General features: G+C 42.4%; 47 protein-coding genes and 1 pseudogene (1 of these 48 cut by a window edge). 13 read left to right on the top strand and 35 right to left on the bottom strand.

What is annotated here, in order from left to right:
• Position 1, bottom strand: a 1-nt sliver of a protein-coding gene (gene deoB, locus ACP8HI_RS23730; protein ID WP_438348573.1) for a phosphopentomutase. The gene continues 1,187 nt to the left of window position 1, outside the view; a 1-nt sliver of its 1,188-nt coding sequence is all that appears in the window; only part of the start codon is in view: it crosses the left edge, with 1 base visible at position 1; its stop codon lies off the left edge, out of view.
• Between the two features lie 141 nt (positions 2-142).
• On the opposite strand from deoB, the gene ACP8HI_RS23725 reads away from it, so the two are divergent.
• A complete protein-coding gene (locus tag ACP8HI_RS23725) occupies positions 143-859 on the top strand; it encodes a Crp/Fnr family transcriptional regulator (RefSeq protein WP_438348572.1) in 717 nt (238 codons plus the stop codon).
• A gap of 183 nt (positions 860-1,042) precedes the next feature.
• Positions 1,043-1,750: a purine-nucleoside phosphorylase gene (deoD, locus tag ACP8HI_RS23720; RefSeq protein ID WP_438348571.1), complete on the top strand. Its 708-nt coding sequence runs from the start codon at positions 1,043-1,045 to the stop codon at positions 1,748-1,750.
• Between the two features lie 95 nt (positions 1,751-1,845).
• Here the strand turns inward: deoD and ACP8HI_RS23715 are convergent, their stop codons facing one another.
• Positions 1,846-2,547: a histidine phosphatase family protein gene (locus tag ACP8HI_RS23715; protein ID WP_438348570.1), complete on the bottom strand. Its 702-nt coding sequence runs from the start codon at positions 2,545-2,547 to the stop codon at positions 1,846-1,848.
• Between the two features lie 47 nt (positions 2,548-2,594).
• Positions 2,595-3,479 (bottom strand): LysR substrate-binding domain-containing protein, encoded by an 885-nt coding sequence (locus ACP8HI_RS23710; RefSeq protein ID WP_438351965.1) that lies wholly within the window; start codon positions 3,477-3,479, stop codon positions 2,595-2,597.
• A 181-nt stretch (positions 3,480-3,660) separates the two neighbouring features.
• Here ACP8HI_RS23710 and ACP8HI_RS23705 point away from each other — a divergent pair, with 181 nt between their 5' ends.
• Both ACP8HI_RS23705 and ACP8HI_RS23700 read left to right on the top strand, forming a co-directional pair.
• On the top strand, positions 3,661-4,659 hold the full coding sequence (locus tag ACP8HI_RS23705) for a DMT family transporter (RefSeq protein ID WP_438348569.1): 999 nt from the start codon (positions 3,661-3,663) through the stop codon (positions 4,657-4,659).
• A 142-nt stretch (positions 4,660-4,801) separates the two neighbouring features.
• Positions 4,802-5,605 carry an aminoglycoside N(3)-acetyltransferase gene (locus tag ACP8HI_RS23700; RefSeq protein WP_438348568.1) on the top strand — a complete coding sequence of 268 codons (804 nt, stop codon included), beginning with the start codon at positions 4,802-4,804 and terminating at the stop codon, positions 5,603-5,605.
• A 226-nt stretch (positions 5,606-5,831) separates the two neighbouring features.
• Here the strand turns inward: ACP8HI_RS23700 and ACP8HI_RS23695 are convergent, their stop codons facing one another.
• Entirely contained in the window at positions 5,832-7,499 is a 1,668-nt protein-coding gene (locus tag ACP8HI_RS23695; RefSeq protein ID WP_438348567.1) for an ice-binding family protein, read from the bottom strand.
• A 256-nt stretch (positions 7,500-7,755) separates the two neighbouring features.
• On the opposite strand from ACP8HI_RS23695, the gene ACP8HI_RS23690 reads away from it, so the two are divergent.
• Positions 7,756-8,082 (top strand): MazG nucleotide pyrophosphohydrolase domain-containing protein, encoded by a 327-nt coding sequence (locus tag ACP8HI_RS23690; protein ID WP_438348566.1) that lies wholly within the window; start codon positions 7,756-7,758, stop codon positions 8,080-8,082.
• 142 nt (positions 8,083-8,224) lie between these two features.
• Here ACP8HI_RS23690 and ACP8HI_RS23685 read toward each other — a convergent pair whose 3' ends face one another.
• The 3 genes from ACP8HI_RS23685 to ACP8HI_RS23675 form a co-directional block, all read right to left on the bottom strand.
• Positions 8,225-8,707 carry a GyrI-like domain-containing protein gene (locus ACP8HI_RS23685; RefSeq protein WP_438348565.1) on the bottom strand — a complete coding sequence of 161 codons (483 nt, stop codon included), beginning with the start codon at positions 8,705-8,707 and terminating at the stop codon, positions 8,225-8,227.
• A 64-nt stretch (positions 8,708-8,771) separates the two neighbouring features.
• A complete protein-coding gene (locus tag ACP8HI_RS23680) occupies positions 8,772-9,710 on the bottom strand; it encodes a helix-turn-helix transcriptional regulator (protein ID WP_438348564.1) in 939 nt (312 codons plus the stop codon).
• Between the two features lie 10 nt (positions 9,711-9,720).
• Positions 9,721-10,101, bottom strand: coding sequence for a winged helix-turn-helix transcriptional regulator (locus ACP8HI_RS23675; RefSeq protein WP_438348563.1), 381 nt, complete (start codon positions 10,099-10,101; stop codon positions 9,721-9,723).
• A gap of 155 nt (positions 10,102-10,256) precedes the next feature.
• On the opposite strand from ACP8HI_RS23675, the gene ACP8HI_RS23670 reads away from it, so the two are divergent.
• Positions 10,257-11,474 (top strand): MFS transporter, encoded by a 1,218-nt coding sequence (locus tag ACP8HI_RS23670; protein WP_438348562.1) that lies wholly within the window; start codon positions 10,257-10,259, stop codon positions 11,472-11,474.
• A gap of 95 nt (positions 11,475-11,569) precedes the next feature.
• Positions 11,570-12,412, top strand: coding sequence for an aldo/keto reductase (locus ACP8HI_RS23665; RefSeq protein ID WP_438351964.1), 843 nt, complete (start codon positions 11,570-11,572; stop codon positions 12,410-12,412).
• A gap of 91 nt (positions 12,413-12,503) precedes the next feature.
• Here the strand turns inward: ACP8HI_RS23665 and ACP8HI_RS23660 are convergent, their stop codons facing one another.
• On the bottom strand, positions 12,504-13,523 hold the full coding sequence (locus tag ACP8HI_RS23660) for an SDR family oxidoreductase (RefSeq protein ID WP_438348561.1): 1,020 nt from the start codon (positions 13,521-13,523) through the stop codon (positions 12,504-12,506).
• Between the two features lie 551 nt (positions 13,524-14,074).
• On the opposite strand from ACP8HI_RS23660, the gene ACP8HI_RS23655 reads away from it, so the two are divergent.
• Positions 14,075-14,614, top strand: a complete 540-nt coding sequence (locus ACP8HI_RS23655; protein WP_438348560.1) for an NADPH-dependent FMN reductase — start codon at positions 14,075-14,077, stop codon at positions 14,612-14,614.
• Positions 14,615-14,696: 82 nt separating this feature from the next.
• Here ACP8HI_RS23655 and ACP8HI_RS23650 read toward each other — a convergent pair whose 3' ends face one another.
• The 9 genes from ACP8HI_RS23650 to ACP8HI_RS23610 form a co-directional block, all read right to left on the bottom strand.
• Positions 14,697-15,815 carry a glycoside hydrolase family 88 protein gene (locus tag ACP8HI_RS23650; protein WP_438351963.1) on the bottom strand — a complete coding sequence of 373 codons (1,119 nt, stop codon included), beginning with the start codon at positions 15,813-15,815 and terminating at the stop codon, positions 14,697-14,699.
• On the bottom strand, positions 15,808-18,363 hold the full coding sequence (locus tag ACP8HI_RS23645; protein WP_438348559.1) for a glycoside hydrolase family 2 TIM barrel-domain containing protein: 2,556 nt from the start codon (positions 18,361-18,363) through the stop codon (positions 15,808-15,810). Before ACP8HI_RS23645 ends, ACP8HI_RS23650 begins: the two co-directional genes overlap by 8 nt.
• A gap of 67 nt (positions 18,364-18,430) precedes the next feature.
• Positions 18,431-20,038, bottom strand: a complete 1,608-nt coding sequence (locus tag ACP8HI_RS23640) for an extracellular solute-binding protein (RefSeq protein ID WP_438348558.1) — start codon at positions 20,036-20,038, stop codon at positions 18,431-18,433.
• A 116-nt stretch (positions 20,039-20,154) separates the two neighbouring features.
• Positions 20,155-21,024 carry a carbohydrate ABC transporter permease gene (locus tag ACP8HI_RS23635; RefSeq protein ID WP_438348557.1) on the bottom strand — a complete coding sequence of 290 codons (870 nt, stop codon included), beginning with the start codon at positions 21,022-21,024 and terminating at the stop codon, positions 20,155-20,157.
• Between the two features lie 13 nt (positions 21,025-21,037).
• Entirely contained in the window at positions 21,038-21,997 is a 960-nt protein-coding gene (locus ACP8HI_RS23630) for an ABC transporter permease (RefSeq protein ID WP_438348556.1), read from the bottom strand.
• An 89-nt stretch (positions 21,998-22,086) separates the two neighbouring features.
• Positions 22,087-23,880: a sensor histidine kinase gene (locus ACP8HI_RS23625; RefSeq protein WP_438348555.1), complete on the bottom strand. Its 1,794-nt coding sequence runs from the start codon at positions 23,878-23,880 to the stop codon at positions 22,087-22,089.
• The gene (locus ACP8HI_RS23620; RefSeq protein WP_438348554.1) at positions 23,881-24,897 is read right to left on the bottom strand and encodes a response regulator; all 1,017 of its coding nucleotides are present in this window, start codon (positions 24,895-24,897) and stop codon (positions 23,881-23,883) included.
• A 111-nt stretch (positions 24,898-25,008) separates the two neighbouring features.
• A complete protein-coding gene (locus ACP8HI_RS23615; RefSeq protein ID WP_438348553.1) occupies positions 25,009-25,509 on the bottom strand; it encodes a hypothetical protein in 501 nt (166 codons plus the stop codon).
• 16 nt (positions 25,510-25,525) lie between these two features.
• Positions 25,526-26,869 (bottom strand): GGDEF domain-containing protein, encoded by a 1,344-nt coding sequence (locus ACP8HI_RS23610; RefSeq protein WP_438348552.1) that lies wholly within the window; start codon positions 26,867-26,869, stop codon positions 25,526-25,528.
• A gap of 348 nt (positions 26,870-27,217) precedes the next feature.
• Here ACP8HI_RS23610 and ACP8HI_RS23605 point away from each other — a divergent pair, with 348 nt between their 5' ends.
• Positions 27,218-27,913 (top strand): 4'-phosphopantetheinyl transferase family protein, encoded by a 696-nt coding sequence (locus ACP8HI_RS23605; protein ID WP_438348551.1) that lies wholly within the window; start codon positions 27,218-27,220, stop codon positions 27,911-27,913.
• A 140-nt stretch (positions 27,914-28,053) separates the two neighbouring features.
• Here ACP8HI_RS23605 and ACP8HI_RS23600 read toward each other — a convergent pair whose 3' ends face one another.
• Positions 28,054-28,926 carry an AraC family transcriptional regulator gene (locus tag ACP8HI_RS23600; RefSeq protein ID WP_438348550.1) on the bottom strand — a complete coding sequence of 291 codons (873 nt, stop codon included), beginning with the start codon at positions 28,924-28,926 and terminating at the stop codon, positions 28,054-28,056.
• A 138-nt stretch (positions 28,927-29,064) separates the two neighbouring features.
• Between ACP8HI_RS23600 and ACP8HI_RS23595 the strand changes: the two genes are divergently transcribed.
• Positions 29,065-29,961 (top strand): sugar phosphate isomerase/epimerase family protein, encoded by an 897-nt coding sequence (locus ACP8HI_RS23595; protein ID WP_438348549.1) that lies wholly within the window; start codon positions 29,065-29,067, stop codon positions 29,959-29,961.
• A 110-nt stretch (positions 29,962-30,071) separates the two neighbouring features.
• Here ACP8HI_RS23595 and ACP8HI_RS23590 read toward each other — a convergent pair whose 3' ends face one another.
• Entirely contained in the window at positions 30,072-31,697 is a 1,626-nt protein-coding gene (locus ACP8HI_RS23590; RefSeq protein ID WP_438348548.1) for an alkaline phosphatase, read from the bottom strand.
• Between the two features lie 448 nt (positions 31,698-32,145).
• Between ACP8HI_RS23590 and ACP8HI_RS23585 the strand changes: the two genes are divergently transcribed.
• Positions 32,146-33,204 carry a Gfo/Idh/MocA family protein gene (locus tag ACP8HI_RS23585; protein ID WP_438348547.1) on the top strand — a complete coding sequence of 353 codons (1,059 nt, stop codon included), beginning with the start codon at positions 32,146-32,148 and terminating at the stop codon, positions 33,202-33,204.
• Between the two features lie 133 nt (positions 33,205-33,337).
• Here ACP8HI_RS23585 and ACP8HI_RS23580 read toward each other — a convergent pair whose 3' ends face one another.
• The 9 genes from ACP8HI_RS23580 to ACP8HI_RS23540 form a co-directional block, all read right to left on the bottom strand.
• Entirely contained in the window at positions 33,338-34,384 is a 1,047-nt protein-coding gene (locus tag ACP8HI_RS23580; RefSeq protein WP_438348546.1) for an alpha/beta hydrolase, read from the bottom strand.
• A gap of 34 nt (positions 34,385-34,418) precedes the next feature.
• Positions 34,419-35,492, bottom strand: coding sequence for a protein-glutamate methylesterase/protein-glutamine glutaminase (locus ACP8HI_RS23575; protein WP_438348545.1), 1,074 nt, complete (start codon positions 35,490-35,492; stop codon positions 34,419-34,421).
• A 14-nt stretch (positions 35,493-35,506) separates the two neighbouring features.
• Positions 35,507-37,495, bottom strand: a complete 1,989-nt coding sequence (locus ACP8HI_RS23570; protein ID WP_438348544.1) for a chemotaxis protein CheA — start codon at positions 37,493-37,495, stop codon at positions 35,507-35,509.
• A 7-nt stretch (positions 37,496-37,502) separates the two neighbouring features.
• A complete protein-coding gene (locus ACP8HI_RS23565; RefSeq protein ID WP_438348543.1) occupies positions 37,503-37,928 on the bottom strand; it encodes a chemotaxis protein CheW in 426 nt (141 codons plus the stop codon).
• A gap of 32 nt (positions 37,929-37,960) precedes the next feature.
• Complete coding sequence (locus ACP8HI_RS23560) at positions 37,961-39,811, bottom strand: methyl-accepting chemotaxis protein (protein WP_438348542.1); 1,851 nt, start codon at positions 39,809-39,811, stop codon at positions 37,961-37,963.
• A 22-nt stretch (positions 39,812-39,833) separates the two neighbouring features.
• Complete coding sequence (locus tag ACP8HI_RS23555; RefSeq protein WP_438348541.1) at positions 39,834-41,432, bottom strand: methyl-accepting chemotaxis protein; 1,599 nt, start codon at positions 41,430-41,432, stop codon at positions 39,834-39,836.
• Positions 41,433-41,465: 33 nt separating this feature from the next.
• Positions 41,466-41,828 (bottom strand): response regulator, encoded by a 363-nt coding sequence (locus tag ACP8HI_RS23550; RefSeq protein ID WP_438351962.1) that lies wholly within the window; start codon positions 41,826-41,828, stop codon positions 41,466-41,468.
• Between the two features lie 296 nt (positions 41,829-42,124).
• Positions 42,125-42,784 carry a response regulator gene (locus ACP8HI_RS23545; protein ID WP_438348540.1) on the bottom strand — a complete coding sequence of 220 codons (660 nt, stop codon included), beginning with the start codon at positions 42,782-42,784 and terminating at the stop codon, positions 42,125-42,127.
• A 49-nt stretch (positions 42,785-42,833) separates the two neighbouring features.
• Complete coding sequence (locus ACP8HI_RS23540; RefSeq protein WP_438348539.1) at positions 42,834-46,079, bottom strand: PAS domain S-box protein; 3,246 nt, start codon at positions 46,077-46,079, stop codon at positions 42,834-42,836.
• A 261-nt stretch (positions 46,080-46,340) separates the two neighbouring features.
• Between ACP8HI_RS23540 and ACP8HI_RS23535 the strand changes: the two genes are divergently transcribed.
• Positions 46,341-47,540 carry an MFS transporter gene (locus ACP8HI_RS23535; RefSeq protein WP_438348538.1) on the top strand — a complete coding sequence of 400 codons (1,200 nt, stop codon included), beginning with the start codon at positions 46,341-46,343 and terminating at the stop codon, positions 47,538-47,540.
• Between the two features lie 207 nt (positions 47,541-47,747).
• Here ACP8HI_RS23535 and ACP8HI_RS23530 read toward each other — a convergent pair whose 3' ends face one another.
• The 5 genes from ACP8HI_RS23530 to ACP8HI_RS23510 all read right to left on the bottom strand — a co-directional run bounded on the left by ACP8HI_RS23530 (position 47,748) and on the right by ACP8HI_RS23510 (position 53,846).
• The gene (locus tag ACP8HI_RS23530) at positions 47,748-50,432 is read right to left on the bottom strand and encodes an S-layer homology domain-containing protein (RefSeq protein WP_438348537.1); all 2,685 of its coding nucleotides are present in this window, start codon (positions 50,430-50,432) and stop codon (positions 47,748-47,750) included.
• Between the two features lie 109 nt (positions 50,433-50,541).
• Complete coding sequence (locus tag ACP8HI_RS23525) at positions 50,542-51,018, bottom strand: VanZ family protein (protein ID WP_438348536.1); 477 nt, start codon at positions 51,016-51,018, stop codon at positions 50,542-50,544.
• Between the two features lie 56 nt (positions 51,019-51,074).
• Positions 51,075-51,938, bottom strand: coding sequence for a VanY-A/VanY-F/VanY-M family D-Ala-D-Ala carboxypeptidase (gene vanY / locus ACP8HI_RS23520; protein ID WP_438348535.1), 864 nt, complete (start codon positions 51,936-51,938; stop codon positions 51,075-51,077).
• 119 nt (positions 51,939-52,057) lie between these two features.
• Positions 52,058-53,155 carry an ATP-binding protein gene (locus tag ACP8HI_RS23515; protein ID WP_438348534.1) on the bottom strand — a complete coding sequence of 366 codons (1,098 nt, stop codon included), beginning with the start codon at positions 53,153-53,155 and terminating at the stop codon, positions 52,058-52,060.
• Positions 53,148-53,846, bottom strand: a complete 699-nt coding sequence (locus tag ACP8HI_RS23510) for a response regulator transcription factor (RefSeq protein ID WP_438348533.1) — start codon at positions 53,844-53,846, stop codon at positions 53,148-53,150. Before ACP8HI_RS23510 ends, ACP8HI_RS23515 begins: the two co-directional genes overlap by 8 nt.
• A 261-nt stretch (positions 53,847-54,107) precedes the next feature.
• Here ACP8HI_RS23510 and ACP8HI_RS23505 point away from each other — a divergent pair, with 261 nt between their 5' ends.
• The gene (locus ACP8HI_RS23505; protein ID WP_438348532.1) at positions 54,108-55,871 is read left to right on the top strand and encodes a sulfatase-like hydrolase/transferase; all 1,764 of its coding nucleotides are present in this window, start codon (positions 54,108-54,110) and stop codon (positions 55,869-55,871) included.
• A gap of 131 nt (positions 55,872-56,002) precedes the next feature.
• Here the strand turns inward: ACP8HI_RS23505 and ACP8HI_RS23500 are convergent.
• Together ACP8HI_RS23500 and ACP8HI_RS23495 are read right to left on the bottom strand one after the other, a co-directional pair.
• Positions 56,003-56,116: pseudogene (locus ACP8HI_RS23500) on the bottom strand (methyl-accepting chemotaxis protein); the annotation flags it as partial.
• A gap of 12 nt (positions 56,117-56,128) precedes the next feature.
• Positions 56,129-57,439 carry a GHKL domain-containing protein gene (locus ACP8HI_RS23495; protein ID WP_438348531.1) on the bottom strand — a complete coding sequence of 437 codons (1,311 nt, stop codon included), beginning with the start codon at positions 57,437-57,439 and terminating at the stop codon, positions 56,129-56,131.
• Positions 57,440-57,671 lie beyond the last annotated feature (232 nt).

Here is a 57,671-nt window from a genome sequence, read left to right as displayed (position 1 = left end):
TATTACTTCCTCGATTCTCAAAAGTAGACTGTTATGCGCTATGCTATTATTCCCCTAATTCATGCTACAATAGTCTTCTCAGCCTATTCATAATCTCAGCACTTGAGTTGATCCATATTGAAACGTATAAGGAGATGCACTCATGATTAACAACCTCTCAGACATTCCAATCTTCTCAGACATTCCTGCGGATGAATTACAAAGTTTAACTCCGTTACTCAAGGAACGCCATTTCAAAAAGAATCATATTCTTATGTTTGAGAATGACGAAAGTGAAGAAGTCTATCTCCTTCGTTCAGGCATGGTCAAAATATATCGCATGTATGAAGGGAAGGAAATCGTCCTCAGTATTACGATGGCCGGCGATATCATAGGTGAAGTAGAAGCCTTGTCTAGCGACAATCATCGAATTTCATCCATTGAAGCTCTAGAGAATGTCTCTGTTTGGTTGATGACAAAGCAAGACTTCCTACAAATTGTCGATAAATATCCTTCCGTCCTGCGAAACGCTTACAAAATTCTCGTTGAACGCACCCGTATGCTTAATCGCATGATTCGCTATTTGACCTTTTATGACGTGCGTGGCAAAGTAGCGAATCTCATCATGGATTTCTACTATAACTTTGGAACATCCAATGACAACGTTTTCAAAATTGACTTAAAGATTAATCAAACCTTGATCGCCAACATGCTCGGAGTCACTAGAGAATCGATATCCAAAACACTGGGTGAGTTTCAATCTGAAGGACTGATCGACATTCGTGATAAATATTTATACCTCCTTGATATGGATCTATTAGAATCGATCTGTCATGAAACGGAAGAGTTCCCAACGCTTCGCAAGTGGTATAACAGTTAGTTGTTGTGCACCCAATATAACAAATGATAGCGCTTCACTTCCGTAACAAAGCATACGTTTGTAACGTGAACTAGTTCACTAAAGTGGAGTAATCCCTCTAACATAATGAACTTTCGTATCATGCTATGATTTTTGGGCAAACTGCTTTCGATAGCAGTATACGAAATATTGGAGGGAATTCACATGAGTTTTCATATTGAAGCAAAGGTTGGCGAAATTGCTGAATCCGTCTTACTACCTGGCGATCCACTGCGTGCAAAGTATATTGCCGAGACCTTCTTAGAAGGTGCCGTCTGTTACAACAATGTTCGTGGCATGTTAGGCTTCACAGGAACATATAAAGGAAATCGCGTATCGATTCAAGGTACAGGAATGGGTATGCCCTCTGCATCGATTTATATCCATGAATTAATCAACGATTATGGCGCCAAGAATCTTGTTCGTATTGGAACATGTGGTGCTATTCAACATGACGTAAAAATCCGCGATGTCATTATCGCACAAGCAGCGGCTACGAATTCCGCTATCATTCGCAACAATTTCCCTGGATATGATTTCCCACAAATCGGGAACTTTGATTTAATCAAGAATGCCTATGAAATCGGAACAAATAAGGGTCTTCGTCTTCGGGTAGGAAATGTACTTTCTTCAGATACTTTCTATACGGACGATAAGGATGAATTCACGAAGCTTGGCAAACATGGCGTGTTGGCAGTGGAGATGGAAACTGCAGCACTCTATTATTTAACTGCTAAGTTTGGAGTTAAAGGCTTGGGTCTCCTCACGGTTAGTGATCACATTCTTACAGGTGAACAGACCACTGCTCAAGAGAGACAAACCACTTTCAACGGCATGATCGAAGTCGCGTTAGAAACGGTAATCAAGCAATAGTCATTCTGCCCTCAACATGGTTTTAGTTGGATGAACGGCAAAGAAGCCTTTACCATTAAATTAATGGTAAAGGCTTCTTTAAATGCAGCGTCACTCTATATGTGATTTCCGAGTAATCCACGGGGTTGATAGTTCATGCCATTGGCATAAAGATGAGATGTATCTCCCATCGCAGTACATCTAGGAACTGCTAAATGCTGACTTCGTTCCTCGAATAGGATCGTCGTCACCGAACTCGGAGCCAACCACAATACGGACCAAGCCAAAGATAATGGAATCTGCAACAGATGAGATAGCCATGCGAGACCAAACCCATTGTGGCATACCATGGCGATCTTCTTCGTGGAAGGCTGTTTCATACGGTAGAGACCTTTCTCTCGTGTATAGTGGTGGCGAAGTAAGAATTCGTCAGAAGCTACTTGTAGATCACTGTATCCCGTTCGATATTCCTCTTGCATCAACCAATGATCTGTCTTATCGTCCCACGTCCTCTTACCACTAAATACCTCGGGTATATGCTCTCCAGGATAATCCCAAATAGAACCCATTTGGTCCTCTATCATAACCTCTGACCAATCTAGTTCGCTAGTCCATGCTTCCGTCTGAATCGCAAGTCCAGTCTCTTGTGCGATATAACTTGCGGTTGTCTGTGCCCTACCCAATGGTGAAGCGTACAGTTCATCAAGTCCGATTGAAGCCATACGTTTCCCCAATGCTGCCGCTTCCTGATGTCCGAATTCCGTCAAATTATCTATGGCATAGTCCGGATCTGCGTGACGAATAAGAAATATTTGCATTTATAAGTTCACTCCTAAGTTCATTGGTAGTTGGATGAGTCTTGTACTCATTCCCGATCCTCTATATTGAGACCTGGCAGGTTCGCCCGAGCAACAATCACATCGATAAAAGATCCCAAAGTACTAGTCAAATACGCATCTTTGCGTCGAATGAAGACCGTAGTGATATTCTGATACGGCTCAGGGATATGATGGCAATAGATCGTACCTTTAGCTGCTAGATCAATAACGGAGGATTCGGGTATAACCGTTATCCCTATTCCTGCTGCAACGCTACCTATAATCGTTCCAAATGTTCCAAATTCCATAACCTGCTTCGGAATGATTCCTTCGATCTTCATCCAACTTTCCAATCGCCCACGATAACCGCAGCCTTTTTTATACAGTAATAAGGGCTTCATCGTGATGTCTTCCATAGATAAGGAACTACTCCTAGAGACAATCACCAATTTCTCGCTTATAACCTCCACCTGCTCAATGAGTGGATGCCTAATCGGTCCTGTTACAAATGCTCCATCCAGCTTCATATCAATTACTTCCTGCACTAGATGCTCCGTCACCCCAGCTTGCAACGATAATTCCACATTCGGATACTTACTGTAATAGGCTGATAGAATCTCAGGAAGGGCATTCACTGTCTCCACAATTCCAATATCGAGAACGCCGGAAGGTGCTGTAGATTGGCTAAATACATCCTTCATTTCATCAACCTTCGATAAAATTTCCCGTGAATATTCAAGAAGTCGCTTTCCTTCAGTGTTCAAGACCATTCCGCGTTTGTGCCGATAGAACAACGGTGTCTGAAGCTCTTTTTCCAGCAGTTTGATTCTTGCAGTTACATTAGATTGCACGTAACTCAACTGTATCGCTGCCTTGCTCACACTGCCGAGGGTTGCCACAGTCTGGAATATTCTTAGATCATTGAACTCCAATTCACTCCGCCCTCCATTCATCGATGATTATCATTCTATCATCATTATAAATGATGATAGAATGCATTTACAATCATTTTACGAATGAACACGACTCTCTTATTATTATTTATAGATACTAACAATTTTAAATATTAAGTTCCTATATATTAAATCTGAAAAGGCAGTGAAATAAACCATCATGTTCAAAAACAAACTCATCCTAGGGTCCATACTATGCTTGATCGCAAGCATGTCATGGGGAGCTATGTTCCCCGTTGCACACGTTGCGTTACAGCATATCAATCCGTTCTATTTTTCACTTATCCGATACTCTATCGTTAGCCTTATCCTCGTCGTCATTCTATGGGCTAAAGAGGGGAAATCAGCATTTCGCTTGGAAAGAAGGGGTAAGGCGTTATTGTTCTATGGAACGATGGCCTTTACAGTCTACAACTTATTGGTCTTCATAGGGCAGCATCTCATGGGAGAGGCAGGTACTGTCGCAGCTTCGATCATGGAAGTACTTATGCCGATAATATCCATTCTGGTCTTGTGGATCACCACTCGCAATAAACCAAAAAAATATATGCTTACAAGTATCGTGATCGCGCTGATCGGCGCATTACTTGTCATTACGAATGGGAAACTCTCCTTCTTCACGATGGCTGGGCAAAATCTGTTTCCGCTCCTTCTGATCTTTATAGGAGTTGTAGGGTGGGTACTGTATTCAATGGGAGGAGAGACATTCAAAGACTGGTCGCCTCTTCGTTATTCAACGTTAACCTGCTTGCTAGGAACAGCCGTATCCTTGATCGTCGTAGGTTCTGGTACGGCCTTCCAACTCATATCGGTACCCACATGGCATGATGTGCTTACGGTCAAATATGAGCTGTCATTCATGATTCTGTTGCCAGGTCTTGTCGCCCTGCTCAGCTGGAATGCCGGAATCAAGATGATATCTCCGCTCAACGGTATTCTATTTATCAATTTCGTACCGATCACCACCTTCATTGTGATGGCTTTTCAAGGGTATCAGATTAGTATGTATGAGCTGTGTGGCACTTTACTGGTCATCTTTGCCCTTCTACGAAGCAATGCGTATGAGCGGAAAGCCGCCACAATCGATAACACAATCACCAAAAAACGTATGTCTCTTCAACCGAAGATCGATACATTGAAAGAGGAGGGCGCACATTAGTGCTATCCTTCCTTATGACTGACTGATATAATATAGAAAATTATTAAACCTTAGGGCAATGCATCACTGGCTATGTCAGAGACAACCCCGCTACTTGTAGCGGGGTTGTCTCTTTATATTGTAACGAAAGAGGGAGATAACTGTGATTGAACCAAAGGAAGCACGGGCCATCTTAACTAAATCTGACCTTATAAACCATTTCAAAAGCTGCGGAGTAGCAGAGGGACACACCATATTAGTACACACCTCGTTGAAAAGTCTGGGATTCGTTATAGGCGGAGCCGAAACGTTCATTCGATCCCTTCTTGAAGTCGTCGGAGAAGAAGGGACTTTGATGATGCCCTCTCAGACATGGAAAAATCTCGATCCCTCAACAGGTGTCCATTGGGAAGAACCTGTGGAATGGTGGCCGATGATTCGGGAACACTGGCCTGCCTATAATAAAGAAATTACCCCATCCATGAGTATGGGCGTCGCGGCTGAAATGTTCCGTAAGTGGCCCGGGGCTCAACGGTCGGATCATCCCGCTCGATCCATATCCGCAGTAGGTAAACACGCTGAGTATGTAACCAAAAACCATGAATTAAGCCATATTTTCGGCAAAGACTCTCCAGTGGATAAATTGTATCAATTAGATGGTTATGTCCTCTTAGTAGGCGTAGGATATGATAAGAACACATCATTGCATTTAGCGGAGACTAGGGCCGAATTTCCTTCCAAGAAGTTCGTCGATGAGAGTAGTGCGATCATGATAGATGGGATACGGCATTGGGTAACTTACACGACCCAAGCCGTAAACGACGAAGATTTCATTGCATTAGGAAACGAATATGATAAAGAACAGCGTGTAGAGCTTCATAAGATCGGAAATGCTGATGTACGATTCTTGAAGCAAAGACCACTAGTCGACTGGGCCGTTGAATGGATGGAGAAGAATAGAGTGTGAGCAACTGCCGTTCCTTTACGTTAGAACAAGCTACAACCCGTAAGTGACACTTCGAAAGTATTGTCATCTTACGGGTCGTTTGCGTCTTAATCAGATTACTGGTAATAATATAGGATTCTCTGAGACCAATGGATAAAAAGAAGATGACTTCTGTGGATTCAGAAGTCATCTTCTAGCCTCTAATATCAGAAGCGATTTGTATCAATTCACTTATCTGTCTTACCTTTTATGGTGCAGTCACCGTATTTTGATCCATTGTGACTGCAGTCTGTGCCAACAGGCGACCATTTATGGATGCGTTAGTTCCAAGAGAGATATTCGTCATACTAAGTACATTCCCCTCAAAATGTGCACCCGTCCCAATCGAGACTGTTTCCGCTGCTTGCCAGAAGATGTTCTTTGCTTGTGCTCCACCCGTTAGGATAATCCTAGTTCCATTGGCTTGGATAATACCTTTATCTACTTGGAATATAAAGATATCATTTGCTCCGCCATGGAGAGTTACATCCGAATTAATTAGAACATTCGTGCCCCACTTGTAAACACCAGCTGAAAGTGTTTGACCACTAACATCTCCTGCATGTAGTTCGGTGTAATTGACAGCGCGTCCGGTTGCATCATTATATGCGTTTGCCATGTCACTTATGGCCAGTGTGAGATACATGGATGAAGGACTATAATCTGAAGCGTATACCGCCCCAGTAACTTGAGTGGACGTTGAAAATGCATTCGTCGCATCCATATGAAGATCAAATCCAGTAATACTTGTCGCTGCAATTGGGCTTACACCCATATTCCCTGTAATAACAGATCCCGGAACAGTTGAGATTCCCGTTTTTGCTAAAATCGCAAAATCTTCAGCTTTGCCAAGGTCAACTGGCGTGATTCCCACAGCTACTGTTAATGTTCCTTCTGATGCTAATGAAGCACCTGCTGCGTTCACTAAGAACAATTTGTAATTACCTTCTGTTGTAGGTACTGCAATTTTAGTCGCAGTTCCATTACCTACAAGACTTGTCATATTAGCACCTGCAATAAAAGTAGTTGTACCTACTGGTGCTAACCAGGCTGTTACTCCTGCTAATGGAGCGTCTATCGTAAAATTCGAACCAGGCGCTACTGTTACTCTGCCCAGCGCTGGTTGGGATGGTACTGATATAGGTGTCGTTGGTGTTGTCGGTGTTGTCGGTGTTGTCGGTGTTGTCGGTGTTGTCGGTGTTGTCGGTGTTGTCGGTGTCGTTGGTACTGGCGTTGGTACTGGCGTTGGTACTAAATTGTCTCGCTCAGCTTTGACCCTTAACGCCTTATCAAGGATGGCAATAGCTTCAGCACGGGTAGTCGACCGCAAAGGGCCAAACGTTCCGTCTGGGTAGCCCACCATAATATCGTTATCTATGACTGCACCAATGGCTCCCTTACTCCATGCTGGAGTAACTTTCGCATCTAAATAGGATTCAACTGTACCTGAATGATTCAAACCTAATAGATTTGAAACAATTACAGCCACTTCTTGGCGACTCAATTCCTTCTTCGGCTTAAATGTCCCATCAGGGTATCCAGAGACATATCCAGCTTTCTTAGCAATTGAAATATCTAAATACGACCAGTCCGTCTTTTTCACATCTGTAAATGGAATACTTTCAGGTACCATTAAATGAAATGATCTATTCACCAATGCGGTAAACTCCTGACGATTTACCTTATCTCCCGGTCGAAATGTTCCATCTTCATATCCACCTACTAAGTTCCGGTCATTCCAACTTGCAATGGCGCCTTCTGCCCAGTGACCTTTAATGTCATTGAAACTACCTGCAGAAGCTATTCCAAGTGATGAAAAGGTTAAACCTAATACCGTTATCCACACAAATGCTGTCTTTCTAGTTCTTTTATTCAATACTAACATCTCCCCGTTAAATCTAGTATAAATAATAATCAAGCATTTTCAATAATATACTCGTTTACTATTTTTACCCATTAAACCCTACGTTGAATCTTATGTCTATATAGAAGAAGAGCCGACTATGGAACCCTTCTGATTCCCTGATTTTAAGCCCCAAAAAGGAGGGAACGCACATTAGTGCGATCCCTCCTTTTTTCTATGTGATACACTATTGCTTGAACTTATGTTAGGAATAGGGAGGTCCATAAAGATGAATATTGCTGAATTTCAACAATGGGTAAAGGATTACTATGAAAGTAAGGGATGGTCAGAGCTAGATATTTTTATTCGTATTGGCTTTTTAGCAGAGGAAACTGGCGAACTTGCACGAGCTATACGAGCACTGGAAATCGGTAGGAATCGACCTGATGAATTGAACGGGTCATTTGAGGAAAATAAACAAGAGTTAGTAGAAGAATTAGGAGACGTATTAGGTAACCTCATTGTAATTGCGAATAAATACGATATCCCTTTAGAAGAAGTGTTCCTTTCACATAAAAAGAAACTATCAGACCGTTATTCTGATGTTAATATTTAGATTCGATTCACCGTAACATCTAGATTGAACACTGTCGCAATACCCTTCTAAATATACTTCTCGTCAGCTACGGAATGAATACTTAAATATAAATCTTATGAAAAAAGAGCCTACTGCTAATTGCAATCGGCTCTTCTTCCGTCTATTTGACAGCTATGTAAATCTGCACTTCCGTATTTGTAGGATCAAAGCTTCGAGAGTCGTAAAGTTCAAAGTCCCCTGTGTACGATCTTGCCTCGGGTCTTTCCTTAAAATACTCCCAAATTTCCCCCCACGCTTGCGCAACCACTTCTTGCACCAAGCCCTTCTTAGTCGTAAATACGATATATTTGCTCTCTGGCACAACCACATGAGGGTAGTTGCTATCGGATTGACCCGCATCATCGCCCGCTTCGTGCCCAATAAGAACCGTATAGGCTCCTGTGGCATCACTCTCATAATCAGTATATACCGCATAGATGAGATGGGGATTATTGACACCCGTCTGCAACAACGTATTACTCCCAAAGTAGGTTTCCCACAGTTGTGGTAACCTTCCGTTCGGGCTTGCTTCTTCAGCATTTGTCGTACGTACACTTACACCAACTAGTATCACTTTCGGTTTTTGAACAGGTTCGCTAATCATTGTTCATCCTCTTTTCTCTGTATTTCATTTGATTATACATTTGAAAAGTGGACACCTATCTGTCTTAGTTAGAATATCGCCCAATAATATTGTGTGCCCGGCTCACGATTTCCACCGCCACACTAGCTGGCTGCTCTACTTTGACATGATCGCCATAGCTCAGAAGCATACCATACAACCATTCATCATCCGCGAATTGCCCTTTCACTTGGATCGAGCCATCATCTAACACGGTAATCTGATCGGGGTGAAAGGCATCTAGGAGCCGATGATGAACTTTCGGATCAAAGTTAAGAATAACTTCACGTTTGGACTCCTTCGACCACTCCGAATTCCATACATAACTCTCTAACGACGGCGTCTCACGACGCACAAAGTGTTCCGTCAACATCCGTAATTCCTGTATACGGGATAATCGGAACACTCGAAAGTCACCCCGCAGCTCACAGTATGCCTGCATATACCATAAGTACCCTTTTAGAATTAAGGCAGAGGGTTCAACGACTCTCTCACTCGCTATTCCATTCATATTTAAGTATTGGATACTCACCTTGCTTGTTTCCTCAATGGCCTGTCTTAACGTATTTACTTTATCCCGCGCTATAGAACTCTGTCCCCAAGGGTTAAAATCAAAGATCATTCCCGTTCCTTGTTGCTCAACATCTATTCGGTCTACTTTACTAAGTAGCGCTTTAACCTTTTCAAGAAGGGTAGCGAACAACCTATCATCCATCACCGAGGTGATGCCTTTCACAGCAGCGACCATCGCGGTGATTTCATTTAACGTAAGAAATTGGCGAGCAATCGTGTATTGCTCCATCATTTCGAACCCGCCCGATACTCCTTGATGTGCCACAATGGGGATGCCCGATTGGCTCAATGTATCCATATCTCGATAAATCGTCTTAGTGGATACCTCAAAGCGTTCAGCTAACTCTTTTGCGCTGACACGCTTACGATTAAGTAGTAGAATCGTCATCGCTAGCAAGCGATCAATCTTCATCTGATCTCCCCTAGCTGTGTTCTATTTCCTTGTTATTTATTGCATTATCTTCTAATACAGCAAATTTATCACCGTATTCTTTAATAATATGCCTCTCACCCCAAGCGCAAAGTGAATCTAATATCGATGTTAGACTCGATCCATATTCACTAAGCTCGTATTCCACTTTCGGAGGAACTTGATTATAGCTGATCCTATTCACTATGCCGTCTTGTTCTAATTCCCTCAACTGCTGAGTTAACATTTTTTGAGTAATTGCGGGCATAATACGTTTTAATTCACTTGTTCGTTTCTTGCCATGTGTCAAATGACACAGGATGACGCATTTCCATTTGCCCCCGATAACCTCTAGGGTCGCTTCCACCGAAATGTTATATTTCTTTTTGACCATATTTTAGTCCTCCAAACATATCTATAGGAACTTTTTAGTACGTATATCACTTTAAAGTTCCTATGTTACTTATAAGTACGTACTATCCATTTTCGTCTAATTCAATCATAATAGCATTTACCGGCCGGCAACACCATACTAAAGGAGTCATACAAATGTCATTGGATAAAAGGAGAAGTACATTAGCACTTCTAGCGTTAGCCATAAGTGCCTTTGCGATTGGGACAACAGAGTTCATCAGTGTAGGATTACTTCCCCTTATCTCTGAAGACTTAAATATATCTATCACAACATCTGCATTAACCGTTACTTTATATGCTTTAGGGGTTACCTTCGGGGCCCCCATATTAACATCGTTGACCACTAATATTCCGCGCAAATCATTATTGTTTTGGATTATGATTGTTTTTATTGTGGGTAATGGCATTGCGGCAACCGCAAATGGGATTGGCGTTCTATTAGTAGCTCGCATCATCTCATCATTTACACACGGCATATTCATGTCCATTGGTACTACCATCGCAGCCGACCTTGTACCCGAAAACCGTAGGGCCAGCGCTATAGCCATTATGTTCTCTGGGCTCACGGTGGCTACCGTTACAGGAGTGCCCTTGGGTACCTTGATTGGACAACAATGGGGTTGGCGGGCTGCCTTTATCGGGATCGTTGTCATCGGCATTCTAGCCTTTATAGCCAACATGATCCTAATTCCTTCCGACTTGCGCAGAGGAACCACAACGCCACTTCGCGATCAGCTTAAACTGGTTACTAATGGACGTTTGCTACTTGCTTTCTCCATTACTGCTATTGGATACGGTGGCACCTTTGTCGTCTTTACCTTCCTATCCCCGTTACTTCACGACATTACTGGATTTAAAGAGACGACGGTAGCTGTCATTCTTCTTGTATACGGTATTGCCATTGCCATCGGTAATGTCATCGGGGGTAAGTTAGCCAACCGTAACCCTGTCTCTGCCTTGTTCTATATGTTTATTTTTCAAGCTATTGTACTCCTTATCTTAACATTCACTGCCCCGTTTAAAGTCGCTGGGTTGGTGACCATCTTCTTTATGGGATTGTTAGCTTTTATGAACGTACCCGGATTACAAGTGTATGTGGTTACGTTGGCTGAACGTTATGCTCCCAAAGCGGTAGACGTTGCTTCTGCTGTCAATATTGCCGCGTTTAATGCCGGCATTGCACTTGGGGCCTATTTAGGTGGTGTCGTTACTGATTCGATTGGACTTATTCATACAGCGTGGGTGGGCTCATTGATGGTTCTAGGAGCCGTCTTCTTAACCGGATGGGCACGCTCCTTAGAAAGAAAAGATGAAGAAAACCTTAAGGAGGTTGTTCAAAAAGTCATTTTTTGATCACGAACTTAAAGACAATATGAACCTATGCCCTATATTTCAATAAAAATATTTCAATACAAACATTTCACTAAAATTCAGGAGGTTATTCTATGATCGCAAAAAACTTACAGGATACAACAACATTACACAATGGTACGAAAATGCCTTGGCTTGGGCTCGGAGTATTTAAAGTGGAAGAAGGCTCTGAGTTGGTGCATGCTGTAAAGTCAGCCATTAAACATGGTTATCGCAGCATCGATACCGCGACTATTTATGACAACGAAAAAGGTGTCGGGCAGGGGATTCATGAAGCAATTCTTGAGAACAACATCTCTAGAGAAGACCTCTTTGTTACTTCGAAAGTCTGGAATGCCGATCTTGGATACGAATCCACACTAGCGGCCTACGAAACAAGTTTAAACAAACTAGGTCTGGAGTACCTCGATCTGTATCTTATTCATTGGCCTGTAGAAGGTAAATATCAAGATGCGTGGAGGGCTTTGGAAACCCTATATAATGAAGGACGAGTAAAGGCCATTGGGGTAAGCAATTTCCAAATCCATCATATAGAAGAACTAATGAAGATAGCGACAATTAAACCTATGGTGAACCAAGTGGAACTCCATCCACAATTAACTCAAAAAGACTTAATGGAATTCTGTAAGGAACAGGGCATTCAAATGGAAGCATGGTCTCCGTTAATGCAAGGGCAACTGCTAGATCATCCTATCTTACAAGAGATCGCTAATAAACATAACAAGTCGATCGCCCAAGTGATTCTGCGTTGGGACCTGCACAATGGAATTGTAACGATTCCAAAGTCCACTAAAGAACATCGGATCATCGAAAATGCGGATGTATTTGATTTTGAGCTCTCCACAGACGATCTATCTCGGATCGATGGTTTGAACCAGAATCATCGCGTCGGTCCAGATCCTGACAACTTCAACTTTTAATACGATTTCAAAAATGACGCCATTTCTTTCAATTACGAAAGGAATGGCGTCTCTATTTTTCAATGGTATACATTTACTATTTAATTAAACCCTATTCTAGCATTGTCATGACAGCAGCATCCATTACACCGACAATCTTGTCACACCAAATATCGAATTCTTCATCCTCTGTTTGATGTTCAGGATGCGCTAGAATGTACTCCACCGTTTGCTTAATACCTTGATCAAGTCGAGTCGTTGCCACAAATTCAGGAACAAGTCGTTTCAGTTTTGAATTATCAAATACAACCGAATTAGCCTTATCGCCTAACAATCCGCCCCTGTAATCCTCTGTGCTGCTACATGCAGCCAATAATGATGATGAAACATGAAGCGCATTCAATTTCACGCCTAAAGCATCGGCAATGATCTCATATATTTGATTCCAAGTCACCGTCTCATCTGAAGTGATCTGAACAGACTCACCAATAGCATGAATATTGCCCATTAAACCAATAAATCCTTTAGCAAAATCACTATTATGCGTCATCGTCCATAAGGAAGTACCGTCTCCATGAATGATCACGGGTTTATTCGCAAGCATACGCCTAGCAACCTGCCAGCTTCCCTTACTCCCATGTACACCCAATGGAACGGAACGTTCATCATATGTGTGACTTGGTCTTATAATTGTTATTGGAAAGCCATTCTCACGATACTGCTTCATCAAGTACTCTTCACAAGCAATCTTGTTTCTGGAATACTCCCAGTATGGATTGGATAGAGGCGTTCCCTCTGTAATTCTATAATCGGATAAAGGTGTTTGGTAGGCAGATGCAGAGCTAATAAATATAAACTGTTTCGTTTTACCTTTAAATAATCGATAATCCCTTTCCAATTGAGCCGGTTCGAACGCTATAAAGTCAGCAACGACATCAAATTGCATGTTCTCTATTAGCTTAGCTACATGGTCTTCATCATTAATATCAGCTTTAATGATATTTACACCAACTGGTAAGGCTTCATTTCTGGTGCCCCTATTTAAAAGATAAAGCTCACATCCTTGTTCTACCAATTGCTTGGTAATTGCAGAACTAATTGTCCCTGTTCCCCCAATAAATAGTACTTTCATGATTTGCCTCCCTATAACTTATTTATTTGTTATCATTAGAAAACGAAAATAATGCTTCATACATACCTTACGATAGCATGCGTTCATTACTAAAACAATCTTGGTAGACTTACGTTCGTGATGCGATTGATTTAATATCCTTAAAGGAAACTTGACTAAAATCTACACTTGGATCTATGCCCGAACCGAAGGAGCGAACATCATAGATCACATCTCCCCGTCCAACCCATCATATAACTCTTAGGTGTCTTATTCATTATCATTCCCCTTTTTCATATGGATAGAATATGTAAATGTATTTTAACATGATATAAATAACGCAACAAGAACACGCCATAGAACATCAGCAATAACAATTCCATCCTTAGTGATAAAAATATAGTTGACAAATAAAACATAGTGCACTAGAATTATCTCATGTTTGAAATATACTAACTAGAGATACTATCGGTATAGGTTTCTTGGAAATAGACACAATATTGAAAGTGGTGCAGTACATGAAGTGGTTAAACAAATTATTTGGTACACCAACCAACAAGGAGGAAATAACAATGACAAAGTTAAACATTGGTATTATTCTAGGAAGCACACGTCAAGGACGCGTCAGCCCACAAGTTGGGGAATGGGTAAAAGGGATTGCTGACAAACGTGGAGATGCCAATTATGAAATCGTCGATATTGCAGACTTTAAATTACCACTTTTAGGCGAAGCTGATCCTGGGGCAGGAGCAGGAGCTTGGTCATCAAAACTCGCTAGCCTAGATGGATTCGTATTTATCGTTCAAGAATACAACCACAGCCTTACAGGAGCATTGAAGAATGCACTTGATTATGCGCGTGACGAGTGGATCAATAAGTCAGCAGGTATCGTAAGCTATGGTTCTGCAGGTGGAGTCCGTGCAGCTGAACATTTACGTGGAATTTTGGGAGAATTACAAATAGCGGATGTTCGCGTAAACCCTCTATTGTCACTATTTACTGATTTCGAGAACGGAACTGTATTCAAACCAGCTGATTTACATCTTGATAATGTTAACGCCATGCTTGATCAAGTACTTGCTTGGAGCGGTGCATTAAAGACTTTAAGATAATTTTAAAAGATTAGCTTTTGAACATCCTCTTATAGGTTAAATAAACCAATCTCCGGTCTGCCGAGATTGGTTTATTTTTTTGTTAAAAGATTCGACTTTTCCAACCATTTAACTTTGCAATGGCCTCTACGAAAAAGTAATCACCATATATCAAGGATACATCTACATTCTCACCTGCAGGCTTATGCCCTGTTGCTTGAACCAGAATCGCATCGTGAGACGGCAAATCCCAAGTGGCATAGTTGTGATGGAGTGACGTCAGGATACGCTCTGCCGCTCTTAAGTACACACTACCTTCGTTACCAGGAAGTATGGATGCAAGCTCCAAGAGACCTGATGCTGCACAAGCGCCAGCTGAGGTGTCTCTCGGTTCATTCTCCAAGTCCTCCGATGCTCTGAAATCCCAGTGCGGTACGTCATCAGAAGGCAAATTGGCGATGAAGAAATTAGCGACTCGCTGAGAAGCTCGCATATACTTTTCATCTCCCGTATACGTGTACGCATTCGCCATCCCGTATAGTGCCCATGCGGCTCCCCGGCTCCAGGCTGAATCAGGTCCGGCTCCCTGCCCACCTATGGCACCCAAATACTCACCTGTTTCAGGATCGAAGTTTACAATATGACGAACCGAACCATCCTCTCGGATGAAGTGCTCTACTACCGTATCTGCATGCGCTTTTGCAATATGTGCGAACCGCGGATCATTCGAGGTCTCTGCAGCCCAGAATAATAGCGAGAGATTCATGGTCGAATCGATGATCGACCAACCCAACTTTTCTTGGTTCCAAGCTCGCAAGAAACGTCCAGCTAAATTATATCGACCTGCTAGGAAATTTGCAGCAAACAAGCCACGGCGAAGCGCGTCAGGATCACCCGTAAGCTTATGTTTGATCACTGCGGTAGGAAGAAATTGAAATCCTACGTCATGATGGAAGTTGTTGTCCTGCATCATTTTACGTTCAAACTTCTCATCCCAACCCCATGCAGCTTCTTTATACTGTTCTTTGCCTGTCAGATCGTACAAAATCCACAATATTCCCGGCCAAAACCCTGATGTCCACCAGTCATGACGCATATCGTCATACACGCCGTCGGCTTTAGCTACATGAGGCGATTTATCTCCCATCTGAAGGAGCATACGCTCCCCCTTGTCTAACAACATCGCAAGTGGTTCTGCAAAATTATTTCGTTCTTTACCCATTATTTGCATTGTTACTGCCTCCTTCATTATCTAACAATTCTCTAGTTGTGATAATGGATATGAAAGCTGTCGACATACCGTCACAAGCTACACTAACGATCGCATGTGATTCTCTTCCATTGTCATCCAACCTAAGTAGCGAGGAAGCCGGTCCACCTGCTGTGAAAAACTCACCTACCGTGATATGAGGAGGAAGCGCTCCACGAGGATCGACATAAATGCCCGCTCTACCACTCGCCAGTTGAACCAGCCTAGATCCACGAATCGTGCCAAGGTTGTCGAGAAGCTTCCCGTCTCCCGCTACACCAAAGCGTACGAAGTTCGCCGCATCGGGGCAGAAGACACCATTCTTGTCATACGCCTCCACTAACACTTCGTATAAACCCTCATCCCGTTTCTCAGCAATTAATTGAAGCGAAATAGGCTCCCCCCAAGTCTCTGTCTGGTATTCAAACGTCAGTTCGTCTTCCACAATAACACCGTCTCGCTCTGCGGTTACCCGCAAATGGTTCAGACCCGGCTCGAACGAAGTCTCCCAACGCAATCCGGCAGCAGGGAAATTATTCGAATTACGTTGATGCCTGCCCAAGCTGACGCCATTCAAGAACAGCTCCGCAAATTCGCAGTTCGAGTACACCTTAACCATTCTCTGCTCGTCCACTCCCCCCCATCGAACGGGCATCGTATGACCATACAGGCGAACCATTGGAACTTTCGACCAATATGATTGAAAGACGTAGAACGCATCCTTTTTCGTCAAATCACGTTCTACGACTCCTTTCATGTTCAGATAAGGGATCGGTGAATCTGGGCGCACCGGAGTCGCGAAATCCTTGAATGCCCATTGCGCGGCACCCGTTAGCCAATCCATTCTCCCCTGCGCACTTAAGTACCAATCGATCATGTCGCAAAAGTAAGTCTCTGACCAATCACCATCACGAGATACTCTAGGTTCACCCCCGACCAGGAGATAATCCCCATCCCGTTCGTCTGTCGCGACTTCCCCTCCATTGATCATTTCAAAGCCCGTATATGGTTTCTCAACATGGCGTGTCGCCAAATTATCTGCTCCCCATTCCGCATGGAAGAACGAGTTGACCTCTTGAGCGGCGGCACTACAGCTTTCTTCATAATCGGTATACACCCCGCGGTACCAACCTGCCCAGATGGATGGTGAATACACATCAACAATATCTTTGCAAAAGTCACAGCGTCGGATAGCCGTAAGGCGAGACGAGTCCAAGCGATGCGCCAACAAGTGAAGTTCCTTCATAAATACTCTGATCTCTTCCTGATCGAAGTAATCGAAATCGCATTCCCAATCATTCTCGTTACCCAGTCCCCATAAAATAATAGAAGGATGGTTCTTATGCTGGGTAATCATAGCTTCCAACATATCGCGACATTGCTGGCGGTACCCTTCTCCCCCTAAACCCCCACGGCTCCAAGGAATTTCCTCCCAAGCCAGAATTCCCAATTCGTCACAAAGATCTAGCACGATTCGCGACTGTTGATAATGTCCGAGCCGAATGAAGTTCACACCCATCTCTTTGATGACTTGAAGCTCCTCACGAATCATCTCGTCCGTCATCGCAGGTCCTACCCCTGCATAATCTTCATGTCGATGCGTTCCTTGAAGCAATAACCGCTGACCATTCAATTGAAAAGGACCATTGGGTAAGAATTCGAATGTTCGGAAGCCGAAACGTTCACTCAGAGACGTTTCCCCATGTACACTTTCTAGCCTAACGTCAACGGAATACAAGTTCGGTGTATCCGTCGACCACAAGGCCGGATCCGTCAGGGCAAATTCCGCCATTCCTTGCATACCTTCCCATGGGGACAAGACGACTTCCACTTGTCCGATGTATTCCCCCTCAGGATTCTTCATTAACACGTCTACCTTCAGCTCATCTTGATCCTTCTCAGGGTTATACAAAGATATATCTACAGATACTTTGACTTGACCCTTACCCACCTTGGCATACTCCACCGTACCCACCCAATCCGTTGTCACATGTACACGTTCAATCGACACAGCTGGCACATAGACAAGGTTCAGGTTCCGATAGATACCACCGTATGCGTGAAAATCGTTGGCATCAGAAGGAATCGTCTCCAAATCGCGACTATTATCACACTTTATCGCGATCGGTACCACATCATGATAACGCTCCATTTCACTCGCTTCAGAAGACGCTTCTGTTATGTCTACCGTAAATTCATCATAACCGCCAAGATGCGATCCCACCTTATTCGTATACACATACACATCCGTTCGCTGCCCTGCTCCCTCGAAATGAAGTAAGGTACGCCCTCCCGGATAAGGATTTCGGATATCTGCTTTGAGTCGGTACCATCCGTGACCTTGATAATACGGTAGATCAGGATCCATAACATCAAGTGCATTATAGCTATGTGGTAGCGTAACGGCTTCCCACGGAACGTTATAGTGATTGTTTAGTTTGTCGCTTCGCCATACTTCCCAGACGCCTCCAAGACCTCCAGTGTAATGTTGCCATCCATCTACTAATCTTTGTTTATGCATGTCCGTTCTCCTATCTCATGTTTTGAAAAGAGCGCCCTTGCGGACGCCCAATAAACTTGCTTATGAATTATTGAATATTAGCGTCTGGACCAACAATCACACCAACGTTATTATTGAATCGCTCTGTCGCTTCTTTAATAATCTCGTTACCACCACTAGTCTTCCAACTTTCTACAACTTTCGGCCAGTCAGAAATTTGCTCATCACCATATATCATTTTGACCATATGTTCAAGGATAAACTTCGATGGCTCATCGAATTTCGGTGCCAAATCTGGATATTGTGTGTAGCTATCAAGCTCCGGATCAAAGAACATACCCGCTCGACCTTCATTCGGTAAAACCGATTCAAAACCAGCTAGCATTTCTTCACCCTTAGGCTCAAGCGGAAGTCTATCTTTATTGAACGCGCCATCTTTAGCGATCCATAACCAATCTCGGCGTTGTTCAGAATAACGCTCATTTTCATCTGCAGGAACCTTATAAGTGACTTTTCCGTTATCACTCGTGTATGTTTCTCCTTCAGTACCAAAGGTAAAGAAAGTTGTGGCCTCTTCACTAACCATATAATCGAAATAACTGATAATTGCTTCAGCCTTTGTCTTGTCAAGCTTCGCGTTAAGATAAGCCTGCTCCAAAGTCGTGTTGTAAAGCATCATGCCGCCTTTGCCATCTGGTCCAGTTGGAGAAGCAATCATTTCCAACTTGCCGTCTGCAATAGAATTAGACAATTCGCTCTGGTAAATACCCAATTGATTCGCATTCGCATTATAAATTCCGAGATTACCGGCATCGCGGCTCTTCGTCCACATCGCACCAGTAATCGTTGCGAAGTCTTTCGCCATCAAGCCTTCATCATACATCGTTTTATACATTTCCAAGGCCTTCATCATGTTCTCGCTATCGAAGAACTTCGGAACGATTTGATCACCTTGCTTCTCATACATCGTGCTATAAGGAAGTACATCATAAGCACCTAGTACGAAATCTGCATACTTGAAGTTCTCACGGAAGCCGAATGGCTGCTCAATTCCAAGTTTCTTGAACTCACGGAGCATAGGAAGCAAGTCGTCGATCGTCTTAGGCGCTTGCAATCCGGCTTTCTCCAGAAGATCTGCACGTACAAACGTCGCACGTCTCGATTGAACACTTAAGTACTGTGGAATGGAGTAGATTTTACCTTCGGAGGTAACTTCATCCCATGCTTCCTTCGGAATCGCATTTAGCAAATTCTGTCCATGTGACTTGAGAATGTCATCCAGTGGCATGAATATACCAGCTTCTACAGCACCTTTCATATCTTTACTAGATGGTGTCATCGATTGATAAGCTACTAATACGTCTGGCAAATCACCGCCTGCGAACATTAATGAAACCTTTTGTTTGAAATCCTTATGTGGAAGCAGCTGGATGTCCATATCTGTATTTGTACGTTTCTCCAGTTCAAGTACCCATTTATCCTTGTTGATGTCTTCTACCGATTCAACCGCTTTCAAGGCAAGCGTTCCTCTTGCGATGGAGAATTTAGTCGGCTTTGCAATCGTTTCCGTTTCTGCCGGCTTATCAGTTTTGTCAGGTGTAGGACTATTCTCCGCACCCTTGTTCGAGGCTCCACAAGCTGCTAATACGCTTGTTAGAAGCATAATACAAAGTAAACTAGTTATTCCCTTTTTCATACATAGACGCCCCCTAATGGTTTTTATAGCGCTTTCATTTCCCGTATCTAACTTATCACGTCATAAAAATAGTTAATATGTGCTTACTTATGATGCAATGGTTTCTTTTACGTTACTTATGCTTTTACCGAGCCTACCATCATCCCTTTGGTGAAATGCTTCTGCAAGAACGGATATACCAGCATAATCGGAATGGTAGCTATAACTACCACTGCCATTTTGATCCCCTCTGGAGAAGACATCATAACATCCTCCGCAGGCGACGAAATAGAGGAACTATCGGTAATAATAAATTCTCTGAGTCTGACTTGAAGCGGATATAACTGCCTATTATTAATATAATAGAGCGCATTCGCATAGCTATTCCAATGCGATACAGCATAGAATATCCCTATTGTCGCCATAACAGGCTTCGAAAGGGGTAGAATAATACTCCATAAGATCCGCATTTCTCCGCATCCATCGATTCGTGATGAGTCAATCAGTTCCGTTGGCAATGCCATGAAGAAGGATCGCATGACAAACAGATTAAATGCACTTATTGCCCCTGGCAACATCAACGCCCACAACGTATCATGGAGCCCTAATTCTTTAACGAGCAAATAGTTCGGAATAAGGGGTGCTGTAAAAATCAATGTAAGTAGCACCAGAATCAATACAGGCTTGCGATATACATATTCCGTACGCGACAATGGATAAGCTAACATAGCCGTCATCGCAAGATTTATAAATGTACCAAACGTCGTAATAAAGATACTAACTCCGAATGAACGCCAGATGAGCTTTTCTCCAATAACCGCCTTAAAGTTAGTTAGGGTAGCATCGACCGGCCAAAAGAAGACTTTGCCGCTATTGATTGCTGTGTTACTGCTGAGTGATTGTGCAACGACATGTAAAATGGGTAGAATCATGCTCAAGCCTAACACAATCAGAAAAATATAATTGAATACATTAAATACACGCTGTCCAGTGCTTAATCTTACCATGGGGGTCTCCTCCTTAATATAATCCTTCGCCGGTCATCTTCTTACTCAACGTGTTTCCTGTCATAATCAAGACGAGACCCACCACTGATTTGAACAGACCGATGGCTGTCGTATAGCTATATTGTCTATCAAGAAGGCCGACTGTATAAATGTACGTGTCCAGAATTTCACCCTTATTGGAGTTAAGCGTATTTAGGAACACAGAGACTCTCTCGAATCCGAAATCCATGAAATGCCCAATTTGCAGTAGGAATAAAATGGTGATGGTCGGCATAATGGAGGGTATCGTAATAGATAACGTCTGTTTCCAACGACTGGCTCCGTCAATTTCCGAAGCTTCATATAAATCTGGATTGATACTCGTTAAAGCGGCCAAATAGATAATCGTTCCCCACCCTGCATCCTTCCATACACCAGAGGAGACCAGTATTGTGCGTATATAGGAATTCTCACCCATGAAGTAAATGGGCTCGAAGCCTAGCATGCCTATGATATTGTTCACAATACCACTCCGAGGTGATAAAATTTCAATCGCGATACCGCCAATGACGATCCACGACAGAAAATGTGGCATGTAGAGAATGGTCTGTAACGTCCGTTTGAAAAAAACCTTACGTATCTCATTTAGCAATAACGCAAGAATAATAGGGATCGGAAAAGAAAATCCTAAACTGTAAATAGCGAGAAGTAGCGTGTTCTTTAAAATACGTAGAAAGTCCGGATATTGAAACATACGCTGAAAGTGATCAAGTCCCACCCATGCACTCCCAAAATAACCTTTGAAAATATTGTAATCTTGGAAAGCCATGATGGAACCAACAAGCGGAACATACTTGAATAGTAGGAAGTAAATAATTCCCGGAATGGATAGGAGATATAGCGCTTTATACTTTCTGAGATTAGCCCATCGTTCCTTTCCATTCCGAAATTGAATCCGGTCGGACTCTGACTTAGATATATTATTTTTTGCCATCGGAGTCATCTCCTTAATAGTTTGTACGATTATCGTACACGATGACCCTAGGTTCTACGATGGCGTTATCTTTGTCGATATGGCTTTTTCTACGATTTAGGCATAACCATTCGAATGACCGTTCCCTCTCCTAATTCACTCTCAATTTCAAGCCCATATTGTTCGCCAAATACAAGCTGAATACGGCGGTGAACATTCAGGACACCGATTCCTCCCTTGCCTTCTGTCACTTCCGTTAGGCGTTTGGTCTCCAAACGGCTTTGTAGCTCTAACAGAGATGATTCGCTCATCCCAGATCCGTTATCGACAACAGAGACAATAAAGCCGGTATCCGTTTCTTCCGCACGAATCTGAATACGATGATATTCCTCAATTCCATCACTGAACGCATGTTGGAAGACGTTCTCGATGAGAGGTTGCAGCGTGAGCCGCACCATTTTATTTAACAAATAGTCAGGTGGTATCTCATCATCAAATTCGAATTCCTTACCGAATCGATACTTCAGTATCGTCATGTAATTCAACACATGCTTGACCTCGTTAACGACCGTAACTTCCTCTAAACTGGTCTGGACAGCATATCTCAGCATGTAGGCCATGCTTTTGACGATTTCTGACACCTCAAAGGAGTCCTGAACCGTTGGGAAACAAACAATCGTCTCCAGCGTATTGTACAAAAAGTGGGGATTAATCTGCAGTTGAAGCGCCTGGAGCTCTGCTTTCTGCCGTTCTACCTCGGCCTCCCGCTTGGTGCTTTCCGCTGTATAGACTTGTTCGATTAGATCAGATAGCTTAGAGACCATGGAATTGTAGCTCACAATCAACTCGTCCACTTCATCCTGTTTGCCAATAAGCGGAATCCTTGTCCAATCCCCCTTTTCTGCCTGTTTCATACCCTGTCTTAAGTTTTGGATCGGCGTGGTTATAGATTGACCAAATCGATAAGCGATCAGTAATGCCAATATCAATGTGGCCATACCAATCCAAATCATATTCGTTCGAATCCCATTGATCGGCTGACGTAAATCATCCATTGGGATAGAAAGCTGTAGATCCCAATTCGTGTAGGATGAATAACGTGCTATCGTAAACCGCTCCACACCGTCTTCCACGTCTATGAACGACTCGATATTGTCTTCAGGTAGCTCTCTGCCTACTTTGTTGAGCGCCTGTTGACCTATCCTGCTTGAATCCGTATGATAAATGATCTTTCCCTGCCTATCCTCAATATAAAAAAAGCCTTGTGGCCCCAATTCAATCCCCTTCCAGAGGGATGACAAATCTGCACTCCTGACCTCCATCGCCAGAACGCCTTTATACTCCATCGACCGAAGTCCCCTAATTTTGCGAGCTAGTGTAATAGACTGACCTTGCTGTCCAGAGGTGATACTATCATTTAAAATAACTAGCTGACCATTATCCGGAATATCGGAGAATAGATCAGCAAAGTAAGCTTTTGAGGTGGGAGTCGTAAAGTCGATTGGAATGCCATTATTCACAATGACGGATCGGCCATCTTGCCCAACTACGTATAATGCGGTAACCTCCGGATGGCGAATCAATATAGGTTCAAAGGCGTTCTCCTTGATCCTAGACGTGTAAAAGTAATTTTTATAATTCGACTCCGGAGCCATATCGAGATATTCTTTGATATCCAGATTAGTGAGCAGCGACAATGTCGAATTTTCATAACTTCGAATATATTGCTCCAAGTGGTGCGATGCGATATTGACAACCTGGGTCATATTCGCTTCGGCCTGATCACGAAGCTTGGCGGACGCACCATAAAAAGTGGACAATCCGAGGACGAATAAAGGTACAAGAATAACAATGATAAAATAAGTATACAATCGAAAAAAGAGTCCTTTTCGCCGCTTCATCATTTATTTGATCCCCAGTCTGCTACGAAATTCAGTTGGCGTGAGACCGTTCACTTTCCGAAATGTCTTGGCAAAGTGTGAATAATCCTCATAACCAATCTCATGCGCAACGTCTACGATTCGATAATGAGGGAGCGCCAGTAGCTTCTCGGCCAATGCTATTCGCTTTGTCATTCGATAGTTTATAAAGGTAACCCCTGTAGCCTTCTTGAAATACAAACTGAAATAGTTCGGTGTCAGACCTACGAGATTGGCGACCTCCTCTAGTGTGACTTCCTTGGCAATATTCTGCTCGATATAAGCTTTGGCCTCTGCCATCAAATCCTTAAAGCCACCCCTACGCAAAGCGAGATCATCCGTTAAGGAATGGATCCTCCCGCGAAACCTCTCGTTGATCTCAACGAAGGCACCCACTTCTATATTGGCATCCGTGCCCGTATAATTGTGACCTTTTACCTTCAATCGATCCAACACAGCTTGGAAAGAGTCATCTAACAACTCGCTCAAGCGATCTGGATGATCCGTTCTTTCACTACAATAATAGAGCCACTCATTCAAGCATTTATCCACATCCTGCAACCGCAGCTTCCAAATATGCTCCGACATTTCATCCAACCATTTCTCTGACTCTGTCGGCGTTACCACTCCCTTGTCCATGGTAGAAAGTAATCTATCTAACATTTCATGAATATCCATTTTAACAACAGGCTTAAGCAGATACTCTTTAACACCGTATCCCATACATTGCTTCGCATATTCAAACTCTGCAAATCCTGAAATGACCACCACTCTAATAAAGCTGTACGATTCATGAATGCGCTTGCAAAGTTCCAAACCGTCCATCTTCGGCATCCGGATATCCGTTATCATGATATTGGGCGGATATTCCGCAATCATGGAAAGTGCCTGCTGGCCATTCTCCGCTACTCGAATACTACTGAATGGTTTGCTGTATGTTAACATCATATTTTTTAAGCCATTTCTAATGATCATTTCATCATCAACGATCAATATATGCATACTTCTGTCCCCTCCAATAAAACAATCCATATTTTCATTTATTATCATAGCATCTATTTCTGCTAATAGAATAAAAAAAGCAGCTCATCCCCTATAACGAGGAATGAACTGCTACTTTCCGTTTCTACCCAACTGCATTTGTTTATACACTTCATCTGAAATCTCTTTCAGTGTTTGCGAATGTATTAATTTGCACGTACTAATCTTAAGATAATCAACTTCGTCAATTTTCCCCTGTTCTAAGAGTTGATCTAATGCCGGAAGGCGGAAATCCTTAATTGGCAGATACGCGAGCGTCAGGTTCTCCGTATCGGTATGAATAACGATCTTAATTCCTAATAAACGGGGAAAGAACAGCGATTCAAAACTACGTTTGATGACTATATTTTCTAGCTGTGCATGTTTTATTGCTGGCAAATTACTTGGTAAAGAAACAAAGTATACGATTTGTTCAAAAGAATAATCCAATTCCTCAATATCAAATCCATGCAATCTCGTTATTTTTTGCGTCATTGATTTTAACTCCGTAAAATAAAAGAACCGGCTGCTCATTAAAATAATCGATATAAATATAAAAATGGCGAGAACAAGAACAAGGCTGAATCCAACCATGATTATCCAGCTCCTTCTATGATGATACTACTTTATTTCTTCCTGTCTTTTTAGCCTTATACATGGCCTGATCCGCTACATCCACAAGCTCTAATGAAGTTAACGCTCCAAGTTCCTCTGATGAAGCAACACCCAGACTAATCGTTAAGCGACCTGATGGTTGTCCTTCCCTACAAGGGAACGGCGCATTTTCTACATTTGAACGAATCCTTTCTGCAACGAAACACGCTATTTCCTTATTCGTATGTGGAAGTAAAATAACAAACTCTTCTCCGCCAAAACGAAAGGCAACATGATCTTCCATAATAGAATTCCTTATCACATCTGCTAACTGAATTAACACTTGATTTCCGAGTAGATGACCATTCGTATCATTGAAATGTTTGAAGTGATCGATATCCAACAGGATAATCGAAAGTGTCCCTTGCGGTTCACCCAAGTGTTGCTCCAGGTAAGTCTGCAGTGACCGTTGATTGAATAATCCAGTTAATCCATCCTTTATTGCTAGATCCTCAATCTTTCCATATAAATGGATATGCTGAATAGCTATAGAAGCTTGGTTCGCAAGGTGAGTAACGCTATCCACATCGCTAGGCGTAATCGGCTTCTTATTCACTGGATTATCAATAATGAGAACGCCGACCTTCATCCCTTGGCTTATTAGTGGAAATACTACTAACTCGCTCATATTAAATTGATGTGCAAACAACCATAGCGTGTTATCGCTTTCATCTATTCGTGTAATATGAAGTGGTTCGCCACTCTCTAAAGCTTGATATAGGAAATTCGGTTCATCTAGTGGTATCTCAAGCCCCTTCACCTGTTCATTGAGCAATAGATCTACGGACTTCTCAGTTTCCTTACCTTCAATGAGGTCTAATAGTTTATATTTGCTCTTAGTAATTCTGTCCCATACCGCGTAGCCTTCTGTAACAGTCATCGGTCCAGTGCCCATAATTCCCTTTAGCTTGGTACCATCCTCATCGACTAACAGAATCATCGCTCTGTTGAACCCTAGACCATGGCCGGCAGTCACAGATGTTAGAATAGTATGTAATAGTTTCTGTAGATTAAGCGTCTGTTGAATGGAGAAGCTTACTTCCTTAAATACGTTTAATTGCTTGGAATTCAACGAGAGCTTACTAAGCCAATCATCACTCTCTATTTTCACATTTCTAATATATTCAGTTAACACGTATACACCTGCTGCAACAAGAGAATATATACACAGAACAAACACATTACTCTCACCTGTCTGGGCGAATACTATACACCAAGATATGAGAACGCTTGCAATTCCTCCATAAGCATGAAAGCATATTACCGACATACCGATAAAGATTAATAACATCCAATTCATATGTACAGAGTCAAATAATAAATCTTCAACCTTTACCAATACAAGGCTTGATGCTATCAGGATCCATTTATTGAGGTTCCCCCTACATTTAAAACGGAGATAGTTAGCTAATATTGAAATAATAGATGTATACAAAATGAACTGGGTATATTGCGAAATCATCTATAATCTCTCCCGATTCTATGATATCTAGATATTTTTACCTATGTATATATTATCATGGGAGACCCATTTATGATACTATAAGTCTTTGTCCTCAACTGAGTATCGCCATACACCCACTGATAGAAAACACTTATAATATAACTTTTATTGGAAAGTCCACTCACCCAATACTGGAGGTAGAATATGACGCAAGTCTATGGTGTAAAGTTAATGAATGGTATCGATCCGTTACAGATGCAGACTCTTATGGCTACCCTTCCGATGGAGAAACAAGACCGAATACATAGATTTATTCATAGAGACGATGCTGTAAGAACATTAACAGCCGATATTCTCTCCAGGCTTAGGATCTGCAATAAACTTAACATCAAGAATAGTGATATACAGTTCATTCACAATAAGAATGGGAAACCACTTCTACATGGAAATGACGGACTACATTTCAACAACTCTCACTCTGGCCAGTGGGTCTTATGCGCCTTATCGGACTCACCCGTTGGGATAGATGTAGAGCTTATTAGTGACATCGACTTCGACATAGCTGAACATTGCTTCTCTGAACAGGAATGCCACGATCTGTACGCACATAGGGAGGATAATAGGCAAGACTATTTCTTCGACCTTTGGACGCTTAAGGAAAGCTATATCAAGGCAGTAGGTATAGGTCTATCCCTTCCCCTCTCTTCATTTACGATTAGGAAAGATGATCATCACATCCTCATAGATACGCAACATGCATTTAATAATTGTTACTTTAAACAATACTCTATCGACCCCGCATATAAAGTATCCGTATGCTCACAGCAAGATACCTTTCAAGAGAAGGTTGTGCAGATTACCTTTACTGAGATGTTTCATCAATTTATGGACTGTTTGTAAGAAGGAATAGAGTATCAAGTCTTTCTTGTAACGAATCTATATCGACTAGATCATCACTAGAACACCGACACAGATCATCAGTAGGCCAATACCACGACCAGGACCCGTACCTATTAAGAGCACACTCAACAAAATATCATCTATGATCTCCTCGTACCCGACGGGGTCACACCCATATACCTCTTGTACAGTTTGGTAAAATAGTTCGGATTCTCACACCCTACCTTGGATGCGATCTCAGTTATTGAATCATTACTCTCAAGGAGCAACCGCTTAGCCTCATTCATTCTACAGATATTCACATATTCAATAAAGGTTCGCCCCGTTAAACGTTTGAATAGTTTGCAGAAATAGTAAGGATTAAGGCTAACCTGCTTAGCTGCCTGTTCGATCGTCATTTTCTCAGAAAAATTAGATTCCAATCGTTGGATCAGCAACTTAAATCGTTCATGGTTTGGGAAATAACCCTCTACAGGTTTGTCATCCAACTGAAGTGGCATGAAAGTACGTGATAATAGTGTAAATAGCGCATACAGTTTCGACTTGACCACGAGCTGATATGCAGGTGACTTCACTCTAAGCTCCGCTATGACCTCATCTAATAAAGGGTAATAGTTAGCACATGTTTCATCATGCTCGACTGGTTTGACGGGAAATCGCTGCCGCCCCTCCAAATAGGGGGAAACATACTGTATATGCACCGGATCACGCATCCAATCATTGAACAGTGAAGCATTCAAGACAACACTGTCATAATTCACATCTCCACCCTCTAATGCATATCCAACATGCAGACTACCACCCGGAATAATGACGACATCTCCTGCTACAGCCGTATAGGGTCGGCTATCGATATGGAAAAGAGCCCTCCCTTTACGCATGACGATAATTTCGAAATGCTCATGCCAGTGCAAATGAAGAATGCAATCATCCTTTTTCACATGTTGAATATTTTGGAAGAGTTGAAATGGATATATTGAATGTTCGAGTCGAGTATTTTCCCAAAGTTCCATAGGATAGGTCATATTCTTCTTCACCACCACAATATTAGACTAGTATTGCACAAGATTGAGTAGAGTAATTACTAAATCTCCTGGCTATAATGGAGATGATATCAATACTATAAGACAATATTGGAGTGATATACAAGGATGAACAATAAATTACGCATTGGGACACTAGTTAATGGCGGAAACGCAGTTCAGGTTATTCCACAAATCGTATCGCATGGATTCGAATCCTTCAACCCGACCTTTTGGCAAACGACAGGGGATACAGATGTTGCAGATATGGCGAAGCGTTTACGTGCGCTTGCGGACGAGCATGATTTTGTAATATCAGCAGTTAGTGTATTTGGAAATCCGTTAACAGGCGAAGGAGATAATGCTGATACGCTTGCAAGTTGGGAACGTCTCATTGATCATGCACATTTATTCGGAACGAACATTGTATCCGGGTTCACAGGTCGTCTAACTGGACAATCGATTGACGAATCTATTCCTAAATTCAAGGAAGTATTCGGAGAGTTGACACGCAGAGCAGCGGATAAAGGTGTTCGTATTGCTTTTGAGAACTGCGATATGGGCGGAACCTGGGCAACTGGTGATTGGAATATTGCACATAACCCCGCAGCTTGGGAGTTGATGTTCAATGCCGTTCCTGAAGATAATATTGGACTAGAGTGGGAGCCTTGTCATCAAATGGTGAGCTTAATCGATCCCATTCCACAGCTGCGCAAATGGGCCAACAAGGTGTTCCACGTACATGGCAAAGATGCAACGATTGCATGGGATGTTGTCAAAGAGCACGGTGTGCATGGAAAGGAACCGTTCGTTTGGCATCGGACACCTGGCTTTGGCGATACCAATTGGTCGGATATTATTACGATTCTAAGACAGAATGGCTATCAAGGAACGATTGATATCGAAGGCTTCCATGATCCAGTCTATAGGGATGAATTGGAAATGACCGGACAAGTTCATGGCTTGAATTATTTGAAACACTGCCGTGGTGGAGACTTTGTTCCAAATCCAGTATATAAGCCGTAAATACATGTTCAATAGAATATCGAGTGAAACTTATATTTTCTAATATTTTAAAAAAACGCACAGGATGCCGAGATACCCTCGACATCCTGTGCGTTAATAGAGTCACGTTATTATTTGATTAAATCAACAGCTTCTTGCGACACCCACGTTTTACCGTCAATTAATAATGTAAGCGTATTGAGGGTTATCGTCTTTCCATCGATTAATGCGATGTTTTTATCAATCGGTAGTTTCAATATTTGATTCCCTTTTTTCACAACGATAACTGGATTCTCTTTATTCGCATAATCAACTTTGACCGTTGCACTTTTAGCGATAAAGGCAGCTCCTGATACATATAATGTTTTTTCTAAGGTTTCCATATCAATTTTCAAAACATGTTGTATATATTTCCCTATATCCGAATTCATAATAACTCCGCTTCCCATAAAATCGGTAGGTTTGAAGTTCTTCGGGTGATAAGCGAATATACCGACATCATCGGCTGTGTGGTCTTCTGTCGAAAAGGAAACGCCAATTCTCTTGCCGATCATATGTCCGATCACAGGAGAAAGGTTATCCTTCAGGCCTTTTTTGACGGCTGCCACTTCTTCTTTGGTTAGATCCGTAAGTCCATACTCTTCTTTCAGAACTTTCTTCAGGTTGGATTCGTTAATTGTACCCTCTATGCCATAGCTAGTATGTTTAGCGCCTTTTAAAGCCGATCTCAGGTCGTTCATTGTATCATAATTCGTCATATTCAGGCCGCCCGTGGCATGATCTGAGGTGGATACGACAGCTGTATTACCATCTTTCTCCGCAAACTCGACTGCCACTTTGAAAGCTTTATCAAAAGCTAGAATTTCGCTTATCATGCCAATCGGGTCATTGTCATGACCAAACCAGTCAATTTGGCTCGCTTCCACCATCATGAAGAACCCATTCTCATTAGTGGATAGTTTGTCGATCGCTACTTTTGTCATTTCAGCTAGGCTTGGCTGTTCCTTTGGTTTAAGGTCAAAATCAGCGTCTAACGCTTCCGGTTGAAAAAGACCCCATATTTTATTCGTTTTTGAGTTTAATAGATCTTTTTTGTTAGTCACATATTCATAACCGTTAGACTTTAGAACTTTCGTAAGATCTTCGCCATCTTTTCTGTTATTCTCTTCCTTACCAGGCACAAGGTAGTCTGATCCCCCGCCTAGTAATACGTCGACCCCATCATATACCATTTGTTCGGCAATAGACCCCGCGAATTCCCGGCTGGTCGCATGACTAGCAAAGACAGCAGGTGTAGCATCTGTAAGCTCAGATGTAAATACCAATCCCGTTCCTTTTCCCGCGAGTCTAGCCGCTTCAATTATCGTTGGAAGGGGTTTATTCGCCTCGTTCGGTTTCGTTGGTTCGATGAAAGGCATGGTGACCTTATCAGGAAGGATCGACACCGTTTCACTCTTAATTTTATGTCCTGTGGCAAAGGCCGTGGCACCCGCAGCGGAATCGGTAGTTAAAGAATCTGTAGAGTAGGTTCTTGATAATCCGCTGAAGTACTTATCCATAAAGAGCGGCTCGCCACCCTGATACCATCTAGCCATATTAACAGCGTTCAGACTCATTCCGTCCGTAACAAATAGAATAACATTCTTCACAGCATTATCCTCGGTACTCGCACTACTACCGTAAGAAACACTGCCACCAGCAAAAACGCTACATAAAAGCATAAAACTAGAGATACCGCAAAATAGCTTTCTTTTCATACCCATTCCCCCTCTACCCTAATTGTTGTGTGGGTTAGGCGATTCGCCATGTTAGACCATCACAGATAGAGTATATCGTAGCATGTTAAAAATTTACTTTACTTATACGGTACAAAATAAGCTTTCTCTACATATCTTGCTATTAAATTATTATAGGGTAGCATCCCAAGCTGTATAAGAGGTTGTATTTGCTGACGATGATTTCAAAATGCTCATGCCAGTACAAATGAAGAATGCAATCATCCCTTTTCACCACCACAAGATTAGACTAGTATTGCACAAGATTGAATAGAGTAATTACTTAATCTCCTGGCTATAATGGAGATGCTATGAATAACATAAGGCAACATTGGACTAGAGTGGAGACTTTGTTCCAAATCCAGTATAAGCGTTCAATAAGTGATTTGGGACAGCCTTTAATAAGTGGCACAACAAGAAGGCGAGGTTGATGACTGTGACAATAAAGCATCGGGTGATCTTAGCCGGTTGCGGCGGGATGGCCAATACATGGGTAGACTATGCGAAGGGTAGAGCAGATACGGAGATTGTTGGATTAGTTGATATTAAGGAACAGTTCGCAGTGGCGATGGCGGAACGTAAGGAGCTAACTTGCCCGACATTTACAGATCTTAAACAAGCTATTACGGAGACTGGAGCAAATATGGTCTTTGATGTTACGATTCCGTCTAGTCATTATACGGTAAGTAAGTCTGCGCTTGAACTTGGATGCCATGTCTTTGCCGAGAAACCGTTAGCAGAGTCTATGAGCGATTGTGTGGATATCGTTCGCGTGTCGAAGTTGGTCGGTAAGACGCATGCCGTCATGCAGAATCGCCGCTTCGATCCGCGCATCCGTGCATACCGTAATCTTATCAATGAGGGAACTATTGGAAGACTAGGCTTCATGGGGGCAGACTTTTTTATTGGCGCACATTTCGGCGGCTTTCGTGATGCTATGGAAAGTCCGTTGCTACTCGATATGGCGATTCATACATTCGATCAAGCACGTTTCATTGGTGGCGTAAATCCGGTATCCGTCTACTGCCATGAATTCAATCCCCCCGGTTCTTGGTATGCAGGTCATGCAATGGCTATCTGCATCTTTGAGATGTCTGATGGCTCTGTATTTAACTACCGTGGCTCGTGGTGCGCTGAAGGCGTGCCTACATCATGGGAAGCATCCTGGCGAGTCACGGGTGAGCATGGTACAGCAATCTGGGATGGTCTTGGAGAGCCTTATGCGGAGGTCGTTGCTGCTGGCGATCAGTCTAGTAATTTCATTCGTAATTACGAGCGAGTGGAGGGCAAGCTTGTTGACATGAAGCACACGTTCCACCAAGGCTGTCTGGACGAGATGTTCGCCTCGCTTGAAGAGGGCCGTAAACCAGAAACAGACTGCAGCGACAATATATACAGCATGGCAATGGTCCTTGCTGCTCTTGAAAGTGCGAAGAGCGGTCGCAAAGTGCTGATCGCTGACTTTATGGATGTTCCACCACTTTCCTAAAAATAACTAAAAAGTCTACAACGGCTTATGCAAGTGAAACTTATACTTTATTATATTTCAATAAGAGGTACCGTTACAGCTAGCCATGGCTGCCTGCAACGGTACCTCTTATTTAGTAACTTCAGATTAGTCATTAGGATTGATATCCAAGATACCACTCCCCGGCTGCCATCAGTATTTCGTCTGTTCTCTCGTTGCAGCCATGCCCTTCATCAGAGTACTCTGTAAGATGTTTCTCCATCGGGAATCTATTATACAACTCGTATATACTCTCATCCTTCACTATGGTGTCCGATTGACCATGAACCAAGAGAATCGGGCTGGCATGATCGAAGTTCTCTAGCCTTGGTAATAGACTATCCCCTGGACCGTTGGCTATATACGACAATCGTTCTTTGAAATAGTCTGGTATTATTTTCACATCCACATGAATGACAGGGCTTACCGATACGGTACTGCACACCTTTGGATGATTACTTCCTTGAATGGCCCAAGTCCCACCTGAGCTTGATCCAAATAAATAGAGCGGGAGCCCCAAATATTGTGTTGCCGTAAAGTCGATCACTTCGTTCACAAAGAGGTCCCATCTTTGATGTGTTGCTATATATTGGTCCATCACATAGGTCTCTCCCTGTCCCGGTCCATCAAAGCTTACCGTGATGAAACCCATTCTTGAGAAATTAGCTTCATAGGTGATAGATTCTTCCTTTGAGGACTCAAGGGGATTAAGGATAATGACACATCCCTTTGGCTGTCGGGGAATACGTATCCTTCCGTAACAGGCGTTGCCATCTACTTGGATCACTGCGTTAACAATCTCATCTTCGGTAAGTATATCTGCTTCTCGGTGCATATCTTTGCAGCTTTGATACCATGCCCGCTTCTCGTCCCCTGTCTCAGGGAACATCCACTGAATGAGATTATAGTGCATTCCTGCAAGTCGGTAGAAATGCTCTGCTTCACCGAATAAATCTTGATTACACAGACTAACTGCACGTTGCTCGTAAACATCGGCATGCTTTTGCAAAATTCGAATCCAATCTTGCAGACTATTTAACCTTTGACGCAACTCGTTCACCGTTTCTTGGGGAACGCCATTGGCAATCCATCTATTCCAGAATCCCTGAAACAGGAAACTCGTCATCATTGTTTTTTCTATGGTACTGTTACCTATACCCAAGGTATATACCTCCTAACTTAAGATCAATACTGAACTATCCGTTTCGGGCACGTGTCACTTCCATTATTTTCGTCGTTATCAGATGCAGAGGAACGATGTGGTCTACACATCCAAGCTCAACTGCCGATTTCGGCATTCCGTAGACGATGCAACTTTCTTTGGATTCCGCAATGGTTGATTGTGCTCCTGCTTGTTTAGCAGACAGCATTCCTCGTGCTCCATCGCTTCCCATTCCGGTCATAAGAATAAAGTGTCGCTTGAGGGTCTTTAATTGAGATATAGAATCAAACAATACATCAGCCGCTGGACGGTGACCATTCACCTGTGGCTCCTGATGTAGCCTGATAACGAATCCTTTATTCGTCTTAACAGCGATCATATGATAATCACCAGGAGCAATATATACCGTTCCACCCAATATGGGTTGATTATCTTCCGCCTCAACCACCCGCACACCGGATAAGCGATTTAATCGATCTGCCAATGATTTCGTGAACTTAGGCGGCATATGCTGAACCACCAGCATGGGATAGGGGAAATCTGCTGGCAGGGCTGTAATAACAGTCTCTAGCGCCTTTGGACCTCCCGTTGAAGTTCCTAAGGCTATAACCTGATCAAAGTTCTTTATCACTCTGGGCGGAGCGCTCTCTTTTCTCTCTACATTTATCTTAGTTACTATTATATTGTTAATAATTAGATTTCTCAAAGGTATTTGTGCAGCTTGCTTGATTTTTAATATCAACTCTTCCTTCACCTTGAATAAATCGAAGGAATTCGAACCAGAGGGTTTCGAGATGAAATCCACAGCTCCGTTCTGTAACGCTGTTATCGTTGCAGATGCCCCCTCCTGTGTAAGCGAACTAAGCATCAGTATGGGTGTTGGGCGCTGTTCCATGATCTTCGTCAAAGCTACCAAACCGTTCATTTCCGGCATTTCAATATCCAATGTCACGACATCGGGCTTGAGTTCCTTCACCATTGTAACAGCTTCTAATCCATTCCGTGCGGTTCCAATCACTTCTAGTGTAGGATCCTCTGTAATCAGACGTGATATCAGCCTACGCATAAACACCGAATCGTCTACTACTAGTACCTTTATCATGTCCATCGTATCATCCCCCCCTAGCCTTGATTCATTATACCCGATACATCAAGAATTAAAGCTACTTTTCCATTGCCTAGTATCGTAGAGCCCGCGATACCATTCACTTTGCCAACATAAGCTCCCAACGACTTAATGACAATCTCCTGATTCCCGATGAGCTCATCTACAGCTAGCGCCAATCTCTTCTCCGCAGATCCGACGATGACCAACTGAATATGGTCTTTCTTCTGTTCCTTTCTAGGCAAGTTGAAATGGTCATGTAGCCAGACGATCGGGATGATCTGGTTACGTAACAGGATCACTTGCTGTCCCCGAACGGTTTGCATATCGTTATGCGATATTCTTACAATCTCAGAGATGTTACTCATGGGGATGATGAAAGTTTGTTCATTCAATTTTACAAGTAAACCAATGATAATTGCTAGCGTTAATGGAAGTTTGATCTTGAACCGCGTTCCTTGTCCCAGTTCTGTCTCAATATCAATCAGTCCATTCAGCTTCTCAATATGGCTTCTGACGATATCCATTCCCACGCCACGCCCGGATACATCGCTTACTTTGCTAGCTGTGGAGAATCCTGGTCGGAAAATTAAATGAATAGCTTCTCTATCGCTTAGTAGTTCCGCCTCTTCAGACGTAATGATCCCCTTGCTCAGGGCAGAATTCCTCATTTTCTCAGGATCAATGCCTGCTCCATCATCTTCTACATAGATAACTACCTGATTATCTTCATGCGCCGCTCTTATGTGAAGTGTTCCCTTACGGTCTTTGCCAGTTCGCTCCCTTTGCTCAGGTAATTCGATTCCATGATCAACCGCATTACGAATTAAATGAATGAGTGGGTCAGCAATTTCTTCAATTAGCGTTCGATCCAATTCTGTATCTTTACCCTCGATAACAAGTTCAATATCTTTACCCAAATCACGAGTTAGATCGCGAATCATTCGTGGAAAACGGTTAAATAGCTGCTCAATCGGAAGCATTCTTGCCTGCATAACGCTTTCCTGTAAATCACCTATGATACGAGAAAGATGATCGGATATTTGACTAAGTTCTTCCAATGAATCATTTGTGAACTGGTTTCTTTGCGTGCGTTCTACTTGATCAATTCGAGTATGGTCAATCACAAGCTCTCCGACGAGATTCATGAGATGATCCAAACGTTCCACACTTACACGAATAGTCTGCGCTTTAGATTTGTCCTTGTGCGCTTGATCATCATTTACGCTTGTCGCTGGCATCTCAATCACCTGATCAACGGATACTGATGTTTCGTTTGTAACGGGTTCCACCCTAACACTTGTAACGTCTGTTAGCTCTGCTACAAAATGCTGTATCTCCAGACTGCTATAACTTCCAGCATAGAGCAATTGGATTTCAAGGGGGATGTGCTCTTGTTCTTCAATCCCATGAATATCCGGTGTGGAGTAGAGAACATCACCTGATTTACATAAATTAGAGTGGATTACATAGAACCGTGCTCCCCTAATGTCACACTCGGGGGAGATTTGTACATGAACCCAATATACTTTAAGCCCATCATCCTCGGCCTCTTTTATTTTCAACATCGTATCCAAGCTCAATGCGGGGTTAGACAAGCCATCTAATGGCAGATGTATCTCTTCTTTAGTCGACTTTGCAAAAGCTTGAAGATCCAGAACACATCGTGATATATCTGTTACCGACTTATCATCACGCATAATATCTTTCTGCAACTCTTTTAGACAGTCTATCGATTGAAAAAGAAGATCGATAAGCGACCCCGTAACTCTACGCACCTTACTTCTTACTTGGTCTAACAAGTGTTCCATTTCATGGGTTAATTGCTTCATTTCCTCATAACCCATAGCCGCTGATGACCCTTTTAATGTATGAGCGGCACGAAACAGGCTTTGAACAACTTGCTCGCTTTCTCCATCTTGCTCTAGTTGTAGTATTACCTCGTCCATCAGCTGCAGCTGTTCCTCAAGCTCCTCTAGAAAGACCTCTTTATATTCAGATAACATCGGTCATTCACTCCTGTTCGTGAAGCAAGATTTCATTCAGCTTTAATATGGCAACTAGACCGATGTTCGTTACACCAATCCCTACGAAATAAGTTCCATCAATACTACCAATGCGCTCAGGTGGTGCTTGGATATCAGAGAACGTCGTGACTTTATTTACACGGTCTACAATAATTCCTACCGTGTCCTCTTGATGATGAACGACAATAATGCGGGTTGTTCTCGAATATTCCTTGTCTACAAGCCCGAAGAATTTCCGAAGACTAATAACAGGTACGATCTTGCCCCTAAGATTAATGACCCCCTCGACATAGGATGTGACGCTGGGTATCTGTGTAATGTCCTGAATCTTGATAATTTCATGAATATCTTGAATATGAATAGCATATTGTTCTTCCTCAATAACAAATTCAATATATTGTTCTTGTCCCATGATCTGCATAATTTCTCCGAAATCCCCCTGCTTTATTTGATTTTGAAAATAGAAACGGATTCATTCAGGCCTTCTGCAAGTAGAGCCAAAGAGTGCGAAGTTGCCGCCGTCTCCTCAGCAGCCGCCGCTGCCTCGTGGCTCGTGGATGAGATCTTCTCAATGGAATGCATCACTTCGCCCGCTTGTGCAGCTTGTTGTTCGCTCGCAGCGGCAATCTCGTTAACTTTATGTTCCGTGTTACTGATCATTGTAATAATTTCCTCAAAGGCCTGTCCTGTCTCCTTGGACTGAGTCACGCCATAGGATACGGCCAATACGCTCTGTTTGGTATTCGCTTGCATGCCCTTTATGATAGAAGTGATCTGCGTTGTAGCCTTCCCGCTTCGTTCGGCCAACTTCCGTACCTCATCAGCGACAACTGCAAAACCTCTTCCCTGATCCCCGGCACGTGCAGCTTCAATCGCAGCGTTCAAGGCCAGCAGATTGGTCTGTTCTGAGATATCGTTAATCACTTCAATAATCTCTCCAATTTTGACAGAGTCCTCTTCCAAGTTTTCCATTTGAGTATTAACCTGTATCATGCTTTCAATGGAATACTTCACAATGTCTCCACCACCTTGGGCGATTAACGTGGTTTGTCCCGCAAGCTTAGCTGCTTCCTCTACGCTCTCTGCGACAGAACTGATCGCTATGGTAAGCTCGCTGAATTGTTCGTGCATGATCTGAGATGCCTCCGCTTGCACGGTACTTCCATTCGCAACCTCTTCTGTTGTTGCCGAGATTTGTTCAGATGCTGCTGCGACATTCTGGGAAGTGCTTAATACGCCCCCAATTAAATCTCGCAACTTATAGATCATATGGTTAACAGATATAGATAATTGCCCTAATTCATCTTGGGAGTGAATGGCGATTTCTTCCGTTAAATCTCCGTTGGCAATTCTAGCTGTAGAACTCATTAATATTTGAAGAGGATTGTTGATGGAACGAATAATCAAGTAGATCAGTATAGCTCCGAATACAAAGGCGATGGATATCACAATCAGCGTTGTATATAGAATGCCACGAGTAGCACTTACGATTTCCGACTTCTCAATACCGCCCACTATCTTCCACCCAGTCAACTCATTCGTTGCAAATACAGCCATCTTCTCCTTACCATCAAATTCATACTCTATCTCACCTGTTTCTGACTCGTAAAATTGCGGTATGAAAGATGCGGTCGCCTCCGTACCTGGAGCAATCGTCGGATGAACGAGATAATTCTGCTCTTTATCCAAAATCGTTACAAAACCTGCATCACCAATCTGTATCGTTTGGATGGATTCAGCTAAATACTTGAGATTAATATTACTTCCCATGACACCCGCCCCATCAGTTGTCACCTTTGAGGGAACGACGACGACGTCATCGGTTGCAGCAGAAATAGAAGGTTTGTTAATGACCACTTCACCTTTATTCGCCATCGCTTCGGTATACCATGCTCTCGTCCTTGGATCATACCCCTCTTCCATCTGTTGCTTAGGTGACCGAATCATGAGTCCATCCTCAGTTCCAAGGTAGACCGAGATAAATCCCGGGTGAAGGTTCATATATTGATCTAGTACCACTTGAATTTGCGGGCTCTCAGGTCCTTCGATCATTGCGGAATGAATACGATTAGAGAGATATTCCTTATCTGCAATGGCGGATGACATGAGTTCTGTAATTTGGATGTCCGAGAACTTAACGGCTTGCTCTGCATTCGAAATAATCTGATGGGTGACCGAAGCCGCCGCTTTCTGATAAGAGAACCATCCGATCAATACAGAAGGCAAGAGTAGAATAGCTATAAAAGCAAGAATCAACCGAGTCTTAATTGTAAAATCTAATTTTTTTCTGAACATGCTGAATTCTCCCCTTCAATCATTATTTGAGTTTAAAGATGGATACTAGACCATTCAATTCTTCCGCTAACTGTGCTAAGGAATGAGCTGTCGTTGCCGTTTCCTCACTACTTGCCGCCACTTCTTCGGTGGCAGCAGATATGCTCTCAATAGAGAACATGACTTCTGAGGATTGCGCTGCCTGCTGCTCGCTCGCTGCGGCTATTTCTGACACTTTATAAGCAGTTTCGTTGACCATCGATAGGATATGCTCAAACGCTTCACCCGTTTTCTGTGAGGAAGCAACTCCTTCTTCTACCGCTTTTACGCTCTGCTGCGTATTCTGTTGCATCCCTTTGATGATCTTCGTAATTTGCTTGGTCGCCTCACTGCTCCGCTCGGCCAATTTCCTTACTTCATCGGCTACAACCGCAAATCCTCGACCCTGGTCTCCAGCACGAGCTGCCTCAATGGCTGCGTTAAGTGCAAGTAGATTCGTCTGATCCGCAATATCATCAATAACTTCAATAATCTCACCAATTTTGTTCGAATCTCCCTCAAGTCGAGACATTTGTTCATTCACATTGGTCATCCCATCAATAGAGAGTTGGACCACCTTGCCCCCATCTTGTGCGATATTCATCGTTTTGTCGGAAAGATCAGACGCTTGTTCAGCACCTTGAGCAACGGAGTTGATAGCTAATGATAGCTCCCCGAATAACTCGTTCACCGTCTGAGCTGCACTAGCTTGACTCATACTCCCACTAGCAATCTCCTCTGTACTAGCTGAAATCTCTTGAGAAGCCGCAGAGACTGTTTCCGCAGAGGCTAGAATTCCACCTACCGTTTGTCTCAAGTTCAGAATCATCTGATTTACTGAGTTAGACAGCATACCAATCTCATCTTTAGTATCCAGATCCGAAGTTTCGCTTAAGTCTCCGTCCGCTACTTTACCTAGCAATAGCACCACACGCTTTAACGGCTTGCCTATCACTTGGGAGATCAGATAACCTAGACTAATGCTAATAATAAGTGCAAGAGCAATAACCACTAACGTAATAGAACGCGAAGTCGTATATAGTTTATTAGCGCTGTCACTTGCCTCTTTCGCTTGCTCTAAGTTGATCTCTATCAATTCCTTCAGTATTACGCCCATTTCGTCAACTGCTGCATTTACATCACTTGTGAGTAAATACGTTGTATATTCCTCTCCACTTATGTCGGTATCGTTCAATGTAATTGTGTCATTGATGCTGACCGTATAACGTTCCCATACAGTCGTTAACTTACCCAAGATAGCTACCTCTTCTGCTCTCAAATCTGTACTTCCATACTTTTCAATTGTAGCTGCGATGGCTGTAATATTACTTTCAATTTCATCCTTAAACTTTGTTCTTTCCGCCTTCGTCTTAGCCATCGTGTTAATATCTCGAATACTAATTCTGTTTAGTTGAAGTAATTCATTCACTGCACTAAGATCAGAAATCGGAGTTAATCGATTATCATACATATCACTAATAGATTCATCCATTTTACCTAAATTACTTATTCCATATAATCCAACTGCACCCAATATAATGGAAACAATAACAAACGCAGATACCAACTTTACCGTTGTCTTTAAATTATAAAACCACTTCATGTTTCAACACTCCATTTTCTATTATTATAGTATTTAGACTCCCAGTATTTTACTTATGGATGTGAGGATTCGCTCCCCGTGGAAAGGCTTAATGATGAATTCCAGAGCACCGGCCTCAATCGCCTGTATAACCATCCCCTGTTGCCCCATAGCAGAGCACATAATGATTTTAGCTTTCGGATCAGCTTCTATAATATGTTTGACGGCTTCTATGCCTTCCATCACCGGCATTGTAATATCCATCGTTATTAAGTCAGGCTTTAAACTCTTATATTTCTCGATGGCTACCTTGCCGTTCTCAGCTTCACCCACTACGGTATGCCCGCCTTTTACAAGAATATCCTTCAACATCATCCGCATAAAATTAGCATCGTCTACAATTAGTATGTTACTCAGGTTGAACTCCTCCTTGATTTTGTAGAAGCAGTATAATATGACGGCTCCCCCTGTATCTTCTTTGCTTATATCATTATTTAAATATGATTCTTTAGAACTAGGTCTATCATACCCCGTGGTCAACCGTTGGTAACCGAAAAAGGTTGGCGTGACCCCGCAATGTTCGTTGCGCTACCTCGCAAAAAGGTGCTTATTAAGCTCTATCACACATTGCGTGATCATCCATCACAACAAGAAATCCCCCCTCACAACGATGTGAGGGGGGATCCATATATAACTATCTTCTGATAAACATACTACTGATTAAAGTCCGCATCCACCAAAATACCTACCTGTTTAGCCTTTATTGCAGCTTCCATTCTTGATTTAACCTTTAGCTTTTGGAATAGATGGGTCAAGCCATATTCTAACGATCGCTGGCTCATCAGTACGATCTCAGCGATCTCCTTGTTACTTTTTCCCTTAGCAATCTCTTTCAGTATTTCGTATTCCTTGTCGCTAATGGTAGAAGTCTCTTGCTCTTCACTCGCCGCTGCCGATTCATTGAGCGTTGTTCTTCTCAATTGTTTAACTAAGGATAGTGGTAGAATAACCTCTCCCCTTAAAGCACAACGAATTGATGTGACGAGCTGTTCCCTATTCGTAGTCTTCAGGATGAACCCGAATATTCCAGTTTCGACCATTCTATTGAAATAATTATTAAATTCATAACCCGTATAAATTAATATGATGGCAGCCGAATTCATTCTTAATACTTGCTTGGCCAGATCAATTCCGTTGGCGTCGGCTATATGAAGATCGAATAACATTACATCGAATGATCGAGACTCGACCATTTCCAGAACTTCCTCAGCAGAATTAGCCAGGTGGACTATCATATCTCCTTCCAACTCGAGGATCATCTTAGTTCCTTCCATCACCGCTGGATGGTCGTCAACTAACAGAATATCAATCATGATGTCTACACCTCTATCGATTTAATATTTCGAACTTATGACCACGCTACTATGCGGGTATCGATATAAAGATAGCTAGCCCATTGTTCTCGGACGAGAGAAATTGTATCGTTCCATCCATACTGCGAACCCGCTCCCTCATTCCATATATACCCATACTCCCTATACGTGAAACTTCTGCATCTATAAGGTTCATGCCGACCCCATTATCTCTATATTCCAATCGAATGCGTTCGCCTTCGCTAGCTAGTAGGATGTGAACTTCCGTTGCATAGGAATGTTTCGAGGCATTCGCTAAGAGCTCCTGTACAATCCGATATAGCCCTACAAGCACATCGTCACTTAACGTATGATTGAAATACTCTGCATCGAACTTAATACGATAGTTGGTACGTAATTGCGTGAATTCGAACAACGTCTCAAGCGAGGCTATAAGTCCATCCCTGATTAGCATAGGAGGTCTTAGTTCATTACACGTAATACGTATTTGATAAATAACATCCAATAGACCCTCCGTGATTTGCCCAAGTTGCTCCCGAAGTTCTCCCGTAATAGACCTATCCGCTAAGAGTAGATCCAGTTTACGATACCAGATAATCTGCTCTTGAAGAGCAGAATCATGTAAATCCTGGGCAAGACTCTTTCTCTCATTCTCGGACAAATTGAACAAGAACCGCAGCAGCCATGTTGGGGCGACCTGCCCGGAGGCAGCCTGTTCAAGTTCCTTGGTTAAATCCTCGATTAAGAGGAAGTTATCAAATAGAACACTGACATATCGAGTGATGGTTTCAAGCCATACTCTATTAGATGCAATCTTTAATGTTATCGGCTTTTCATCAATACAAAGTAAGTAACTCTTTCCCCTGTTCTCATCTAACTTAAGCGTGTAACCTTTGTCCGTTTCAATAATTTGGCATAGTTCATCTTCGTTATGTTCTACATCCATTAGACTTACATTTGACACTTGCAGTATCTCTCGCACTTCTTGTAGCAATCGCTGTTCGATCTGACTGGTTTTCATAACACCGAAGAGATCGCGGGAGAACTGGTCCAAGCTCGTCTGTAAATGGAAGTACCGTTCCTCACTTTCACGGATAATTTTCTCTGCAAGCTTTCTATTCCTTTCCGCCCTTTTACGTTCCCTTATATCACGAAACACAGATATCCCTGCATTTTGTCCTTTGTATGAAATTGTACTAGCTATCACTTCAACATCAATCTCTTCACCATTCGGACGTAATATTCTCTGTTCAACAGGAGTAGAGGTCGTATGTTGCTTATAGATTGTTCCTAGCCGCGCTTTCACCGAGACTGCATAACTGGGATCGATCGTTTCGAAAATAGACCTCCCAATCAATTCACTCTGACTTGACACTCCGAACAATTTAAGAGCGGATAAATTTGCAAAAATAAATTTATAATCACTATGGAGGACGATCGCTTCAGGTGATAATTCAATAAGCCGCCCATTTAACTCCTGACTCTCCAGCAACGCTTGCGCTACTTGTTTCTTCTCCGTAATATCTTCAACCATCAACTGTATAGATGAAGATCGGGAATCATATATGGATAGTATGGATACATCAATCACATGGCTATCCGAACGAACGAGTTGATATTCAGCAGGGAGAGAGTAGCCGTTCAATAGTGTATTATCCAGCGCCTCTCTAGCCTCCCCATGGTAGTCCGGATGAATCCAATCCATGAGCGTCGTTTCAAGAGTATCTCCTGTGAACTCTACACCTAGCATCTGGGCTCCAGCTGGATTGATATAGGTGATCCTCTCTTCCTTATATACAGCGATTGCTATCGGTGAGAGCTCCACCAATCTGCGATAGCGTTCTTCACTTTCTTGAAGAGCTCTTTCCATCTTTAGCCTTTCCGTAACATCTTCAATTAAGATGAGAGCTGTCTCTGTAATATCGTCATATATTCCGATCGTCTTCGTTTCAATGATCTGGCCGTCCAATCGAACGATCTTAAACCCCCCAGATCCCACGTATTCCTCACCAACTAAGTTCCGCAACCCTTTCCTGGATCGATCCCTATAGTCTGCATGAATGAAATTGGTTATTGGCTTGCCAATTAATTCATCAGACTCGGTTGCTCCTAGCAGGTTCAATGCCGCTGGGTTCATATACAGCATTGTACCTAAGCGATGCGAAATCATCGGTTGAGGTGATAACTCAATCAATCTCCGATAACGCTCCTCACTTTCTCGAAGTTCGTTCTCAACTTTCACTCTTTTCGTAATATCCCTCGACACGAGCACGATGTTCTCTACTGCTCCCTCATCACTGAATACCAAGGTACCCAGAGATTCAAGGTGTATGATTGACCCATTAGAGTGGATAAAGCGACTTCGTAACAATTTACTCTTTTTCGTGTGGAACATATCCTCAATTTCATCCCGTATATATTCTTGATCATCCGGATGAATGTATTCCAATATCGTGGTGCCCTGAATTAATCCTACCGGAATACCTAATATTCTCTCACAAGAAGGTGAAGCCACAATAAAGTTACCATTGGAATCTAGAACCCCCATCATATCCTTCATATTATCCGTTATTAGCCGGTACTCCGCTTCACGATCAGCCAGTTTTCTCTCGACTTCCCTATTCACCGTAACATCTTTAGCAATCGTAAAAGCACCCATGATTCGATTATTCACATACACTGGAACGTTCTTCATATCCCAGTAAGCGATTCCTCCATCCTTATGGCGAGAGGTCATTGTATAACGAGGAGAGTCTCCCCCTATCGTCTTCTCGAAATAATATGTCATCAGCTCCGTATACTCAGCGCCAAAAATATTCATGATAGACAGACCCTCTTTAGCAATACTCAATCGTTCTCCTGTAATGTTCTCTGCAGCCGGATTGATGGCTAGAACATTGCCAAGTAAATCTAATTCGCAAATAGCATCCGAGTTATATGCAAATAAAGATTTATAACGTTGCTCATTTCTATGTAACTCTTCTTCCATAACCATTCTTGCGGTTATATCCAGGACAACCGCATCTATCTGATTAACTTCGTTATCTTTGTTCAGAGCAGGAATACCAATACTTTGAACCCATTTGAGTTCATCTGTTCCAGTAAGAATACGATATTCTACGCTACAGGCCTGACCAGAATATAACTTGTCCATATGTTCGTTAAATATAGGAATATCATCCGAATAGACCATCTCTCGCAGAAGATTAGGGCTGTGATATATTTCTTCGCTCGCAGAGCTAACCCCTCCCTTGAAACCGCTCGATAGGCTCAGCTTATTTGTTATCAAATTCATAGACCAACTGGTTATGTCTCTGTTTCCGGGTGAATTCATACCTGCGGCCACCTTCCTCTTAATCCTTTTTTTTCAGCTAATTTGGGTAAATTGTACCATAAGGTGAATACGCCATCACTACAATTTATATATAGAAGAAAAGATTTCCCTTGAAAATATTTTCAGAAAACTAAATAATAAGAAACATGACTTGTTTCACAAATTTACACGATAATAAGATGATGCTTCATTACATCTAGCAGAAAGGTTGAAATCTACACCATGAATTTGACTCAAAGTGTCAACAAGAAACAAACGATCAAAGAACCATTTCCCATCTCTATACTATCTCTTACGGTAGGTGCCTTTGCGATTGGAATGACTGAATTTGTTATTATGGGTCTTCTGCCCAATGTCGCCGAGGATCTACATGTCAGCATTCCAACTGCAGGACAACTCATTACAATGTACGCCCTCGGGGTAGCGATCGGTGCTCCCATACTAACGATCCTTACCCAACGCATCCCACAAAAGAAGCTGCTTTGTCTGCTTATGATTCTATTCATACTCGGTAACGGCATTTCCGTATTTGCTCCTACCTATGAGATTCTGATGGGTGCTCGTATTATTACTGCATTAACTCATGGTACTTTTTTTGGGGTCGGAGCCGTCATCGCATCCAATCTTGTACCACAGAATAGACGTGCTGCGGCCGTGTCCATTATGATGGCTGGCTTAACCATTGCGAATATTATTGGTGTTCCCCTAGGTACATTTATCGGGCAACGCATGGGATGGCGAGCTTCATTTGCTATGATTGCCATCATCGGAGTTGTAGCATTGATCGGCATACTTATCTTCATTCCGCGAATCCGACAGGATCAACCTGCCAGTCTAGCACAGCAGATCTCCTCCTTGATCCAACCTAAGCTACTTCTATATCTACTGATCGGAGCTTTAGGTAACGCCGGCTTATTTGCTGTGTTCACATATATTGCCCCATTACTTGTTCAAGTCAGCGGTTTCGCCGAGCATAGTGTAACTTGGATTCTAGTCCTCTTCGGCTGCGGTGTGACGATCGGTAATATCGTTGGCGGGAGGCTTGCGGATTGGAAACTGACGCCTTCCTTACTGGGACTTTATTTCGCCATATGTATAATCCTTACCATCTTTACCTTTACGGTTCATCATCCAATAGCTGCTGTATTGACCATCTTCCTGTGGGGTGTCGCTTCCTTCGCAGTGATGCCGGGGCTACAGGTACGAATTATGAGTTTAGCACAGACCGCCCCAGCACTTGCATCTACCTCCAGTCATTCAGCTGGTAATCTGGGTAATGCAGGTGGAGCTTTTATCGGTGGATGGGTCATTACACATCTAGGCATTACATCCCTCCCTTGGGTCGGTGCACTGCTTGTTGGGATGGGTCTAATCATCGCGATAGCTTGTTATATCTCGGAACGTAAACACGCTGCTGCATAATCCTTTAGATATACCCTTCATCTGAAGATAGTACGATTGCGCTAGACAACAGAAACGACATATAGTCGGTGAAGTTCCTATCGAGTGAATGGGATCACATTATGCTTAAGTCTATCGATATGCAAAAAGCCTGAAGAACTTCACCGGATTGGTGAGGCCTTCAGGCTTTTTTTAAATATAAGAACGTATAAGTAAAACTAGTCTTATTTATTGCGTTTTGTTAAGTAGTCCAATAATGAGCGTTACCGCCTCGGCTCTCGTCGCCACTTGTTGTGGAGCGAACTTGTTCTGTCCGACACCGCTAACGAGTCCCGCATCGACTGCTGCAACGATATACGGAATGGCCCATGCTGGAATGTCTTTCGTATCTGCAAATGATAACTTTGAGTTGGGATTGATCTTTATTCCACTTGCTCGAACAATCATCGCAACCATCTCTGCACGATTTAGCTTATTATCTGGACCGAATGTTCCATCCTCATACCCGCTAATAATTCCTGATTCTACCGCTTGCGCTACGAATGATTGCGCCCATGAAGGTATCTTATCTGAGTCTTTGAATCCTTTGTTCTTGTCGGTATCGGGCAGTTTCAGCGCGCGAGCTAGCATCGTAATAAACTCAGCACGATTAATGGATTTATCCGGGCGGAATTGATCATCCCCATAACCCTTCACAAAACCTGCTGCTACCGCATTCTCAATAGCTGATGTAGCCCAATGACCCGCTATATCCTTCAACACAACCTGAGGTTCACTTCCCCCACCTGTACCCGCACCTGGATTTGTTACTGGCTTTGTACTTGGATTTGGTGTTGTACTTGGATTTGGTGTTGAACCTGGGTTAGATCCTGGATTCGATCCTGAGCCCGTTTCCGGTGTTGGGTCTGGTGTTGGACTTGGGTTCGTTGTTGACTTCTTCACCATGCCGAACTGATCGACAATAAATGGCTCTGCGTTGTTGATGTTCTGGTCGATCTCATACGTTACAGCTGTCAGTTTATCCCCATCGATCGTAATGCCGACGAAATTCTGAACTTGACCACGCACAGGACGTTTGCTATCACTTGGATCTGCGCCATATTTAGCTGCATGGTTCTCTTCTGCAAGCTCGAAAAGGTTATAATATGCTTCGCCAAGCTCACTTTTTACATTCTTATAATATACCTTCGGACCTGCCGTGGCAGGAATCAAATAGATTGACCCGTCAGGATTAACAGTATACTCTATCTTTTGCCCATTCAGTGTTTCCACGATCTTCTCTGGCTCCGATGCCGTTCCATCTTTCTTGATCGGCTTCGTACGTGCATAGATATGGTCATGACCTTGTACGACAAAGTCGATTCCCAACTCCGCCATTAACGGGGCAATTTTGTTCCTTACACCGTTCTCCCCCATAATATCTTTATCTGTTGCGTGATTCGAGGTCGTGTAAGGTCCTTTGTGAACATTGACTATAATCCACTTTGCCCCTGCAGCTTTAGCTGCTTGCACATCTTTCTTCAACCATTCAACCTGATCCACAGAAAAGTTCGCATACTCTGTTGAATTCTCATTGGAGTTCAATACGATAAAATGAGCGTTACTGTAATCGTACGAATAATAAGCGCCCGTTACAGTAGCTGAGTTCTCAGCCTGTAAAATGTTGAAATGCTCGAAGAATGCATTGTTCTTATCTTCATGATTACCTGCAGATGGTGCAATAGTCGTATTTAGTAGGCTCTCCTGAGAGTGACCTAAGAGCCAATTCCATTGCTCTTCTTTGGTACCCGTATCTACAATATCGCCATTATGAACGACAAATTGTGCATTTGGCACCGTCACTAGCGCCTTAGCTAGCGTCTCAGATGAAAGCTTGGCCTCATCCTCATCCTTCGCTTGCGTATCCGCTAAGTCAATAAAGGTAAACGCACCGTTCTCGGGTGCAGTGCGGAACGTCCCTGTATCACTCCAGATGTCTAGGGCTGCGTCACCGACACGGAAATAGTAAGACGTATTCGCCTTCAGACCCGTCGCTTCAACCTTGTGAACGAGCTCATTCGGAGAGTTCGACGACACGTCCGAGCGACCTACGAAGGAACTAGCATTCATAAAGTCAGGTGTAACATCCGACTTCTCTACCACCTGTAAATCACTATTACTTGAAGCAAGTGGTGTATACCATGTGAAGCCCTTTGAGCTCATTGAATCGCCATTGAACGTTACCGTCACTTTGCTCACTTCCACACTAGGTACTGCTAGATTAGCAATAAGTTTCATATCGAAATAGAGATCTGAGCTACCATTACTTTGTTGATGAACCTCAACTGCAATGACATTATCACCATCATGAAGATGGGATTTCAATAGTGTCGTAAGATCAACATCTTCATAAATAACAGGGGCACTTTTATTCGATTCAGCTTTCGTCGTATACGTAATTTCGCCCTTTGGCATTCCAAAACGTTGGACTTCGATTCCATTCACATAGATAACTGCACCATCATCTATTGCGAAGGTACCTAGTATCTGAGCGTACTCATCTATTTTACTTTTATCTACATTTAGATTTGTACGGAAATATGTAGTGGGATACTTTGCCGCATCGACTCCGCCATACTCCACAACCGTGGTCAAGGGACCAAACTGAGAAGTGCTTACTCCCGATCCGTCATCCTTGTAACCGAACGGTGCTTTTCCAAAGTCCCATGCACTGTCATCATAAGTGGCCCGCCATACTGTCTCTTGGTCCAAACCTTTATCGTAGAATTTCCACTCCGAATTTCCTGGCAATAGAATAATCGGCTCATCGGCCGATGCTGCGGATACCGAGGATGGGATCGCTGTACCAAACAGGCCAAGCAATAATGCCATTGATAATAGAAGGGATAATGTCCTTTTGTAAACTATGTTCATGATAATCTCCTTTATACATAAGTTTGGTCGTCTAACTTTATTAGATAGACCCATCTTAACAAAGGAATGTTATCGTTCTATTTTCTCTGTGTAAGGATTATGTAAAGTTTTAGGACGAAGTAAGACGATAAGAATCTCTACGTATCAATTTAAAGACAGCATATCCAATTATTCCACCGCAGGTGTTTAAAATGAGGTCATCCACATCGAATGTTCCAATATACAACACGAGTTGTGTAACTTCGAAACATAAACTTAAAAGTAGAGATAACACGAACACGCCTATAAATGACGCACCCTTTTGTCTGAAAATCATAGGTATGAAAATTCCAAACGGAATAAATGCGATGATATTCCCTACCACATTAATCATTGAAAGGATGGTCATACTCTGAATCCCTCTTGAGATTTCCTTAAACGGAGTGTAGTTCCCATGTCGATTGAAGATCATGTCGGGGTTCTGTAACGTTCGCTGAAGTTGATAGAACAGCGACGATATGCTTACAGGGCCCATCTTAAATAAAATCAGCTTGATTAATAGATACAGATATACGACAAATGCTAGCGTTAGTACGACTTTCATCATTAATTTCATAGGTTTCAAATTGATATCCTCGCCTCGTTGTTATTCAAATATGTATTTCACTCGTATACAGTTACAATGACGCCATCTATGTTATTTCCTGATGCCTCATAGTGACGATTCGCAGGGATTTCAATGGATGTATTTCGAGAAACAGAATGATAAGAAACATCATATTCCTTACCCTCAATAATCATCGAGATACTCCCTCGTTCTTTCAAGAAATCTAAATATTGTTCCAACGTATCATTATTCTTCTGCATAATGGCACTGTGAGGCAGGCCAACATAGCGAAAGTGCCACGGCTCATATTGAATACCTGTAATAGCGGTTTTGTCCTTGGGATAACGTAAAATAAAGCCGTACTTCCAAGCATTCTCTTGCAACCATTTCCCCTCAGGTGCTTTACTCATCTCCATTTGCGTAGATCCGATATCAAGCGATAATCCTAAATTGTGTTCACTATAGCCCGCAGGCAAGGCATAATCAGAGCCCATTTCTTGATAAATCCTATTTTGCTTGTCAAAGTCTCGATAACCACTATTAATCAAAAAATGATTAACCCCATCCTTTTCAGCAGCCTCTACCATCTTCAGAAACTTTTGTGTCACACGCTTTGACAGTTCAATATTTGAATCGAGCAATCCATAACCCTGTACCAAATCCTTTTGCCCAAATAAACTTACGATATCCGATTTCACACTGTCTTCGCGAACAGGATACTCCTTGTTAACCAACAATAAATCCCCTTGATACACCTGGTCTTGTGTAACGTCTATCGTAAGGGTACTTTGAAGAGTACCTCCCTGAATTTCATGATCTTCATTAGAAACCTCATCGGTCTTTTGAGTGTCTGATGCTATATTTATAGCTTTGATTCCTAGTAACAATATAATAATCACCAAAAAGACCCACTTCTTCATCCACAGTTTCCTCCTTAGCCCCTTATCTACTCTTAAGGATAAAGAAAACTGTTTAAATAAAAGTGGGACAATAATTAAGTTTTTCTTAAATTATGAACACGACATTGTTCTGTTTCTCTTCATTGTGCACTTTCTTGTGGCAACTGTACTTCAAATATTGTGCGTACCACATTACTTTCAACAGAGATGGTTCCGTTATGCTGCTCTACAATATTCTTCGCAATGAACAAACCAAGACCTGTACTGCCTTCTTGATGTGTCCGTGCTCTGTCACTTGTATAATACATCTCGAAGAGATGAGGTAATTCTTCTGGAGAGATATTCCCACCGTAGTTGACCACCTGAATCACCACTTGTCCCCCATCAAGATAGCAGTTGATATCTACAAACTGACCATCCCTTCCATAACGAGTAGCATTGGTCAGAAGATTCTCGAACACACGAGCCAATAGTTCGCCATCGCCATCGATGCACATGTTAGGCGTAATATTCAATCTAGCTACAACGCCACTTTTCTCAAATACAGGATACAATTCCTCATTTAACTGCATAAGAAGTTCACTTATATCTATCTTTGCTTTTTCAACGGGTAACATGCCGTAGTTCATTCTAGTGATATCGAATAATCCATCAATAAGCTTTTCTAAACGCTGGGACTTGGTAAAGGCAATGGTTGTATAATGCTTGATTTGTTCCTGTGTTAGATGTTCATCTTTAAGAATCCAATCTAAATAACCCAACACGGAAGTCAGTGGTGTCCGCAAATCATGAGCCAAATTGACGACCAATTGATCCTTACTGCTCTCTGCGAATTCTCCTCTTTCTACAGCCTCTTGCAACTTTTCACTAGCTAGATTAAGTTCCTCTGCAATTTCCCTGAACTCATCATTAGAGGAGATATGAACACGATTCTTGAAATCCCCATTGGCAAGATGATGAATCCCCTTGGAGATTTCATTGAAATAGGCCGCATAAGGTTTGGTAAACAAAAAGAAGAAAAGAATAGCTAATGGGATAAATATAATCAGAAAAAAGTAAATATCCCCGACATTGTACATCATCAGGCGATAACGAGCCAGTGGTTCTTCCGCCCGAACCCCAGCATAATAAAGTTGTAGAATTTTATAGACCACATAGGTGATGATCCCGGACAAAAGCATACTTAATCCCAATAACACAATCATTCTAGTCCGAAAGCTTCGCTTCTTTTTATCCATTGAATGTATACCCCACACCCCAAATGGTCTTGATGAATTTACTTTTATTTTTATCTTCACCAAGCTTTTTCCGTAAAGTACGAATATGCACCATGACCGTATTGTTGCCACTTTCATAATAGGCTTCGCCCCACACTTGTTGGAAAATACTTTCCACACTAAAGACGATCTTCGGATGACCAGCAAGTAAATACAAAATATCAAACTCTTTGGGTGTTAACTCAATAGGTTCACCATAAAGGGTAACGGTATGTTGATCCGGACTAATGATCAATCCACCCGCTTCCAATACAGATTTATTCGTGTTTATCGGTTGACTGAATTCCATAGAGCGTCTCAGTTGAGAATTCACACGCGCAACCAGTTCCATAGGATTAAACGGTTTGGTCATATAATCATCTGCCCCCATCACTAGACCTGTGATCTTATCGAGGTCAGAGGTCTTAGCACTTAGAAAAATGATCGGCATATGATACTGCTCTCGAATTTGACGGGTGACTTCATAACCATCTAGTTCAGGCATCATAATATCTAATATAGCCAAATCTACCGATTGAGATTGAATCACTTGGATCGCTTCTTTCCCATCAGATGCTGTAATAATATCGTATCCCTCTTTTTTTAAATGTAAGGCTATCAGATCCGCAATCTCCGCCTCATCATCAGCTACCAGAATCGTGATGCGTCTCATTCATATTTCACTCCTAAATAAATTGATAAGCAACTCATTATACCTGCTTCATTCCTATTCTATCTACCCATGCTTGCCAATGCTCATCATGAAAGTATAAGTTTGATTATTAAGGTACCCTATTGTCTATTTCCCCTTCTGTTCCGCGATATCCCACTTTAATTATAGTTCCCATTTGGATTTAAATATAGCTCACATATTACTAATCTGGGGTCTCGCAACATAAACTAGGGTAAAGACCTAACCTAGGATGTGTATTCTATGAACCATACTCAACCCATTTCCCGCTATCTCGAAAAACCTAATTTTCTAGTGTTCCTCGTGGATGAAGAACGGTATCCCCCTGTTTATGAAAACTCAGAAATAACAAAATGGCGCAGAGAAAACCTCATTACTCAACAACTCTTGAAGTCTAATGGGCTGGAATTCCACAGGCATTATGTCGGAAGTACTGCATGTAGCCCTAGTCGGGCTACCTTATTTACCGGTCATTATCCGTCACTTCATGGTGTCAGCCAGACAACTGGGATCGCCAAGGAAGCCTTCGACTCCGATATGTTCTGGCTGGATAGAAACACGGTGCCTACGATGGGGCATTACTTTCGTGCCGCCGGATATCAAACCTACTATAAAGGGAAATGGCACATATCTTATGAAGATATTGTTATCCCCGGCACGCATACGGGACTCCTTAGCTACAATCCGTTGACAGGTGTACCTGTCAAGAAACAGGAACAATTATATGCTTGTGCCAACCGCCTAGACAACCTCGGTTTTAGCGGTTGGATCGGCCCTGAGCCTCACGGAAAAAACCCTCGGAACTCAGCTTCCTCAGCTTCGGTCGGATTAAGCGGCCGAGACGAAGTCTATGCCGCGGAAGTCGTTGAGCTCATTGAGTCCCTCGACATCCAGAACTCCCATGAACCTAGTGCCAACCCTTGGTTAATCGTAGCTTCATTTGTGAACCCACATGATATTGTGTTATATGGTGCTCTTACTGCGCGTCTTCCTATGTTTAAGTTTGAGGTAGAACCTATGCCAGAGGTTGCCCCTCCTCCAACATTCTACGAATCTCTAACCACGAAGCCCCGTTGTCAAGCAAGCTATCGGGATATCTATCCCAGAGCTCTACAACCCATCACCGATCAGCCGTTCTACCGTAAACTTTACTATCAGCTGCAAAAAAATGTCGATCGCCATATGTTTAAGGTGTTTGAAACTCTTACTCGCTCCTCTTTCTATGACAATACGATTGTTATTTTCACATCCGATCATGGGGATCTGTTAGGGGCTCATGGCAACCTTCATCAAAAATTTTACTGTGCTTACGAAGAAGCTCTACATGTTCCTCTCATCATTCATAATAAACATCTAGTACCGCACCATAAGAATGTTCCTACACTAACTAGCCATGTGGATCTACTGCCTACCATGCTAGGCTTAGCGAATGTTGATGTAGAGGAGATTCAGGGCCGCTTACGAAACAACTTCAGTGAAGTCCATCCCTTTGTGGGTCGCGACCTTGCTCCTTTTATCTCAGGACAGAACGAAGCTATTATCACTGATGTGCCGATTTATTTCATGACCGATGACGATGTTACCCGAGGCCAGCACCAAGTAAATCCACTAGGTGAGGCATATCCATCCGTTATTCAACCTAACCATATCGAGTCCGTAATCATGACCCTACAACGGAATGACACGAAAGAACTGTGGAAATTGTCCCGCTATTTTGATAATGTGCAATTCTGGAGTCAACCGGGGGTGGAAGATGTAACTATCCAGCAAATTGGAGGTACTGCTGACGGACAGTCCTCACATGGGGTCACACGGGTCAAAACACAACCAGTCCATGATGAATATGAGCTGTATAATATAACCGCTGATCCCCTAGAAATATGCAATCTTGCACATCCCACATTCGCAACGCAGTATACCATAAGCATTCAACAATGGATGATGCATCTACTAGAGGAGCAACGGAAACAAAAACGCTTATATCCCGTTCGATCATTTCAAAGGTAGTACATTTATAAAAAAAGTATCCGAAAGGTCAGTACAACCCTTCAGATACTTCTGATGCCTAATGGCGATGTGCCCAATCATCGGACTGTTTCATTATTATTGGGTTCGTCTTTGACTATCTGTCATACCCATTTGCGAACCTCACTTGCTACCACGCTAAAACCACGCCCATGTTCTCCTGCGTGCGCTGCTTCGATCGCAGCATTCAAGACCAGCAATGTTGTCTGCGAAGCAACTTCGCGAATGAAAGATCGATTCTAAATCGTGATTCGAATGACAACTTTACGCTTTTCATAATGACAATCAATTTCGCCCTTGTATTTCTCAACCGTTCTTTTAATAATCATTAATCCGTTACCTCTCAGAGCGCCTTTACTTTCTTTGGTCGTATATCCATATTGAAATAGATTTTTTTGTTCCTTAGCAGTGAGTTCAGCTGGGTTCTCTACTTCGAATATATATTTCGTCCCCACTGTTTTACATATGACACGGATCTGTTTGAGTTGCTCCCCAGAATAAGACTCCGTTGCCTCGATTGCATTATCCAATAGATTCGAGTAAATTCTCGCCAAGTCCATAGACTCCACTCCGTTATAATCATTCTGATCCACTTCGAAGTTCATTTGTATATTTTTAGTTTGGGCAAGTTCCCACTTACTTTGAAATAGAACCATGAGAATTGGATTTTTAATTCGTAATGACATCTCGGAAACTTTGGATTCTTTCGTCAACTGTTTTAAATAGTCGTTCACTTTGTCATGCAACTGCAAGTCCATTAATCCGCCTAGCACTTGGAGATGATTCATCATATCATGTCTGCTTGATTTTATCGTATCAATCACTTTTCCAAGTTCAGAGATATACATTTTTTCTGTTTGCTCCAAATCTCTTTTGAAACGAACTTTATACCATTTGTTCAATACGAACACAACCATTAACAATGCGATAGCAAATAATATATCAATGACAAAGATGAAGACATTACTCTTAACGACTTGTTTACTTACTTGGTCTAAATCCTTAGCATCAATATCAACCCCAATAACACCAAGCATTACCCCATTATCATTGTAAAATGGCACTCCGATAGATAAGTAAGAGCCTTTATGTCCATCCTTAATTATGTCCGTAAAGTAACTTTTTCCGCCCTTAGCCTGTCTCACTTGAGCAGGCGGAACCGTACAAGGTGCGCCTATTGGAAGGTCCTCCGTATCTGAGGGTAATCCCGAAACCATTACTTTTGAAACATCACTTTCGTCTAATATTAAAATATAGGTGTAAATCGCATTAATTCTATTACCATATCGTTCTAAGTATTGACTTATTTCTTTTCGATCTTGGCCATCTTGTTTAGTCAACAAAAACCTTTGGTAAGCATCCTTATCTAGTCCTTTTGCAATATTCCCTGCCATTTCAATATACTGCTTTGCAAGCGCGACCTGCGCCGAATTTTTAGTGGTATAGTAAGAAATATATAACTTGATACTCGTGAGGGCACTCAATACAACAATAGAAACAATTACAAGATATACCGTTCTTTTATTGGCAAGTAATCTGCTGAATTTCATGGTCTAGTCCCTTTTCCTTATGACATCAATATTTATTATCGACAAAATAGGACTTAATTCGTGTGCATCACAGAGTAATCACTGTCGGATTTAGTCGTTACTATAGTGTAACGCATTAAAATAGAATTAGTTGGTTTTTTATTAAGTATTTGATTGAAGATTTGTAAATAAGCAAATAAAAGAGCCTTCAGAATAAATTCTGAAGGCTCTTTTTAGGTATCTAGATTGTATT

It is taken from the genome of Paenibacillus sp. FA6 (genome assembly GCF_051550225.1).
Taxonomy (GTDB): Bacteria; Bacillota; Bacilli; order Paenibacillales; family Paenibacillaceae; genus Paenibacillus_AQ.
Note: the sequence above shows the minus strand (reverse complement) of the source record. Positions and strands in the feature narration are given on the sequence as shown.

Bases quoted from the DNA above. Each gene is read 5' to 3' on its own strand.
- ACP8HI_RS23555 (WP_438348541.1), bottom strand. From the start codon at position 41,432: ATGAAGTGGTTTTATAATTTAAAGACAACGGTAAAGTTGGTATCTGCG.
- ACP8HI_RS23625 (WP_438348555.1), bottom strand. From the start codon at position 23,880: ATGATGAAGCGGCGAAAAGGACTCTTTTTTCGATTGTATACTTATTTT.
- ACP8HI_RS23680 (WP_438348564.1), bottom strand. From the start codon at position 9,710: ATGAAGATTGATCGCTTGCTAGCGATGACGATTCTACTACTTAATCGT.
- ACP8HI_RS23670 (WP_438348562.1), top strand. From the start codon at position 10,257: ATGTCATTGGATAAAAGGAGAAGTACATTAGCACTTCTAGCGTTAGCC.
- ACP8HI_RS23495 (WP_438348531.1), bottom strand. From the start codon at position 57,439: ATGAAATTCAGCAGATTACTTGCCAATAAAAGAACGGTATATCTTGTA.
- ACP8HI_RS23575 (WP_438348545.1), bottom strand. From the start codon at position 35,492: ATGGACATGATAAAGGTACTAGTAGTAGACGATTCGGTGTTTATGCGT.
- ACP8HI_RS23715 (WP_438348570.1), bottom strand. From the start codon at position 2,547: ATGCAAATATTTCTTATTCGTCACGCAGATCCGGACTATGCCATAGAT.
- ACP8HI_RS23505 (WP_438348532.1), top strand. From the start codon at position 54,108: ATGAACCATACTCAACCCATTTCCCGCTATCTCGAAAAACCTAATTTT.
- ACP8HI_RS23630 (WP_438348556.1), bottom strand. From the start codon at position 21,997: ATGGCAAAAAATAATATATCTAAGTCAGAGTCCGACCGGATTCAATTT.
- ACP8HI_RS23585 (WP_438348547.1), top strand. From the start codon at position 32,146: ATGACTGTGACAATAAAGCATCGGGTGATCTTAGCCGGTTGCGGCGGG.
- ACP8HI_RS23530 (WP_438348537.1), bottom strand. From the start codon at position 50,432: ATGAACATAGTTTACAAAAGGACATTATCCCTTCTATTATCAATGGCA.
- ACP8HI_RS23570 (WP_438348544.1), bottom strand. From the start codon at position 37,495: ATGTTATCTGAATATAAAGAGGTCTTTCTAGAGGAGCTTGAGGAACAG.
- deoD (WP_438348571.1), top strand. From the start codon at position 1,043: ATGAGTTTTCATATTGAAGCAAAGGTTGGCGAAATTGCTGAATCCGTC.
- ACP8HI_RS23610 (WP_438348552.1), bottom strand. From the start codon at position 26,869: ATGAATTGGATGTTATTAATCTTTATCGGTATGTCGGTAATATGCTTT.
- ACP8HI_RS23705 (WP_438348569.1), top strand. From the start codon at position 3,661: ATGTTCAAAAACAAACTCATCCTAGGGTCCATACTATGCTTGATCGCA.
- ACP8HI_RS23635 (WP_438348557.1), bottom strand. From the start codon at position 21,024: ATGGTAAGATTAAGCACTGGACAGCGTGTATTTAATGTATTCAATTAT.
- vanY (WP_438348535.1), bottom strand. From the start codon at position 51,938: ATGAAGAAGTGGGTCTTTTTGGTGATTATTATATTGTTACTAGGAATC.
- ACP8HI_RS23595 (WP_438348549.1), top strand. From the start codon at position 29,065: ATGAACAATAAATTACGCATTGGGACACTAGTTAATGGCGGAAACGCA.
- ACP8HI_RS23690 (WP_438348566.1), top strand. From the start codon at position 7,756: ATGAATATTGCTGAATTTCAACAATGGGTAAAGGATTACTATGAAAGT.
- ACP8HI_RS23605 (WP_438348551.1), top strand. From the start codon at position 27,218: ATGACGCAAGTCTATGGTGTAAAGTTAATGAATGGTATCGATCCGTTA.
- ACP8HI_RS23660 (WP_438348561.1), bottom strand. From the start codon at position 13,523: ATGAAAGTACTATTTATTGGGGGAACAGGGACAATTAGTTCTGCAATT.
- ACP8HI_RS23640 (WP_438348558.1), bottom strand. From the start codon at position 20,038: ATGAAAAAGGGAATAACTAGTTTACTTTGTATTATGCTTCTAACAAGC.
- ACP8HI_RS23655 (WP_438348560.1), top strand. From the start codon at position 14,075: ATGACAAAGTTAAACATTGGTATTATTCTAGGAAGCACACGTCAAGGA.
- ACP8HI_RS23600 (WP_438348550.1), bottom strand. From the start codon at position 28,926: ATGGAACTTTGGGAAAATACTCGACTCGAACATTCAATATATCCATTT.
- ACP8HI_RS23515 (WP_438348534.1), bottom strand. From the start codon at position 53,155: ATGGATAAAAAGAAGCGAAGCTTTCGGACTAGAATGATTGTGTTATTG.
- ACP8HI_RS23545 (WP_438348540.1), bottom strand. From the start codon at position 42,784: ATGATTGATATTCTGTTAGTTGACGACCATCCAGCGGTGATGGAAGGA.
- ACP8HI_RS23725 (WP_438348572.1), top strand. From the start codon at position 143: ATGATTAACAACCTCTCAGACATTCCAATCTTCTCAGACATTCCTGCG.
- ACP8HI_RS23510 (WP_438348533.1), bottom strand. From the start codon at position 53,846: ATGAGACGCATCACGATTCTGGTAGCTGATGATGAGGCGGAGATTGCG.
- ACP8HI_RS23675 (WP_438348563.1), bottom strand. From the start codon at position 10,101: ATGGTCAAAAAGAAATATAACATTTCGGTGGAAGCGACCCTAGAGGTT.
- ACP8HI_RS23620 (WP_438348554.1), bottom strand. From the start codon at position 24,897: ATGCATATATTGATCGTTGATGATGAAATGATCATTAGAAATGGCTTA.
- ACP8HI_RS23685 (WP_438348565.1), bottom strand. From the start codon at position 8,707: ATGATTAGCGAACCTGTTCAAAAACCGAAAGTGATACTAGTTGGTGTA.
- ACP8HI_RS23615 (WP_438348553.1), bottom strand. From the start codon at position 25,509: ATGGTTGGATTCAGCCTTGTTCTTGTTCTCGCCATTTTTATATTTATA.
- ACP8HI_RS23590 (WP_438348548.1), bottom strand. From the start codon at position 31,697: ATGAAAAGAAAGCTATTTTGCGGTATCTCTAGTTTTATGCTTTTATGT.
- ACP8HI_RS23650 (WP_438351963.1), bottom strand. From the start codon at position 15,815: ATGGGTAAAGAACGAAATAATTTTGCAGAACCACTTGCGATGTTGTTA.
- ACP8HI_RS23645 (WP_438348559.1), bottom strand. From the start codon at position 18,363: ATGCATAAACAAAGATTAGTAGATGGATGGCAACATTACACTGGAGGT.
- ACP8HI_RS23525 (WP_438348536.1), bottom strand. From the start codon at position 51,018: ATGATGAAAGTCGTACTAACGCTAGCATTTGTCGTATATCTGTATCTA.
- ACP8HI_RS23560 (WP_438348542.1), bottom strand. From the start codon at position 39,811: ATGTTCAGAAAAAAATTAGATTTTACAATTAAGACTCGGTTGATTCTT.
- ACP8HI_RS23540 (WP_438348539.1), bottom strand. From the start codon at position 46,079: ATGAATTTGATAACAAATAAGCTGAGCCTATCGAGCGGTTTCAAGGGA.
- ACP8HI_RS23565 (WP_438348543.1), bottom strand. From the start codon at position 37,928: ATGGGACAAGAACAATATATTGAATTTGTTATTGAGGAAGAACAATAT.
- ACP8HI_RS23535 (WP_438348538.1), top strand. From the start codon at position 46,341: ATGAATTTGACTCAAAGTGTCAACAAGAAACAAACGATCAAAGAACCA.